This window comes from Streptomyces marispadix, assembly GCF_022524345.1.
Classification (GTDB): domain Bacteria; phylum Actinomycetota; class Actinomycetes; order Streptomycetales; family Streptomycetaceae; genus Streptomyces; species Streptomyces marispadix.
Map to the genome: position 1 here is coordinate 6,411,346 of NZ_JAKWJU010000002.1, position 57,671 is coordinate 6,469,016.

Annotated in this window: 46 protein-coding genes, 1 tRNA gene and 3 pseudogenes (2 of these 50 only partly in view); 25 read left to right on the forward strand and 25 right to left on the reverse strand. The window is 70.0% G+C overall.

From position 1 onward, the window contains the following. The 3 genes from MMA15_RS26665 to MMA15_RS26675 all read left to right on the forward strand — a co-directional run. A protein-coding gene (locus MMA15_RS26665; protein ID WP_241062718.1) for a cupin domain-containing protein crosses the window boundary here: on the forward strand, positions 1-820 show its 3' portion. It extends 254 nt beyond the left edge of the window; 820 of the gene's 1,074 nt are visible here — the last part of the coding sequence; its start codon lies beyond the left edge, outside the window; it ends in the stop codon at positions 818-820. A gap of 5 nt (positions 821-825) precedes the next feature. Beyond that, positions 826-1,872, forward strand: coding sequence for an FAD-dependent monooxygenase (locus MMA15_RS26670; RefSeq protein ID WP_241063514.1), 1,047 nt, complete (start codon positions 826-828; stop codon positions 1,870-1,872). A gap of 117 nt (positions 1,873-1,989) precedes the next feature. Then, positions 1,990-2,907, forward strand: coding sequence for a fumarylacetoacetate hydrolase family protein (locus tag MMA15_RS26675; protein WP_241062719.1), 918 nt, complete (start codon positions 1,990-1,992; stop codon positions 2,905-2,907). Between the two features lie 194 nt (positions 2,908-3,101). Here the strand turns inward: MMA15_RS26675 and MMA15_RS26680 are convergent. From MMA15_RS26680 to MMA15_RS26705, 6 genes and pseudogenes are all read right to left on the reverse strand, one after another. Then, positions 3,102-3,569, reverse strand: a pseudogene (locus MMA15_RS26680) (N-acetylmuramoyl-L-alanine amidase); the annotation flags it as partial. A 1,519-nt stretch (positions 3,570-5,088) separates the two neighbouring features. Further along, the gene (locus tag MMA15_RS26685; RefSeq protein WP_241062720.1) at positions 5,089-6,135 is read right to left on the reverse strand and encodes an ABC transporter ATP-binding protein; all 1,047 of its coding nucleotides are present in this window, start codon (positions 6,133-6,135) and stop codon (positions 5,089-5,091) included. Beyond that, on the reverse strand, positions 6,132-7,103 hold the full coding sequence (locus MMA15_RS26690; RefSeq protein ID WP_241062721.1) for an ABC transporter ATP-binding protein: 972 nt from the start codon (positions 7,101-7,103) through the stop codon (positions 6,132-6,134). Before MMA15_RS26690 ends, MMA15_RS26685 begins: the two co-directional genes overlap by 4 nt. After that, complete coding sequence (locus tag MMA15_RS26695) at positions 7,100-7,963, reverse strand: ABC transporter permease (protein ID WP_241062722.1); 864 nt, start codon at positions 7,961-7,963, stop codon at positions 7,100-7,102. The genes MMA15_RS26690 and MMA15_RS26695 overlap by 4 nt, the downstream gene beginning before the upstream one ends. Further along, the gene (locus MMA15_RS26700) at positions 7,960-8,907 is read right to left on the reverse strand and encodes an ABC transporter permease (protein WP_241062723.1); all 948 of its coding nucleotides are present in this window, start codon (positions 8,905-8,907) and stop codon (positions 7,960-7,962) included. The genes MMA15_RS26695 and MMA15_RS26700 overlap by 4 nt, the downstream gene beginning before the upstream one ends. Next, entirely contained in the window at positions 8,904-10,421 is a 1,518-nt protein-coding gene (locus MMA15_RS26705; RefSeq protein ID WP_241062724.1) for an ABC transporter substrate-binding protein, read from the reverse strand. Before MMA15_RS26705 ends, MMA15_RS26700 begins: the two co-directional genes overlap by 4 nt. A 187-nt stretch (positions 10,422-10,608) precedes the next feature. Between MMA15_RS26705 and MMA15_RS26710 the strand changes: the two genes are divergently transcribed. Beyond that, the gene (locus tag MMA15_RS26710) at positions 10,609-11,259 is read left to right on the forward strand and encodes a DUF1028 domain-containing protein (protein ID WP_241062725.1); all 651 of its coding nucleotides are present in this window, start codon (positions 10,609-10,611) and stop codon (positions 11,257-11,259) included. A 105-nt stretch (positions 11,260-11,364) separates the two neighbouring features. Here MMA15_RS26710 and MMA15_RS26715 read toward each other — a convergent pair whose 3' ends face one another. Beyond that, positions 11,365-12,012, reverse strand: coding sequence for a helix-turn-helix domain-containing protein (locus MMA15_RS26715; RefSeq protein ID WP_241062726.1), 648 nt, complete (start codon positions 12,010-12,012; stop codon positions 11,365-11,367). A 436-nt stretch (positions 12,013-12,448) separates the two neighbouring features. Between MMA15_RS26715 and MMA15_RS26720 the strand changes: the two genes are divergently transcribed. Both MMA15_RS26720 and MMA15_RS26725 read left to right on the forward strand, forming a co-directional pair. Further along, positions 12,449-14,431: an APC family permease gene (locus MMA15_RS26720; RefSeq protein ID WP_372498306.1), complete on the forward strand. Its 1,983-nt coding sequence runs from the start codon at positions 12,449-12,451 to the stop codon at positions 14,429-14,431. 212 nt (positions 14,432-14,643) lie between these two features. Next, positions 14,644-16,845 carry a molybdopterin oxidoreductase family protein gene (locus MMA15_RS26725; RefSeq protein ID WP_241062727.1) on the forward strand — a complete coding sequence of 734 codons (2,202 nt, stop codon included), beginning with the start codon at positions 14,644-14,646 and terminating at the stop codon, positions 16,843-16,845. Between the two features lie 213 nt (positions 16,846-17,058). Here the strand turns inward: MMA15_RS26725 and MMA15_RS26730 are convergent, their stop codons facing one another. The 5 genes from MMA15_RS26730 to MMA15_RS26750 all read right to left on the reverse strand — a co-directional run bounded on the left by MMA15_RS26730 (position 17,059) and on the right by MMA15_RS26750 (position 21,448). After that, positions 17,059-17,937, reverse strand: a complete 879-nt coding sequence (locus MMA15_RS26730) for an LLM class F420-dependent oxidoreductase (protein ID WP_241062728.1) — start codon at positions 17,935-17,937, stop codon at positions 17,059-17,061. A 153-nt stretch (positions 17,938-18,090) separates the two neighbouring features. After that, on the reverse strand, positions 18,091-18,579 hold the full coding sequence (locus MMA15_RS26735) for a carboxymuconolactone decarboxylase family protein (RefSeq protein WP_241062729.1): 489 nt from the start codon (positions 18,577-18,579) through the stop codon (positions 18,091-18,093). A 277-nt stretch (positions 18,580-18,856) separates the two neighbouring features. Then, on the reverse strand, positions 18,857-19,921 hold the full coding sequence (locus MMA15_RS26740; protein ID WP_241062730.1) for a methyltransferase: 1,065 nt from the start codon (positions 19,919-19,921) through the stop codon (positions 18,857-18,859). A 59-nt stretch (positions 19,922-19,980) separates the two neighbouring features. Then, positions 19,981-21,066: a methyltransferase gene (locus tag MMA15_RS26745; protein ID WP_241062731.1), complete on the reverse strand. Its 1,086-nt coding sequence runs from the start codon at positions 21,064-21,066 to the stop codon at positions 19,981-19,983. Between the two features lie 199 nt (positions 21,067-21,265). Next, on the reverse strand, positions 21,266-21,448 hold the full coding sequence (locus MMA15_RS26750; protein WP_241062732.1) for a hypothetical protein: 183 nt from the start codon (positions 21,446-21,448) through the stop codon (positions 21,266-21,268). A gap of 1,838 nt (positions 21,449-23,286) precedes the next feature. Here MMA15_RS26750 and MMA15_RS26755 point away from each other — a divergent pair. From MMA15_RS26755 to MMA15_RS26770, 4 genes and pseudogenes are all read left to right on the forward strand, one after another. Further along, on the forward strand, positions 23,287-24,402 hold the full coding sequence (locus MMA15_RS26755; RefSeq protein WP_241062733.1) for a type III polyketide synthase: 1,116 nt from the start codon (positions 23,287-23,289) through the stop codon (positions 24,400-24,402). Between the two features lie 40 nt (positions 24,403-24,442). After that, entirely contained in the window at positions 24,443-24,970 is a 528-nt protein-coding gene (locus MMA15_RS26760; protein ID WP_241062734.1) for a cupin domain-containing protein, read from the forward strand. 50 nt (positions 24,971-25,020) lie between these two features. Further along, positions 25,021-26,163 (forward strand): annotated as a pseudogene (locus MMA15_RS26765) (DegT/DnrJ/EryC1/StrS family aminotransferase). Between the two features lie 9 nt (positions 26,164-26,172). Continuing rightward, positions 26,173-27,171 carry a class I SAM-dependent methyltransferase gene (locus MMA15_RS26770; RefSeq protein WP_241062735.1) on the forward strand — a complete coding sequence of 333 codons (999 nt, stop codon included), beginning with the start codon at positions 26,173-26,175 and terminating at the stop codon, positions 27,169-27,171. A gap of 67 nt (positions 27,172-27,238) precedes the next feature. Here the strand turns inward: MMA15_RS26770 and sigJ are convergent, their stop codons facing one another. Next, a complete protein-coding gene (gene sigJ / locus MMA15_RS26775; RefSeq protein WP_241062736.1) occupies positions 27,239-28,171 on the reverse strand; it encodes an RNA polymerase sigma factor SigJ in 933 nt (310 codons plus the stop codon). A 410-nt stretch (positions 28,172-28,581) separates the two neighbouring features. Between sigJ and wrbA the strand changes: the two genes are divergently transcribed. The 4 genes and pseudogenes from wrbA to MMA15_RS26795 all read left to right on the forward strand — a co-directional run bounded on the left by wrbA (position 28,582) and on the right by MMA15_RS26795 (position 34,059). Then, positions 28,582-29,190 (forward strand): NAD(P)H:quinone oxidoreductase, encoded by a 609-nt coding sequence (wrbA, locus tag MMA15_RS26780; RefSeq protein WP_241062737.1) that lies wholly within the window; start codon positions 28,582-28,584, stop codon positions 29,188-29,190. A gap of 653 nt (positions 29,191-29,843) precedes the next feature. Beyond that, positions 29,844-31,435 (forward strand): annotated as a pseudogene (locus MMA15_RS26785) (class I adenylate-forming enzyme family protein). 258 nt (positions 31,436-31,693) lie between these two features. After that, entirely contained in the window at positions 31,694-32,764 is a 1,071-nt protein-coding gene (locus MMA15_RS26790; RefSeq protein ID WP_241062738.1) for a methyltransferase, read from the forward strand. Positions 32,765-33,102: 338 nt separating this feature from the next. Further along, positions 33,103-34,059 (forward strand): hypothetical protein, encoded by a 957-nt coding sequence (locus MMA15_RS26795; protein WP_241062739.1) that lies wholly within the window; start codon positions 33,103-33,105, stop codon positions 34,057-34,059. 196 nt (positions 34,060-34,255) lie between these two features. Here MMA15_RS26795 and MMA15_RS26800 read toward each other — a convergent pair. Then, positions 34,256-34,329, reverse strand: a tRNA-Pro gene (locus MMA15_RS26800). Positions 34,330-34,541: 212 nt separating this feature from the next. Here MMA15_RS26800 and MMA15_RS26805 point away from each other — a divergent pair. From MMA15_RS26805 to MMA15_RS26815, 3 genes are all read left to right on the forward strand, one after another. Beyond that, positions 34,542-35,918 (forward strand): NAD(P)/FAD-dependent oxidoreductase, encoded by a 1,377-nt coding sequence (locus MMA15_RS26805; RefSeq protein ID WP_241062740.1) that lies wholly within the window; start codon positions 34,542-34,544, stop codon positions 35,916-35,918. 130 nt (positions 35,919-36,048) lie between these two features. Continuing rightward, complete coding sequence (locus MMA15_RS26810; RefSeq protein ID WP_241062741.1) at positions 36,049-36,222, forward strand: hypothetical protein; 174 nt, start codon at positions 36,049-36,051, stop codon at positions 36,220-36,222. A gap of 118 nt (positions 36,223-36,340) precedes the next feature. Continuing rightward, a complete protein-coding gene (locus tag MMA15_RS26815; protein WP_241062742.1) occupies positions 36,341-37,336 on the forward strand; it encodes a glycosyltransferase family 2 protein in 996 nt (331 codons plus the stop codon). Positions 37,337-37,395: 59 nt separating this feature from the next. Here the strand turns inward: MMA15_RS26815 and MMA15_RS26820 are convergent, their stop codons facing one another. Beyond that, on the reverse strand, positions 37,396-38,697 hold the full coding sequence (locus tag MMA15_RS26820) for a 4-hydroxybenzoate 3-monooxygenase (RefSeq protein ID WP_241062743.1): 1,302 nt from the start codon (positions 38,695-38,697) through the stop codon (positions 37,396-37,398). Positions 38,698-38,861: 164 nt separating this feature from the next. On the opposite strand from MMA15_RS26820, the gene MMA15_RS26825 reads away from it, so the two are divergent. Beyond that, positions 38,862-39,908 carry an NAD-dependent epimerase/dehydratase family protein gene (locus tag MMA15_RS26825; RefSeq protein WP_241062744.1) on the forward strand — a complete coding sequence of 349 codons (1,047 nt, stop codon included), beginning with the start codon at positions 38,862-38,864 and terminating at the stop codon, positions 39,906-39,908. Positions 39,909-40,258: 350 nt separating this feature from the next. On the opposite strand, the gene MMA15_RS26830 is transcribed toward MMA15_RS26825, so the two are convergent. Further along, the gene (locus tag MMA15_RS26830; protein WP_241062745.1) at positions 40,259-41,545 is read right to left on the reverse strand and encodes a sensor histidine kinase; all 1,287 of its coding nucleotides are present in this window, start codon (positions 41,543-41,545) and stop codon (positions 40,259-40,261) included. Beyond that, complete coding sequence (locus tag MMA15_RS26835) at positions 41,538-42,353, reverse strand: response regulator transcription factor (protein ID WP_241062746.1); 816 nt, start codon at positions 42,351-42,353, stop codon at positions 41,538-41,540. The genes MMA15_RS26830 and MMA15_RS26835 overlap by 8 nt, the downstream gene beginning before the upstream one ends. A gap of 124 nt (positions 42,354-42,477) precedes the next feature. On the opposite strand from MMA15_RS26835, the gene MMA15_RS26840 reads away from it, so the two are divergent. From MMA15_RS26840 to MMA15_RS26850, 3 genes are read left to right on the forward strand one after another with little or no spacing between them, the layout of a single operon-like run. Beyond that, positions 42,478-43,152 (forward strand): glycosyltransferase family 2 protein, encoded by a 675-nt coding sequence (locus tag MMA15_RS26840; protein WP_241062747.1) that lies wholly within the window; start codon positions 42,478-42,480, stop codon positions 43,150-43,152. Beyond that, entirely contained in the window at positions 43,149-43,904 is a 756-nt protein-coding gene (locus MMA15_RS26845; protein WP_372498307.1) for a TIGR04282 family arsenosugar biosynthesis glycosyltransferase, read from the forward strand. Before MMA15_RS26840 ends, MMA15_RS26845 begins: the two co-directional genes overlap by 4 nt. After that, positions 43,901-44,608 carry a methyltransferase domain-containing protein gene (locus MMA15_RS26850; protein WP_241062748.1) on the forward strand — a complete coding sequence of 236 codons (708 nt, stop codon included), beginning with the start codon at positions 43,901-43,903 and terminating at the stop codon, positions 44,606-44,608. Before MMA15_RS26845 ends, MMA15_RS26850 begins: the two co-directional genes overlap by 4 nt. Positions 44,609-44,716: 108 nt before the next feature. Here MMA15_RS26850 and MMA15_RS26855 read toward each other — a convergent pair whose 3' ends face one another. Beyond that, complete coding sequence (locus tag MMA15_RS26855) at positions 44,717-46,234, reverse strand: hypothetical protein (RefSeq protein ID WP_241062749.1); 1,518 nt, start codon at positions 46,232-46,234, stop codon at positions 44,717-44,719. Between the two features lie 63 nt (positions 46,235-46,297). Then, entirely contained in the window at positions 46,298-47,206 is a 909-nt protein-coding gene (locus tag MMA15_RS26860; RefSeq protein ID WP_241062750.1) for a LysR family transcriptional regulator, read from the reverse strand. A gap of 72 nt (positions 47,207-47,278) precedes the next feature. Between MMA15_RS26860 and MMA15_RS26865 the strand changes: the two genes are divergently transcribed. The 3 genes from MMA15_RS26865 to MMA15_RS26875 all read left to right on the forward strand — a co-directional run bounded on the left by MMA15_RS26865 (position 47,279) and on the right by MMA15_RS26875 (position 50,733). Then, positions 47,279-48,562 (forward strand): M24 family metallopeptidase, encoded by a 1,284-nt coding sequence (locus tag MMA15_RS26865; protein ID WP_241062751.1) that lies wholly within the window; start codon positions 47,279-47,281, stop codon positions 48,560-48,562. An 82-nt stretch (positions 48,563-48,644) separates the two neighbouring features. Continuing rightward, positions 48,645-49,832 carry a mandelate racemase/muconate lactonizing enzyme family protein gene (locus MMA15_RS26870; protein WP_241062752.1) on the forward strand — a complete coding sequence of 396 codons (1,188 nt, stop codon included), beginning with the start codon at positions 48,645-48,647 and terminating at the stop codon, positions 49,830-49,832. 163 nt (positions 49,833-49,995) lie between these two features. Then, a complete protein-coding gene (locus MMA15_RS26875) occupies positions 49,996-50,733 on the forward strand; it encodes a class I SAM-dependent DNA methyltransferase (RefSeq protein WP_241062753.1) in 738 nt (245 codons plus the stop codon). A gap of 43 nt (positions 50,734-50,776) precedes the next feature. Here MMA15_RS26875 and MMA15_RS26880 read toward each other — a convergent pair whose 3' ends face one another. Further along, positions 50,777-52,234: a lipase maturation factor family protein gene (locus tag MMA15_RS26880; RefSeq protein ID WP_241062754.1), complete on the reverse strand. Its 1,458-nt coding sequence runs from the start codon at positions 52,232-52,234 to the stop codon at positions 50,777-50,779. Between the two features lie 276 nt (positions 52,235-52,510). On the opposite strand from MMA15_RS26880, the gene MMA15_RS26885 reads away from it, so the two are divergent. Continuing rightward, positions 52,511-53,566 carry an acetylxylan esterase gene (locus MMA15_RS26885; protein ID WP_241062755.1) on the forward strand — a complete coding sequence of 352 codons (1,056 nt, stop codon included), beginning with the start codon at positions 52,511-52,513 and terminating at the stop codon, positions 53,564-53,566. Between the two features lie 34 nt (positions 53,567-53,600). Here MMA15_RS26885 and MMA15_RS26890 read toward each other — a convergent pair whose 3' ends face one another. From MMA15_RS26890 to xylB, 5 genes are all read right to left on the reverse strand, one after another. Continuing rightward, positions 53,601-53,813, reverse strand: coding sequence for a hypothetical protein (locus MMA15_RS26890; protein ID WP_241062756.1), 213 nt, complete (start codon positions 53,811-53,813; stop codon positions 53,601-53,603). Positions 53,814-53,997: 184 nt separating this feature from the next. Then, positions 53,998-54,765, reverse strand: a complete 768-nt coding sequence (locus tag MMA15_RS26895; RefSeq protein ID WP_241062757.1) for a bestrophin-like domain — start codon at positions 54,763-54,765, stop codon at positions 53,998-54,000. Between the two features lie 164 nt (positions 54,766-54,929). After that, positions 54,930-55,142, reverse strand: coding sequence for a hypothetical protein (locus tag MMA15_RS26900; RefSeq protein ID WP_241063558.1), 213 nt, complete (start codon positions 55,140-55,142; stop codon positions 54,930-54,932). A gap of 633 nt (positions 55,143-55,775) precedes the next feature. Continuing rightward, positions 55,776-56,984 (reverse strand): ROK family transcriptional regulator, encoded by a 1,209-nt coding sequence (locus tag MMA15_RS26905; protein ID WP_241062758.1) that lies wholly within the window; start codon positions 56,982-56,984, stop codon positions 55,776-55,778. Between the two features lie 88 nt (positions 56,985-57,072). Next, on the reverse strand, positions 57,073-57,671 hold the 3' portion of the coding sequence (gene xylB / locus MMA15_RS26910; RefSeq protein ID WP_241062759.1) for a xylulokinase. 889 nt of this gene lie beyond the right edge of the window; 599 of the gene's 1,488 nt are visible here — the last part of the coding sequence; its start codon lies beyond the right edge, outside the window; its stop codon occupies positions 57,073-57,075.

Consider the following 57,671-nt stretch of genomic DNA (forward strand, 5'->3'; position numbering starts at 1 on the left):
CCCGTACGCCGTCCCCACGCTCTGGGCAGCGGTGCAGTACCTCCGCGCAGGGGAAGTCGCGCCGGCCCACCGCCACACCCCGGCCGCGCTGCGATTCGTCACCCAGGGCCAGGGAGTGTGGACCCTCGTCGACGGCGACCCGGTCCACATGAGCAAGGGGGACTTGGTCCTCACGCCGAGCTGGACGTTCCACGAGCACCACAACCCGTCCTCGGAGGCGATGACTTGGATGGACGTGCTCGATCTTCCGATCGTCGCCGCGCTCGGCGCCGTCTTCTTCGAGGATGGGCCGACGGACGTGGCCTCGACCGCCACGGCTGCGCAGTCGACGTCCGAGAGCTGGTACGGCGGGGGGCCCGGCCTCGTTCCGGTGGCAGGGCCTTCGGCCCCGGGGACGAGGTCCCCGCTCTTGGCCTATCGCTGGGCCGACACCGACCGCGCGCTGGCGGCGCAGCTCCAGGCAAGCGGCCGCGGTGTGGCCGTCATCCGGTTCGCAGACCCGGTCCGCGGCGGAGACGTGATGCCCACGTTGCGATGTGAGATGCACCGGGTGGAGTCCGGCCGCCGTACCGACCGGACACGGCAGACCGGTGGAAGGGTCGCCTGCGTGCTGCACGGCACCGGGTCCGTCGCAATCGGCGGCGAGACGTTCGACGTCGGGCCGGGCGACATCCTGGCGATCCCCTCGTGGTCTGCCTGGGACGTGCGGGCCGAGACCGAGCTGGATCTGTTCAGCACGAGCGACGCGCCGGTGCTCGAGGCACTGGGGCTGATGCGTCGCGACACCGTGGCGGTGCCGGGGCCGGTGGCCGTCCCGTGAGCGCCATGCACCGGACCCTGGTCGTGGGGGGCGGCATCGGAGGGCTTGCCACCGCTTTGGGGATCGCCCGCTCCGGGAGACAGGTGCATGTCCTCGAGAGAGCCGACGCCCTCGTCGAGATCGGTGCCGGCCTCCAAGTCGGGCCGAACGCGAGCCGCGCGCTGGACGAGCTGGGAATCCTCGACGACATCCGGCCGCGTGCCGTCTTTCCCCGGCGCGGCGTCATGCGGGATGCGAGGTCCGGCAAGGTGCTGACCACCCTCGACCTGAGCAGCTTCGACCATCGTTACGGCTACCCCTACATCGTCTTGCACCGAGGGGATCTGCTAGAGGCACTGGTCCGGCATTGCGCGGCGAACGACCTGGTCACCGTCGAGACGGGACGCCACGTGACCTCGGCGACCGTCAGTCCGGGCCAGGCCCGCGTCAAGTGCGCGGACGGTGCGGAGTACGAGACTTCCGCCCTGATCGCGGCCGACGGCCTCCATTCCACGTTGCGGAAGCACGTGATCCAGGACGACGTCGTACCGAGCGGCTATGCGGCGTACCGGGGGACGCTCCCGATCGACGAGGTGCCCACGGAGATCGACGACGACGCGGTGGTGCTGTGGGTGGCACCGGGGCTTCACCTCATGCAATACCCGGTACGCGGGGGAGCGGTCTACAACCAGGTGGCGGTCGTGAGGACGGACCTCGCCGCGGAGAGCCTCGACGCCGCCTTCGCCGAAACCTGCCCCCAGGTGCGTACCGCGGTCGCGGCCATCGGGCGAGACCGGAGCTGGCCCATGTTCGACAGGACTCCCGCGTCGACCTGGATCCGCGGGTGCCTGCTGCTCGTCGGCGACGCCGCGCACCCGATGCTGCAATACCTCGGCCAGGGCGCTTGCCAGGCGCTTGAGGACGCCGTCGAGCTGGAGCGCCAGTTCCGGGCCCACCACGCCGACGTCGGGGAAGCGTTCGCGGCGTTCCAGCGGGCACGCATGCCGCGGACGCACCGATGCCAGACGAGTGCCCGACCGTGGGGGAGCTCTGGCACACCGACGACCCGCTGACCGTGGCGATCCGCAACCGGTACTTCGCGCTGCGGCGAGCCGATGACCTGTCAGAGCTCGACTGGCTCTACGCACGAGCGGATGCCCAAGCCGACCGACCCCGCGAGGAGGACCGCCGTGCGATACATCAGCTTCCGTGACGCCCACGGCGCGATGAGAGTCGGCGCGATCGCCGGTGACGACCCCACGGTGGTCCTCGACTTGACCGCAGGTGTTCCGAAAGGGCCGCACGGACCGATGCGCCGGCTCATCGAGGCCGCGACCGCCGGTGCCTGGACGGCCGAGGAGGCTCTGCGTACGGCGACCGGGCTGCCACGTGCCGACGTCGTGCCCGTCGCTCCCGTACCGGAACCTTCGAAGATCGTTGCTGCGCCGGTCAACTACCGGAACCACCAGGCAGAGATGAGCTCCGACAGCCAGATCGACGCACTCGGCGTCTTCCTGAAGGCGCCCTCATCGGCGACCGGCCACGAGTCCGTCGTACGCCTTCCGTATACCGACCGCCGGTTCGACCAGGAAGGCGAGTTCGCTGTAGTGATCGGCCGCCCAGCTCGACACGTGCGCGCTGCCGACGCTCTCCAGCACGTCTTCGGCTTCACGTCGTTGCTCGACATGACGATGCGCGGCGGTGAGGACCGCTCGGTCCGCAAGTCGTTCGATACGTTCACGCCGATGGGGCCGACTCTGGTCACGCCCGACGAAGTACAGACGGTCGACGAGTTGGAGCTCAAGCTCTGGGTCAACGGCACGCTGCGCCAGAGAGCCGATCTTGCCGACCTGATCTGGGACGTGCCGCGACTGATCGCCTACGCATCGTCCGTGATGACGCTCCTGCCCGGCGACGTCGTGACGACGGGCACCCCGGAGGGGGTGGGTGCGGTGCGGGACGGCGATCGGATCGAGTTGGAGATCACCGGCTTGGACCGGCTCGCGGTGGGGGTGTCGAGCGAGGGCGCGGTTCCCTGTCCCACCCTCGGGGCCGGTCGCGGGCCGCGGCCCCCGTCGGAACTCACTCCGGTCCGACCGCGCACATGATTCGCGGCTCCTGCGCGCTCACCTTGTAGAGGGGGCACTCCAAACCCGTCGCGGCTGCCGCACTACCCGCGGCAGACGGGTCGGGGCGGAAGGGATGACGCGCCTCGGTGGCTCAGCATGACGCCGGACCACCGAGGCGCCCCTTTAACAGAGTTGACGCGTCTGACAGAGTTGACGCGCCTCCCGTCGCGCGATCAGTTGTTCACGTATCCCATGTACTTGTCCCAGTCCCAGTTCGGACCGGGGTCCGTGTGGTCGTTACCGGGAACCTCGCTGTGGCCGACGATGTGCTCACGGTCCTTCGGGATGCCGTACTTGTCTGCCAGGCTCCGCGTCAGTGCGGCCGAGGAGCGGTACATCTCCTCGGTGAACGACGACGGGTCGTCGACGAAGCCCTCGTGCTCGATGCCGATCGCCGTGGCGTTGCCGTTGCCCACGTGATAGGCGGTGTCGCCGTCGTCGACCATCTGGGTCACCTTGCCGTCCGAGGAACGCACCACGTAGTGGGCGCTGACCTGGGAGTCCGGGTTCTTGAACCAGTTGATCGTGCTGTCGTAACTGCCCTGCGTGACGTGGACGACGATCTGTGAGATCTCCCCGTTCCGGCCGGGAGTGAAGTTCGCCGGGTCGGCCGGGTCCCATTCGGGCGCCGGAGCTTGGGCGGGCGGCGGGGCCGGGGCGGGCGGCGGAGCCGGGGCTTCGGGCGGCGGCGGGGCTGAGGCTTCGGCCGGTGCGGGTGCCGGTGCCGGGGCTTCGGCGGGCGGCGGAACCGGTGCGGGAGCCGGAGCATCGGCCGGGGGCGGGGCCGGGGCGTCGGCGGGAGCCGGACCGTTGGCCGGAGCGGGAGCGGGAGCAGGGGCCGGGGCATCTGGGAGGCCGTCGGCGGCGTGCCGTTCCGGTTCCTCGACAGGTGCGGGAGCCGGACCGTTGGCCGGGGCCGGAGCGGGAGCCGGGGCATCTGGGAGGCCGTCGGCGGCGTGCCGTTCCGGTTCCTCGACAGGTGCGGGAGCCGGGGCGTCCGGGAGGCCGTCGGCGGCGTGCCGCTCCGGTTCCGCAACTGGTCCCGGAGCCGGACCATCGGGCCCCGGACCAGGAGCCGGGCCGGGAGCCGGACCCAAGCCCTGACCATTGGACGGAGCCGGTCCGGGAGCCGGACCGGAACCCTGACCACTCGCTGGACTACCCGTGGGCGGACCATCGGCCGGGCCCGCATCGGGACCGTGATCCGGACCGGGTGCTGGGCCAGGAGCAGGGCCGGGGTCCGGCGCATTGGGCGGGCCCGCATCGGGACCGTGATCCGGGCCAGGAGCAGGACCCGAACCAGGACCCTGACCCGGACCATCGGCCGGACCCGCAGCCGGGCCGGGGGCCGGACCCGATCCAGGCCCCGCATCCGGGCCCGCAGCGGGACCACCGGCCGGACCCGCAGCAGGACCACCCGATCCTGGACCATCGGCCGGACCAGGAGCAGGGCCGGGGGCCGGACCCGAATCAGGCCCCGCATCCGGACCCGCAGCAGGACCACCCGACCCCGGACCATCGGCCGGACCGGAGGCTGGACCCGCAGCAGGGCCGGGGGCCGGACCCGATCCAGGCCCCGCATCCGGACCGGGAGCAGGACCACCGGGTGCCGGACCATCGGCCGGACCCGCAGCCGGACCCGCAGCCGGACCACCGGCCGGGCCGGAGTCCGGACCCGCATCCGGACCGGAGTTCGGACCCGCATCCGGACCGGGATCAGGAGCGCTCGTACTCGAGTCGGGCCCCGGCCCGGTGTCCGCGGCCGCCGACCCGGCGGCCATGATGCTCGCTGCGAAGGCACCCGCTATGAGAACACCGCTGCGCTTTCCGATGGATCTGGAGATTTCGCGATGCCAAGTCACTGTTTTACGACGGTGACGTCCCGCCATTCGTCTTCCTCTCTTCTGCCGGCGTCCAGCGCCGGTTGTGGGGTTTGTCGCGCTAATTGGTCTGATGAGCCGCGCACAGTCGCGTCGCTGACCCGCCGCGGAATCGCGGCCCGGCCGCCCGGTCCAGGAGCCACTGCGCGGCGTCTCCCAGGCCACCGGGCACGACTGGCTCCACGGCGGTGTGCTGGGATCGGTCCCCCGAACTCCTCCCGGTGCCGGGCTTGTTCAATCGGTGCTCCCTTCTGGTCGGAGACCCGGCGCTGACCGCCGGTCAGTGCACGAAGCGGCGGAGCCGCTCCGGCGACAGCGAGTCGCCGGTGCGTACGCACCAGGCGACGTGGCTGTCGGAGACGGTGAACTGCGGGACGGGTTGGGCGCATTCGTCGACCGCCAGGGGACAGCGGGTGCGGAACACGCAGCCGGACGGCGGATCGAGTGGGCTGGGCGGGTCGCCGCCGAGCAGGATTCGCTCACGGCCCTTCTCCGTGGCCGGGTCCGTGTCGGGCACCGCGGACATGAGCGCCTGCGTGTACGGATGCGCCGGGCGGGCGTAGAGGTCGTCAGTGCCGCCGGTCTCCATGAGGCGGCCGAGGTACATCACGACGACGCGGTGGCTCATGTGCTCGACGGCGGCGAGGTCGTGGGAGACGAACAGGTAGGTGAGCCCGAGTTCGCCCTGCAACTCCCGTAGCAGGTTCATGATCTGCGCCTGGACCGAGACGTCGAGGGAGGCGGTCGATTCGTCCAGGACGATCAGGTCCGGATTCGCCGCCAGGGCGCGTGCGATGCTCACGCGCTGGCGCTGACCGCCGGAGAGTTCGTGCGGGTACCGGGCGGCGGTCTGATGTACGAGCCCTACGAGATCGAGGAGTTCGGCCACTCTGCGGTTGCGTTCCGCGCGTCCGGAAAGCATCCGGTGCACGTCCATGGGCTCCCGCACGGTCGCACCGGCGGTGCGCCTCGGGTCGAGTGAGGCGTACGGGTCCTGGAAGACCATCGCGATCCGCCGTCGCAGCTCGCGCGAAGCGGCGCCGCGCGCTGCCAGTACGTCCTGGCCGTCGAGGTGAACCGTTCCCGACGTGGCCGGGACGAGACGGGTCAGCGCGTTGCCTATCGTCGACTTGCCGGACCCCGACTCACCTACCAGACCCAGCGTCTGACCACGGTCGACGGCGAAGGACACGTCCTCGACCGCGTGCACCCACGAGCGGTGACGGCCCTGCCTCGGGCCCGGGAACCGTACGCACAGGTTCCGCACGTCCAGCAGCGGTACGGACTCTGTGTCCGGGGCCGTGCCCGGACCTGCTGCGCTCTTCACTTGTCCTCCGGGCAGAACGTGCGGGCGTAGTGGCGCCGCCCGACCTCCAGGAGATCCGGGATCTGGGTCGCACACCGCGGATCTCCCTGCACGGGGCAACGGTCGAAGAAGACACAGCCGGGCGGCAGCGCGCGGGGGTCGGGGGGCGTACCCGGGATGGCGGTGAGCTGGTCGCGTCGTCGGCCGAGGACCGGACGCGCTCCCAACAGGCCGCGTGTGTAGGGATGTACGGGCGCGCTGTGCAGGGTCTCGACGGGGGCCTGCTCGACCACCTGTCCGCCGTACATCACTACGACGTCGTCGGCGAGCCCGCCCACCACAGCGAGGTCGTGGCTGATCCAGACCACCGCCATGCCCGTGCGCTCCTGCCGTACGCGCACGAGGTCCAGGATCTGCGCCTGCGTCGTGACGTCGAGTGCCGTCGTCGGCTCGTCCGCCACGAGGACGTCCGGTCCGCAGGACAGCGCGATCGCGATCATCACCCGCTGTCGCATCCCGCCGGACAACTGGTGCGGGTAGGCGTCCAGTCGGCGGTCGGGGTCGGGGATGCCGACCGTGTCGAGGAGTTCACGCGCACGGTCGCGGGCGGCCCGCCGGGTGGCGCCGAGATGTTCCTCGATGCCTTCGGTGATCTGCCGTTCGATCGTGAGCAGCGGGTTGAGCGACGTCATCGGGTCCTGGAAGACGAATCCGAGCCGCCGTCCCCGTATGCCTTCGAGTTCACGCCGGGACAGCGTCAGCAGGTCCCGGCCGCCGAGGAGAGCGCTGCCGGTGACGGTCGCCGGCGGTGGGACGAGCCCTGCCGAGGCGAGCACCGTCATCGACTTCCCCGAGCCGGACTCGCCGACCACGCCGAGCGTCTGTCCCGCTTCGACGGACCACGACACTCCTCGTACGACCCTGGCCGCCCGCCTGCCGCGGCCGAGGACGACGCCGAGGTCTCGCACGGCGAATCCGGGCGCCTTCATCGGCCCCTCCCGGACTCCATCGCGGAACGCCGGCGGGGGTCCAGGACGTCCCGCAGCCCGTCTCCCACGAGATTGAACGCGAGCACCGTGACGAAGATGGCGAGCCCCGGGAAGACGCTCATCCACCAGGCGTCGGTGAAGCCCTTGCCGTCGAAGAGCATCCGCCCCCAGGACGGTTGCGGCGGCTGCACGCCGAGTCCGAGGAACGACAGCGCCGCCTCCGAGAGGATCGCGAACGCCAGGCTGAGCGAGGTCTGGACGATGACCGGCGCCGAGACGTTGGGCAGTACGTGGGTGCGAATGATGCGCAGCGGCCCTGCGCCGATGCCGGCGGCGGCCTTCACATACGGCTCCTCGCGCAGCGCCAGCGTGCTGGCGCGGGTGACGCGGGCGAAGACCGGTACGTACACCACGCCGATCGCGATCGTCGCGGTGGTGACGCCGGGCCCGAGCACGGCGACGATCGCGATGGCCAGAAGCATGATCGGGAACGCGAAGACCACATCGACGACCCGCATGATCACGGTGTCGGCCCATCCCCGGAAATAGCCGGCGAGGAGACCGAGGACCACCCCGGCGACCAGCGCGATGCTCACGCTGATCAGACTGACCTGCAAGGAGACCCTCGCGGCTAGCACGACCCGGCTCAGGACGTCGCGTCCCAGGTCGTCGGTGCCGAACCAGTGCTCCAGGCTCGGTGGTTGGAGGGCGCGGGTGACGTCGACGGCGTTCGGGCCGTACGGCGCGAGCTGCGGGCCCAGGAAGGCCAGAACGACGAGCAGCGCCACGACGGCGAGCCCGGCCGCGGACACGGGGCGTCGCAGCAGATGACTCCACACGGAGAACGGACGGGCGCTCATCGGATCGATATCCTCGGGTCGATTCGCGCGTACAGCAGGTCCACGGCCATGCTGACGAGCAGGAACAACGCCGCGACCAGCAGCACCGCCCCCTGCACGACGGGATAGTCCCGTGCCGAGACGGCGTCGAACGTCAGCCGCCCCAACCCCGGCCAGGCGAAGACCACTTCGATGACGATGACCCCGCCCATCAGGATCGCCGCCTGGACGCCGATCACGGTGATGACGGGGACCATCGCGTTGCGGACCACATGACGGCGCCGCACGGTGCGGTGCCGCAGTCCCTTGGCGCGGGCGGTGCGTGCGTGTTCGGACCCGAGCGATTCGAGTACGGCGCTGCGGACGAAGCGGGTGATGATCGCCCCGGAGACCAGGCCCACTGCCGTCGCGGGCATGACCACCCTGGACAGCCAGCCGAGGGGGTCCTCGGTCAGCGGCACGTAACCGGAGGGCGGCAGCCATCCCAGCGTGCTGGAGAACAGCAGGATGAACAGGATGCCCAGCCAGAAGTCCGGTACGGAGACCCCGAATTGGCTCACGACGCGCACGATCGTGTCGCTGATCCTGCCCTGGTGCGTCGCCGCGTAGACGCCGAGGGGAAAGGCGATCCCCACGGCGATGACCATGGCCGCGAAGGCCAGGGAGAGCGTCGCCGGAAGGCGTTCGAGCAGCACGAGCGTGACCGGTTCCCCCGTGCGGAAGCTCACTCCCAGATCACCGGTGAGGGCGCTGCCCACGTAGTGGAAGTACTGGCTGATCAGCGGCCGGTCGAGTCCCGACGCGGTACGCAGCGCCTGGTAGGACTCCGGTGTGTACTGCGTGCCCAGAGCGACCCGCACCGGGTCGCCCGGCACGAGATGCATCAGCGTGAAGACGACGACCGTAACGCCCAGCAGGACGACCGCGGCGTGCCCGGTGCGGGCCAGCGTGAAGCGCAGCATCATTCGGCCAGCCTCACGTCACGGAAGCGGACGGCACCGTCGCTGCGGACCTTGTATCCCTTCAACTGCGGTGCCCACACCTGCACGATGTCGGGGTTGTAGAGGTAGATGTAGCTCGCGTCGTCGGCGATCTGCCGGGCGGCCTGCGCGTAACGGACCTTGCGGGCCTTCCTGTCGGACTCCTTCTGGCCCGCTTCCAGCAGCCTGTCGACCTTGGGGCTCGAGTACTTCTGGAAGTTGAAGTTCCCCTTGGAGTGGTGCTGGGCGTAGTAGAAGTCCTCGGCGTCGAGATTGCCGAGCCAGCCGAGCATCAGCATGTCGTATTCGCCCTTGCCCTGCTTGTCCAGCCAGGTGGCGAAGTCGACCTCGCGGGGCTTGACGGTGATCCCGATCTTCCCGAGCTGGGACGCGATCACCTGGCCCGCGACGACGGTCTCGGGGTACTCCTTGGTCACCAGCATGTCGATCTTCAGGTCGCGTACGCCGGCGGACTTGAGCAGCCTGGCCGCACGGCGCGGGTTGTGCGAGTAGGGCGAGTACGCCGTGTACCAGGGGTTGGTCCTCGGTATGGCCAGCTGGTTGACCGTCGCGTTGCCGTACTGCGTGGCCTGGACTATGGCCTTGCGGTCGATGCCGTAGGCGATGGCCCGTCTGACCCGCGGATCGTCGAACGGACGGCGGTCCTGGTTGGTCGTCAGGTACCAGTAGTCGTTGCCCACGGCCGTGTCGAGCCTGAGGTCCTGGTTCTGCGAGACCCTCTCGACCTGCTGCGGCGGGATGTTGTCCGTCCAGTTGATCTCGCCGGCCTCCAGGTCCGCGACGGCCGTCGTGGGCTCGGGGATGAACCGGAAGGTCAGCGACGGGATCTTCGGAGCGCCGCCCCACCAGTGCGGGTTCGCCTTCAGCCGGACCGACTCGCCCGGGTTGTAGTCGTCGAAGGAGAAGGGCCCGGTGCCGACCGGGTGCGTCTTGATCTTCCCGCTCTCGACGTTCCTCTTGTTGACGATGGCGAGCCCCTTGTGACCGCCGATCCTGGACAGCAGGTTGTACATGGGCTTGTCGAGCTTGAGTACGACGGTCGAATCGTCCGGAGCCGAGATGTCCTTGACGCCGTCGAACCGCCAGGCGTTCCCCAGCTTCTTGTCGATGATGCGTCGGTAGGAGTAGACGACGTCGTCGGCGCCGAAGTCGGAGCCGTCGTGCCACGTGACGCCCTCGCGGAGGGTGAACGTCCACGTGAGCCGGTCCTTGCTGACCTTCCAGCGCTCGGCCAGCGCCGGTCTCATGTCGAGGTTCCGGTCCGGCTCGACCAGGGTGTCGAAGGTGTTCTCCAGCACCTGGAAGGAGAAGTACGCCGAGGTGCGGTGCGGGTCGAGCTGGTCGGGCTCACCTGCGATCGCGGCCACCACCCCCGAGCCGTCCTTGCTCAGGCCCGGGTCCACTCCAGTGCCGGGCGAGCACGCACCGAGCAGGGCCGATACGAGTGCGGCGCCTGCCCATCGGCTCAGCCGTCTCACGTCTTGACTCCCCCGCTTCGGTCGACTGGTCGTCGGCACCCTGTCATCATTATGATGAAGGTGCGTCATTATTGCGAAGCACGGCGGGCACGTTACGAACCCCGGCGAGCGAGGTCAAGACGCTGCCCATAACACGTGACCCGGAGATGACACGGGGGCTGCGGCCCGGCCGTTCAGAGAGGAAGACGTGACCTATTCCCTGGTGGTACGGGACGATGACGGAAGCTTCGGCGTCGTCACCGCGTCGAAGTCCCTCGCCGTAGGAGCCTCCGTACCCGCCCTGGCCGCGGACGCCGGCGCCCTCGTGACGCAGGCCCACACGAACACGACGTTCGCCGAGCGTGGGATCACGCATCTGCGTGCCGGGTTCGACGCGGCTCAGACGGTCGAGCGCCTGATCTCCTCCGACCCGGGACGTTCACTGCGGCAGCTCGCGGTGCTCGGTCCGGCGGGCGACGCCGCCGCGTGGACCGGCCCCGACTGCACGAGCACCGCCGGACATCTTCTCGGTCCCGGATGCGTGGCCGCCGGCAACTGCCTCGCCGGAACGCCGGTTCTCAGCGCCCTGCGGGACACCTTCCTGGCCTCGGTCGGCGCGCTGCCCCACCGCCTGATCGCGGCACTCGCCGGCGGCGAGGAAGCCGGTGGGGACCGCCGCGGCAGGCAGAGCGCCGCACTGCGCGTTGTCGGCCCGGCCGACGACGGCAGCCTCCGCAGCCCGGCCCGCGTGGACCTGCGAGTGGACGATCACGAGGACCCGGTCGGCGAGTTGCGCCGCCTCCTCGCGCTGCACGATGTCTTCACAGGCGCGGCGGACCCGTCCGGAGGTGGCCGCTGAAGGCGGTGCCGCCCCCCGGGTGGTCCACCGCGAGATCCCGAACTCGGGCTGCCGTACGGCCTGTTCGGTGCGGCGCTGGTGAACGACCCGCCCGTGACGGGGCGGTCAGAAGGCGAGGGGAGTGACCGCTCCGAGCACCACAGTGGTCTCCGTTCCGGGGTTGGCCCACCAGTGGGCGGCTGTGCAGTCGTACGTGATCGTGTCGCCCTGCGACAGGTCGACGACCTCCTGGCCGATGCTCACCCTGAGCCGCCCCGACAGCACGACGACGCACTCCTGACCCAGGTGGCGATAGGAATGTCCCTCATTGCTGAACCCCGGAGGCACCTCGCTCCGGATCACTTGCAGACGCCCGCCCGACGGGGTCAGCAGCTCGCGCAGCACCTGCGAGTCGCGGGTGTCGTCGCTCGGCGCCGGCAGCCGGGGCCCGTGACCGGCGCGGACGACATGGTGCTCGCGCTCGGCCGCTCCCTGGAGCAACTGCACCAGCGGGATGCTGAGTGCGGTGGCCAGGCGCTGCATCGTCTGGAGGGAGGGATTGCCCTGACCGCGTTCGAGCTGGCTCAGCGCGCCCGTGCTCACGCCCGCGCGGGACGCGAGCGCTTCGACGGTCATGCCCATGAGGCGCCGCGTCGACCGGACGGTCTTCCCGATGGTGGCGAGTTCGCCGTCACGGTCTCCGGCGGGAACGTCCCGGGATTCCGCGAACTCCCCTGCTGAACCGTCGGGTTCCCCGGCGGGTTTCCTCGGCATCCCTCACCCTTCGGTACACCGCTGCGGTCGGACGCCCTCATGAGCGCCCCAGAATTCTATGCGTCCACGGCAGCGCACCCGGAGTACCGGCCGCCCACGTCCGACGTCCTTCCCTTTCATGCGCGGCCTGGCTTCGCATCCGACTCCAGCAGGTCTTGAAGTACGTACGCCCGCAACCGAGTTGAAACGCCGCCAGCTGAGACGACGTCCGAATCCCGCGCAACAAGCACAAGAACCTCGCGTATCCCTTTCGCGTGCGGACCCAGACAGAGCCGCAAGGCTGGTGGTTCCAGGGACCATCAAGGGCGAGAGCGCCCGATCGTCGCGTTGCACCCCGATCGAGTCCGCGCTGTCGAAGGGCCGCATACTCGGTGTTCGTCGCGGTGCCGTGAAGCGGTGACCGGTGCCCAGGGCGGATACGGAGGCGTAGGGAGAAATGGCAGACACGAACGGCCCGGCCGTGCCGGAAGCGGTGGACAGCCCCGCTCTTCGGCCCCAGCCGACCGGAGGCCTGGCCGGCTGGCTGCTGCGCCACCGGGTGCAGCCGGTCGGGCCGGCGACCGGTGAGGGGCATACGGAATCCCACGCCTGGTGGAAGGTGATGTGTCTGACCGGGGTGGACTACTTCTCCAGCCTGGCGTATGTACCGGCGATCGCGGCACTCGCGGCCGGGGCGGTCTCCCCGCTGGCGACGTTGCTGATCGTGATCTTGACCCTGGCGGGGATGCTGCCGATGTATCGGCGCGTATCCCGCGAAAGTCCCCACGGAGCCGGGTCGGTGGCGATGCTGGAGGATCTGCTGCCGTTCTGGTGGGGCAAGCTGTTCGTGCTGGCCCTGCTCGGCTTCGTGGCCACGTCGTGGATCATCACGATCACCCTGTCCGCGGCGGACGCCTCGGTGCACATGACGGAAAACCCCTACTTGCCCCATGCCCTGCACGGTCATGAGGTCGCCATCACCGTGGCGTTGCTGCTGGTACTCGGCGGGGTGTTCCTGCTCGGCTTCAGTGAAGCGGTGAGTGTGGCCATCCCGCTGGTCGCGATCTTCCTGGTGCTCAACGCGGTGACGGTCGCGGTCGGACTGGTGGAGGTGTTCACCACGCCGGGAGCCTGGTCCGCGTGGACGGACGCCCTGATCGAGGGCGGGGGCGGACTCGGTGATCTGGCCGGGCCGGCGCTCCTGGCGTTTCCGCTGCTGGTGCTCGGCCTGTCCGGCTTCGAGACCGGGGTGAGCATGATGCCGCTCGTGTCCGCCGACGGTTCCGATGACGAGCAGCGGCTGCACTCGCGTATCCGCAACACCCGCAGGCTGCTGACCACTGCCGCGCTCATCATGAGCGTCTACCTGCTGTGCGCGAGCTTCGTGACCACCGTCCTCATTCCCCACAAGGAATTCGAGCCTGGCGGTGCGGCCAACGGCCGTGCCCTGGCGTGGCTGGCACACGAGCACGTCGGGGAGGCGTTCGGCACCGTCTACGACATCAGCACCATCTTGATCCTCTGGTTCGCGGGCGCGTCGGCGATGGCGGGGCTGGTGAACATCGTCCCGCGCTATCTGCCCGACTACGGCATGGCCCCTGAATGGGGCCGCGCGGTGCGGCCCGTCGTGATCGTCTACACCGCCCTCTGCGTCTTCATCACGATCGGGTTCGACGCCGATGTCGATGCCCAGGCCGGCGCCTACGCCACCGGCATCCTGGCCATGATGGTCTCCGGTGCGTTCGCCGTCACCGTTTCGGTCTTCCGCAGTCGCCGGCGCGCGGCCGCCACCGGCTTCGGGCTACTCACCGTGGTGCTTCTCTACGCGCTGCTCGCGAACATCGTCGACAAGCCCGACGGCATCGCCATCTCCGGCCTGTTCATCCTTGGCATCGTCACCGTGTCGCTGATCTCCCGGGTCTCTCGCACCACCGAACTGCGGGCCGACCGCATCGTCTTCGACCCGGCCGCCCGTCGGTTCATCACCGACACCCTCGCCCACGACAACGCCATCAACATCATCGCCAACCAGCGTCAGGCCGGAGACCAGGCTGAGTACTCCGCCAAGGAACGCGAGCAGCGCCTCGACAATCCGGTCCCCGGCCCGGCCGACGTGCTGTTCCTGGAGATCGACGTCGTCGACCCGTCCGACTTCAGCGAATCCCTCACCGTGTACGGCGTCGACGTCGAGGGTTACCGGATCCTGCGAGCCGAGGCCCCGGCGGCCCCGAACGCCATCGCCGCGATCCTGCTCGCCCTGCGCGACGCCACGGGTGTTCAGCCGCACTGCTACTTCTCGTGGGCCGAAGGCAGCCCTCTCCGGCACATGTTCCGCTACTTCCTGCTGGGCCGCGGTGACACGGCTCCGGTCACACGCGAGATCATCCGCAGCAACGAGCCCGACCCGGAACGTCGCCCCGGCATTCACGTCGGCGGCTGACCTCGCGGCCCCGCCGGGGGCCGTGCCTTGACCGGGCGAGCCCACCGACAGGCCGGATGCCGATGGACCGGTGCATGCAGTCGGTGTTTCTCGATCAACTGAAGAACCGCGTCCCTTGTAGCACCGGCGAGCGGTCGCGGCGCCGGGGGAGGGGCAGTTGACGCGGGCACCACCGGGCGCAGCCCGTGGACCCAGACGCGTACCGTGGCTGTATGTGTGTGAATTCCACGGCCCATTCTGCTACTTCAGGAACGGACACGCATTGCCCGTACTGCGCTTTGCAATGCGGCATGGCGTTAATACCCTTGCCGGACAGTAACGGGACCCACACTGCTACGCGAGCCGGTGTGGAGGTCGCGGAGCGCCCCTCGTTCCCTGTGAACCGGGGCGCGCTGTGCGGAAAGGGCCGTACGGCGCCTGCGGTTCTCGCCCCGCAGGCGCGCCTCACCCAGCCGCTCGTGCGGCGCCGCTCATCCGGCGAGTTGGAACCCGCCTCGTGGGAGGAGGCGCTCGACCTGGTCGCCACAGCCCTCGACCGGACACGCATCACGCACGGTCCAGATGCTGTGAGCGTCTTCGGCGGGGGCGGGCTGACGAACGAAAAGGCCTACGCCTTAGGCAAGTTCGCCCGGCTGGTGCTCGGCACCTCCCAGATCGACTACAACGGCCGCTTCTGCATGTCCTCGGCCGCCGCAGCCGGGACCAGGGCCTTCGGCGTCGACAGGGGGCTGCCGTTCCCGCTGTCGGACGTGGCACGTACGGGCTGTCTCATCCTCGTCGGCTCGAACCTGGCGGAGACGATGCCGCCCGCGATGCGGTATCTGAAGGAGCTGCGCGATGGCGGAGGCACCCTGATCGTCGTCGATCCACGGCGCACTCGGACCGCGAAGCAGGCCACCCTCCACCTCGCCCCGCGGCCCGGCACCGACCTGGCACTGGCGCTGGGCCTCCTCCACCTCGTCATCGCCGAGGGCAGGCTGGACCAGGACTTCATCGACTCGCGGACCACCGGCTGGACGGAGGCCCACAGCGCCGCCATGACGTACCGGCCGGAATCGGTGGAGCGCATCACCGGAGTCTCCGAGCCCGAACTGCGCGAGGCCGTACGGCTCTTCTGCGAACCGGAGCACTCCATGGTGCTCACGGCACGCGGTCCGGAGCAGCAGTCGAACGGCACCGACGCGGTCAGCGCCTGGATCAACCTGTGCCTGGCGACGGGGCGTGCCGGACGGCCGCTGTCCGGCTACGGCTGCCTGACGGGCCAGGGCAACGGGCAGGGCGGACGTGAACACGGCCAGAAGGCAGACCAGTTGCCCGGATACCGAAAACTGGACGATCCCCGTGCGCGAGCTCACGTGGCACGGGTGTGGGGCGTGGACGCGGAGGTTCTGCCGGGCCCGGGGCGCAGCGCGTACGAACTGTTGGACGCGCTCGGCGGCGACATCCGCGCGCTGCTGCTGATGGGCTCGAACCCGGTCGTCTCCGGCCCGCGCGCCGCGCATGTCGAACAGCGGCTGCGCGCACTCGACTTCCTCGCCGTGTGCGATGTGGTTCTCTCCGAATCGGCGCAGCATGCGGACGTGGTGCTCCCCGTAGCGCAGTGGGCCGAGGAGACCGGCACGACGACCAATCTGGAAGGCCGTGTGCTGCTGCGCCGCAAGGCGGCCGATCCGCCGGCAGGTGTACGTACGGATCTCGACGTGCTCAACGGGCTCGCGGCACGGCTGGGCTGGGAGCGGAGTTTCCCCACCGACGCGGAAGAGGTCTTCGACGAGCTGGGCCGCGCCTCGGCGGGCGGCCCCGCCGACTACTCGGGCATCACCTACGCGCGCATCGCGGCGGAAGACGGTGTGTTCTGGCCCTGCCCGGAAGGGGGTGCGGAGCTGGCGGAGACGGCGGGGGGCGCGGAGACCGGGGCGCACGCGGCCGGAACTCCCCGGCTCTTCCTCGACCGCTTCGCCACGCCGGACGGCAGGGCACGCTTCGTCGCGGTGACGCACCGTCCCAACGCCGAGGAGCCGGATGCCGATTACCCGTTGCGGCTGACGACCGGCCGTGTGCAGGCCCAGTACCAGTCGGGCGCACAGACACGCCGCGTCGACGCCCTCAACAGGGCCGCCCCCGGCCCCTTCGTCGAGCTGCACCCCCGCTTGGCCCTGCGGCTGGGCGCCGAAAGCGGCGACAGGCTCGCGATCGTCTCAAGGCGGGGACGTGCGGTGGCACCGGCACGCATCACGCGAGGCATCCGTCCGGACACCGTCTTCATGCCGTTCCACTGGTACGGCGAGGGCCGCGCGAACACGCTCACCAACCCCGCGCTCGACCCGACGTCACGGATGCCGGAGTTCAAGACATGCGCGGTACGCATCGAACTGGCCGCGCCCGTATCGCAGGAACGCGACCGCAAGCGCTGAGTAATGCGACCGGCCTGGGCGATGACTCGTCGGAACAGTCACGCGGAGGCAGTGCTCACGGAGTGCACATGGAATTCCTACCGGCCCACCGGCAGTGCGCGTGGGCGGATGTGTCTCTCGAACTCGTCGCCTGAATACTCCCGTTCCCGTCGTGAGCACGGCAACCACGCTTGCTTGAGCAACATGGTGTAAGGCGAAATCAGCCCGGCAGGGTCAGAAGCTTTTCGCGGTGTCTGCGACTTCCTTGAGGATTTTCCGCTCAGAGCCGGTGGGGAGCATCACCACGACGCGATCGACGCCGGCCGCCTCGTAGTCGTCGAGTCGATCGAGGTGGGCGAGGAACACATTGATCTCCATGCGCCCACGGCCGAGTGCGGCGGCGCGCTCCTGCAACTCGGAGACCCGCGCCCCGAAGTAGCCCATGTCGTCATGGTGGCCGGGCATCCATCCGTCGCCGAAGGCCAGCACCCGGTCCAGCACAGTGGGGCCGTCCCCTCCGACGAACACCTTCGGCCTCGGCTTCTGAAGCGGTTTCGGCCAGGAGTGGATGGGGTCGAACCGCACGAACTCGCCGTGGTACTCCGCCTCGTCGTTCGTCCAGATCTGCTGCATCGCCGCCATCCGCTCCGCTATCAGCCTCATCCGGGTACGGGGATCGGTGCCGTGGTTGCGTATCTCCTCGCGGTTCCACCCCGAGCCGGCACCGACCCCGAGCAGCAGCCGCCCCTGTGACAACTGGTCGAGTGTGGCGATCTCCTTTGCCAGCAGGATGGGATCGCGTTGCACGACAAGGCAGATCCCGGTGCCGAGTCGCAGGGTCGAGGTGACCGCGGCCATCGAGGCCAGAGTCAGGAGCTGGTCGCGGTTGCGGTAGTAGTCGCGGGGCATGTCGTTCGTCGATTGCACGAACTCTTCGCGCTGCCCCAGTTTGACGTTCTCGTCCCCGGTGGCGTAGGTGACCCGGCGGGCCACCGGCACGTGGCTGTGGTCGGGCAGGAAGACCGACTCGATGCCGAGCCCCTCGGCCTCGCGGGCGATCTCCAGTGGGTCGAGACCCTCATCCGAGTTCATGGAGAACACACCGAACTTCATTGTCCCTACCTCTCGTTGCGGACGTCGAGTCCGGCCCCGGGCCCGGGGTGGTTGCCCGGACCGGATGCTCACCGCTCAGGACACGGATCAACCACCCCGGGCCCGGGGGCGGTTGCTGTGCGACGGCCTCCCCGGGCCCGGCCAGGCCCTCGGCTATGTGGTGGGGTCGAGCTGGCCGACCTGGTAGTCGCCGGCCGGCTGCTGTGAGATGACGTTGATTCGGTTGACGGCGTTCATGAAGGCGATCAGGGACACCAGGGCTGCGAGTTGCTCCTCGTCGTAGTGCTTGGCTGCGTTTGCCCAGACCTCATCGGTGACACCACCGGCCGCGTCGGCGATGCGCGTTCCCTCTTCGGCAAGCTCCAGGGCGGCCCGTTCTGCGTCGGTGAACACCATGGCCTCCCGCCAGGCCCCGACCAGGTGGAGGCGCAACTCGGACTCTCCCGCGTGCGCGGCCTCCTTGGTGTGCATGTCGATACAGGTGCCGCAGCCGTTGATCTGACTGGTACGGAGGGACACCAGCTCCCGCGTCGTGACCGGCAGCGGCGAGTCCGCGAAGAACACCTTGCTTGCCGCGAAGACGTACTTCAGGAACTTGGCCGAGAACGGGTTCTCGAAGAGGTTGTAACGAGCAGCAGTCATGGATGAACTCCTTTGTTCTGTCGTTGTCGGCGATTACGTCCCGATGACCGGTGCGACTGCGACGCGTCAGGAAAACGCGGGCTCCTCACACCTGCCGCGTGAGCGATCAGCCACGGAACGAATGACTTCCGCTTCCGCCCCTTTGTGCTTGGTGCAGATCCGCAGCCGGTTTTCGGTCGTTCGGCTTGAGCAGAGGGGCGGTTGACCAATTGGCCGTGCCGTGCCGGACTCGGCAAGTGCGGTCGTCACTCCTGATGACTCGCCGGCCGGCCGGTCATCATGCGACCTTCTCGGCGCTCACGACGGCCTGCACGGGGATGACGTCCGGTGGCAGATCCGCGGGGTCCTGGGTGATCGTCTCGGTGACCGCGAACCCGCATTCTTCGAGCCAGCGCCGGTAAGTCGACACTTTCTGCGGCCCACCCTGCCCGGTGGCGCAGCCGAGGAAGAATGTCGGGTAGTAGTCGACGGTGTACGAGTCCTTGAGGTTCTCGGTGTACACGGGCACGAGGATGTGCACCTGTCCGCCGACGTTCAGTGCCTTGTTGACGCCGTGGAGGATCGTGAACACCTCGTCCCTGTCGAACATGTTCAGGAAGTGCTTGATCAGTACGACGTCGAATCCCCGGGGGATCTCCGTGAAGGCGTCACCGCCGATGAACGAGCAGTGCTCGGCGACACCGTGCGTCCGGAAGTTCTCCAGGCACTCCGCCTGTTTCTCGGGAAGGTCGAAGGTGGTCACCCGAAGTCCGGGCGACGCCTTCCGCTTGTACGTGTTGATCGCGCCGAGTCCGGTGTTGCCGGCGAGGTCGAGCACCTGCGCTCCGGACGGGATGTCGATGTTGTCGAAGAACCACGGATCGATTCGGGCGGTGACGACGTCCATCAATGTCGACCAGGCCTCGCGCAAATCCCGGTGCTCACCGACGGCGCCGTACAGGTCCCCGTCGAATCCGTAGAACTCCTTGAGGCCGACGACCGTGCCGGTCCGCACACTCTCGGTCAGGTAGAAGAGCTGCCGAAGTGTGGTGACCTTGATCAATTTCATGAACGCGAGCACGCGCTGGATGTCGGCTTCGGCGACGCCGCCGAGCGCGGCGAGGGTGTAGCCGCCGGTCGCTTCGTCGTGGGCGACGAAGTCCTCCTTGACCAGCAGATGCAGGAGTTGTTCGACCGCGTCCGGTTTGGCACCGGCCGCTTCACCGAGCTGCGCCGCGGTCATTCCGGGGGTTTCCCGTAGCGCGTCGATGATGCCCAGCTCGAAACAGGACAACAGGTTCATGAAGCGCGAGGGCCCCACCATGTATTCACGAAGTCGCGCGAGTGTGGCTTCCGGTGTCATGCACTAAACCCCTTAGAGTCGGTTGTCCCCGTCACCGCGGCGCAGCAGCTCGAACCGATCTACCCGGCAACGTCCGTGACCTTCTCCGCGGCCACGATCGCGTGTACGGGAATGGCGTCGGCAGGTATGTCGGCGGGGTCCTCGACTATCACGTTCGTGACCTCGAACCCGCACTCCTCGAGCCAGCTTCGGTAGGTCGACAACTTCTGTCCTCCGCCCTGTCCCATGGCACATCCGATGAAAAAGGTCGGGTAGAACTCCACGCTGCTGCGGGTGTCCGTGTCGTCATCGTTCTCGGGATACAGCGGAATCAGGATGTTGACCTGTCCGCCGACGTCCAGCGCCTTGTTCACGCCTCGGAAGATCTTGAACACGTCGGCTTTGTCCCACATGGCCAGGAAGTGCTTGATCAGTACGACGTCGAATCCCCGGGGGATCTCCGTGAAGACGTCACCGCCGATGAACGAGCAGTGCTCGGCCACACCGTGCGCGCGGAAGTTCTCCAGGGCTTCCTCTTCCCTCGCGGGAAGGTCGAAGGTGGTCACCCGAAGTCCGGGCGACGCCTTCTGCTTGTACGTGTGGACGGCGCCGAGTCCGGTGTTGCCGGCGAGGTCGAGCACCTGCGCTCCGGACGGGATGTCGATGTTCTCGAAGAACCAGGGATCAACGCGGACGGTCTCCATGTCCATCGCCGGTGCCCAGGCCTCGCGCAGGTCCTTGTGTTCGGCCAGGGCGGCGAACAGCGTGCCGTCGAATCCGTAGAACTCCTTGAGGCCGACGACCGTGCCGGTCCGAACGGTCTCGGTCAGGTAGAAGAGCTGCCGAAGCGTGGTGACCTTGATCAGGTCGAACATGGCGAGCACGCGCTGGAGGTCGGCTTCGGCGACGCCGCCGAGCGCGGCGAGGGTGTAGCCGCCGGTCGCTTCGTCGTGGGCGACGAAGTCCTCCTTGACCAGCAGATGCAGGAGTTGTTCGACCGCGTCCGGTTTGGCACCGGCCGCTTCACCGAGCTGCGCCGCGGTCATTCCGGGGGTTTCCCGTAGCGCGTCGATGATGCCCAGCTCGAAACAGGACAACAGGTTCATGAAGCGCGAGGGCCCCACCATGTATTCACGAAGTCGCGCGAGCGTAGCTTCCGGTGTCATCGCACCGATCCTCTCGATTGGCGATCTGATCTTCATTGCTCTGCCGGCACGCCGAGTTCACGACCTCGCCGGCCGGCGTTGTCAACTTGAGCCCATGGCTTGGAGATCCGGCGTCCTTGCGACCCCGGGAGACTTAACGTCGAGACCGAGGCGCGTGCCGACAAGGAATCGCCAGAGCGAATTTCGGTTCGGGAGTTCCCTACTTGGCCAACCGGTCGAAGGTGGCCGTGACATCTCTCGGATGGTAGTAGGTGCGCCCGGTGTGGGTGTAGCGGCGCCATCGGTACTTGTGGGCGTAGCGATAGATGCTGCCCTTGGGAATGTGCCAGACAGTGGCAATGTCATCGGCCGTCAGACCGGCCGTCAAGGTCTCACGGTTCAAGCCCGCTCTCCTTTCCTGACGCGTATCCGACGGGCAAGCCTTGCCCACCATGTCACCGGCCACGAATGGCAAGAGGAAAGGGTGCAGATGATCTCAGAGGGAGAGAGATCATCGTGAGCGCGTATGTGAGCGAAGAGCTCACCTTCGCAGCCGCTTTCGGGACAGTCGCCGACCGGTACCCGCCGGACGCTCTTCGGATAGGCGAGGTCCCGTGCGTTGCGCGTGAGGTCCCGGATCTCCTCCGCCAGGTCGCCTGCTGCGGGGTGGCGGGTCAGCCACTGGACGTGCCGGTCCAGAAATCGCGCGAGCTTGGGAATTTCCCGGGTCGGGGGCTGTAGTCGTCGCTCGTCGGAAACGAGGCCCAGGCCCAGGATGCCAGGACTGTACGGATGGACGACCGCACCTCGGCGGCTGCGGGGTTCATCGAGTCGCTGGCGGCGCTTTTCTTGTGGGATTTCTTTATGACGCGCACTGCGTCCGGGCCGGCGCCCGTGTTGCAATCTGCGTACAGAGCAGGCAGGTTCCGCAGTTCGTGCGTCAAACGGTCATGGCACGGCAGGCATAAGAACGTGCCGTCACAAGGCCTACCCGGACCGTCCCTCCCGCTCCGACAGGATCGGGTACGGCAAAACTCTCCTCCCATTCCATTCCCCTTTCCCGTGCTTCCCCGGTCTGTCCAGCGAGGATTTGCGCCGTGGCCTTCATGCTTCACGAGACGCAGACGGGATTGTGATCTGGCCCTTACAAAACGGCATGATGTGAGCGGGTGAAGGGAGACGTCAAGGGGCCTGCCGAAGCGCCACGGAGGCACGCGCGGCGCCGCGGGAGGCCGTTTTCGCAGGCTCGCCGGTCATCGACCTGAAAGGCCGTCACATCGTCCCAACGTCTTGTCGGCGACTTCTTCACTGCCGGGTTTCCACTCGTTCATCGGACTCGTTCGCGAGGGCGTGCGGGGTCTTGGCCCACTGCGAACACGCCCCGAGAGGCCGGCCCCCGGGCCGAGCTGCCGCCGGCTCCTCCCCGTCGCCACCAGCGTCCCGCACCCGTCCATCGCGGCAGCCGCGTCCGGAGGCCGCCCCTGCGCTGACCCCGCGAGTCAACTTCGTTTGCAGGGAACGTACTTGGAGCCCCGTGCGGCACTTCATCGACCTTGACAGCCGGTCGACGAAGAACCTATACATAAGATCGCAGCCTTGAGTACGCCCTGGAGCCGCCCGCTCGGTTCTCGCTCCAGACCGCGACGCGCTCTGTGAGGCGCCGGCATGACGTGCCGGGGCGCCTCGTCGATCTGCTTCCTCGCTCCGATCCCTTCGCACCACCCCCTCGCCCCACGGGCGGCCTACAGCCACGGGTTCCCACGGGGCGTTCGCCGGTGAGCGGGCCTGGCATGGACGTCCGCGGGTGACAGGGCCGGGCGCGCCGCCGACCGGTTCGCCCGTTTCGGACGCCGACTCCGTCACGCCGAGGCTGTGTCTCTCTCCGCCCCGCCGCACCCGCATCGGTGTCAGGGCTCCCACTGGCTGTGCCCGCGCGGCGGTGCGCAGTGAACCGGCCGGGGAAGCAGACCAGTTGATCGCAAGTCCCCGCGAGGGGGCGGTAAGCCCGGCGGCCGGCCGCAGGTCTCTCCAGGTCGATGTGCCCACGGAGGTACGCGCGATTTCAGTACATGCCGCACGGCGAGCAGCCGCGACGGTCGGAGCCTGCTCGCCGTCCCGGCAGCCGGCACCTCGATCGGGCACCACGCCGGCGCCGGTCGATGGCACATGGTGAACGACGGGCTCGGGCTTCCTCCCGGCCCCGATTCCCAGACGGACCCGGAAGAAAGCGGAATTCCAGACATGCCTATTCTGTGCAAGCCGTCGGTGAGTGTTCCGGAACACGTCATCACTGTTGAGGAGACTTTGGAGTTCGCCGAGAAAGTACATGCCGGAAAGCCTCAACTCCCGCTGGCGCTCCGCCTGATCAAGAACACGGGAGTGCGGAAGCGGCACATCGTGCAGCCCATCGAGAAGACGCTCCTCCACCCGGGGCTGGAGGAACGCAACCGCGTCTACGAGATGGAGTCCAAGAAGAGGTGCCCTGAGGTCATCGAACGGGCACTGGAGAACGCCGGTACGACGGTCCGGGACATCGACGCGATCATCTACGTGTCGTGCACCGGGTTCCTGATGCCGTCGCTGACCGCCTGGCTGATCAACACCATGGGCTTCCGGTACGACACCCGGCAGATACCCATCGCGCAGTTGGGGTGCGCGGCGGGCGGCGCGGCGATCAACCGGGCCCAGGAATTCTGCACGGTCTACCCGGAGAGCAACGTTCTGATCGTCTCCTGCGAGCTGTGCTCGCTGTGCTATCAGCCCGACGACGACGGTGTCGGATCGCTGTTGTCCGACGGCCTGTTCGGCGACGCGGTCGCGGCGGCCGTGGTGCGGGGGCGCGGGGGCACCGGCGTGGCGCTGGAACGCAACGCCTCCCACCTCATTCCCCACACCGAGGACTGGATCTCCTACGCCGTGCGCTCCACCGGGTTCCATTTCCAGCTTGATCGCCGGGTGCCGGGGACGATGGAGCCCATCGCCCCCGTGATGCGCCAACTCGCCCTGGACCACGGCTGGGACGTGGGCAACCTCGACTTCTACATCGTGCACGCCGGTGGCCCCCGCATCCTGGACGACCTCGGCAAATTCCTGGGCGCCGACCCGAAGATGTTCCGCCACAGTTGGGCGACCCTCACCGAGTACGGAAACATCGCCAGCGCCGTCGTACTGGAAGCCCTCCGCAGGCTTTTCGAAGAAGATGCGCTGGTGCCGGGCGCCACGGGCGTGGTCGCGGGATTCGGTCCCGGCATCACCGCCGAGATGGCCGTGGGCCAATGGGCCGTCGACGCGGAGAGCCCCCCGGACTGGATGCTGCACGGTGCGTCCGCACCGGCCCTTTCCCGAGCGTCCTCCTGAAGGCGCTCCAACGACCCTCGACGACAAGGAAGTGCATCGTATGAGCGGCCTCGTCATGCCCGCTGGTCACGGACGGAAGCTGATCACAAAGGCACAGGAGATCACCTTCAAGGTCACCGGGGCGGACGGCTCCGTCACGTCCTGCTTCGAGGTGATGGTTCCGCCCGGCTTCGACGTCGGGGCGCACGTTCACCACCACTCGCAGGAGTTCTTCTACGTACTGGAGGGAGAACTCGAACTTCTGGCGTTCGAGCCGACCGAGCGCACCGAGGACGGCTGGCACGACTGGGAGGCCGCCGACGGGACTCGTGCGGTGCGCGCGGGCCGCGGCAGCTGCATGTTCGTCCCGCCGAACACCCCGCACGCGTTCAGGAACCGCAGCGACGAGCCCGCGGTCATGCTCTTCCAGAGCCACCCGGCGCCGGACCACGAGCACTACTTCGACGAGATCGCCGAGATCTTCTCGGCCTACCAGGAGGTCGACCCGGCAGCCGTCGAGAAGATGCGCGAACGATACGACGTCCAGCAGATCACGCCGCTCCGCTACGAGCCGCCGTCCGCCGCCTGAACCCCGTCGAGCAGCAGTCACAAGGCGTCGTGAAGGGTGACGGTGGAGATATGGGCATGATTCCCCTGGTTCAAGCGAGCTTGGGCGAGCAGGAACTGGAAGCGGTCTCAGAGGTGTTCGCCTCGGGCTGGTAAGCCGGTCAAGGCCCGAGGGGGAAGGCGCTGGAAGCCGAGCTGACAGCCCGGTACTCGGTAGGTGACGCGGTCGCGTTGAGCAACTGCGGCGCCGCCCTTCATCTGGCCCTGCTCGCGCTCGGGGTCCGGCCGGGCGACGAGGTGATCGTCGCCGACTACACGTTCCCGGCGCCGGCCCACGCGGTGGGCTACCTCGACGCCGTCCCGGTCTTCGCCGACGTGCGGGCCGACACCTGCACCGTGGACCCGCAGGCGGTGGCAGACCTGGTCGGGCCGCGCACCGTGGGCATCATCGCCGTGGACACGGTCGGCCTGCCCGCCGACTACGCGGAACTGCGGTCGATCGCGGACCGCCACGGGCTGTTCGTCGTGGAGGACGCCGCATGCTCGGTCGGTGCGACCTACCAAGGGGGCCAGGCGGGTGCGCTGGCGCCCGTGGCCTGCCTGTCGTTCCACGGACGCAAGGGCGCGACCAGCGGTGAGGGCGGGGCCCTGTTGACGGCCGACCCGGCGCTCGGGGCGGACGCGCGACTGCGGTCGTCCTTCGGCATCGGCAGCATCTTCGAGCAGTCGAAGGTCGTCGGGCTGCCGATCCCGGAGTTCACCGAGATCGGTTACAACTACAAGCTGTCCGACATCGCCGCCGCGATCCTCCAGGTGCAGATCAGCCGGATCGACGCGTTGCTGGAGCGCCGGCAGGCCGTAGCGGCGCGGTACGCGGAACTGCTGGCCGACGAGGAACTTCTGACGCTGCCGCACGTGCCGCAGGACCGCACCCACGCCTGGCAGTCCTACATGGTGACGCTGCACCCGGACGTCGACCGGGCGGCGGTCGCCGCCGACCTGCGGGCCCGGGGCGTCGGCTGCGGGCACGGTACCTGGGCCTCCCACCTCCAGCCCGTCTACGAGGCGAAGCAGCAGTGCCCGGTCTCGGCGGATCTCTTCGAACGCAACCTCGCCATCCCCATGCACGCAGAGCTGAGCGCGGACCAGGTGGAGCGAGTCGCGGAAGTCCTTCGCAGCGCGCTCAAGACCCACGTACGTCCACACACGACCTGAGAGGGGCGCATGACAGACAGCCAGCCGACGCCGGAGCGCATCATGCAGCTCATCAACGGCTATTGGACGACCGCCGTCGTCGGCGCCGCGGCGAAACACTCACTCTTCACCCACCTCGACGCCGGCGCCGACACGGCCGGTCGACTGGCCGAGCGGGCGGACATCTCGGAGCGGGGCGCACAGACCCTCCTCGACGGGCTCGTGAGCCTCGGCCTTGTGGAGCTGCACGACGGCGGCTACCGCAACACCCCCGAGGCATCGGCCTTCCTGGTCGAGGGCAGGCCGGCCGGCCTGACCAGCTTCGCGACACTGAAGCTGCCCCAGATGTGCGTCATGGCGGACCTGCCCGACGTCGTCGAAGCCGGAGGGCCGGTGACGGACCCGGCGGTGGAGGTGGCCGACAACCCGCACTGGACGGAGGTGGTCACGGCCATCGCCGCGCAGTCCGTGCCCGTGGCGAAGATCGCTGCCGAGACCCTGCGCCTGGCGGAGGCCGGGGACGTCTCGATCCTCGACGTGGGTGGTGGCTCCGGCATCTACTCGGCCATCTGGCTCGGGCTCAACCCGGCCGCCCGGGCGACCCAACTGGACTGGGGGCCGGTCAACACCGTCGCCCGCCGGCTGGTGGCCGAGCACGGCGTGGCCGACCGGTTCTCCTGCGTGGACGGCGACTTCCACACGACAGACTTCGGCACCGACACCTACGACGTCGCGGTGTACTCCCACATCGCCCACCAGGAAGGCCCGGAGGACAACATCGAGCTCTTCGGCAAGCTGCGGAGCGCCCTCAAGCCCGGCGGCACCCTGGTCGTCTGCGACTACGTCGTCGAGAACGACCGCAGCGGACCGCCCTTCCCGCTGATCTTCGCCACGGAGATGCTGATGAAGAGCAAGCAGGGGAGCACCTGGCGGCGGGCCGACTACCGGTCGTGGCTCACCAAGGCCGGTTTCGACGACGTCTCGTTCCAGTCGACGTCCGCGCCCGCCACCTTGATCTTCGCCCGATAAGCAGCATCCGGCCGACACTTGAGGAGACTGATCGGGATCGACTGTCCCATCTGGACGGCGAACGTGGTCAGCCCGTCCAGGGGCGGAGCTTCTCGGGGTTCCGAACCGCCCAGACCCGCTTGACGCGGTCGCCCTCGACGTCGAACGCGAGGACCGCAGCGGTCACTCCCTCCTGCTGCAGGACCAGGCCGGGCTGGCCGTTGACCGTACGCTCCAGCAGCTTCATGTCGGGTGTCCGCTCGGCGATGTCGACGAAGGCCCGTGCGACGTGCTCGCCTCCCTTGATGGGGTGCAGCACGGCGCTCACGAGGCCGCCGCCGTCCGCGGTCGTCAGGGCCTCCGGATCGAGGAGGGCGATCAGGGCGTCTATGTCCTTGGCCTCCCAGGCCAGCTTGAACTCCCTGACCGTGTCGGTGCGTTGGGTCGTCGGCGTGGCGCGCGCCCGTGACGCGCGGATGCGGCGGCGGCCCGAGAAGGCCAGCTGGCGACAGGCATGCGGAGTACGGCCGACGATCTCCGCCACTTCGGCGAAGGAGTAGTGGAAGACGTCGTGCAGGACGAACGCCACGCGTTCGGCCGGGGTCATCGACTCCAGCACGACGAGGAAGGCCATGTTGACCGACTCGTCCAGGGTGACCCTGTCGGCCGGATCACCGGTGTTCCCGGGCGACCGCCCGGTGGTCCACTCCGCACGATCCGGCAGGGGCTCAGGTATCCACTCGCCCACGTAGTTCTCCCGCCGGACCCGCGCCGATCCGAGGTGGTCGAGGCACAGGCGGCTGGCGACCTTCATCAGCCAGCGGGCGGGCGACTCGATGGCCTTCTGCTGCTCGCGGGACAGGGCGTACCAGCGGACGTACGTCTCCTGCACGACGTCCTCGGCGTCGGTCAGGGAACCGAGGAACCGGTACCCGAGGTTGATCAGCCGGCGCCGCTCGCTCAGGATCGCGCTCAGGTCCGGGTCGAGCCGGCCGTCCGCCGGTTCGGACTGCGTGCTCATGGTGTGGCCAACTCGCTCTCTCGCTCCCGCCGTTGCCCGTTTTCGGCCGGACCTCGTACTCAGACGGACGTGACACCTGAGATTACGGACGGGCGGGCCGCCTGACATTACGAGGGCGTGCGTCGTCGTACTGGTGAGGGACCGCTTCCCGCCGTTCCTCTGCCTTCTGTGGCATACCCGATCACCACGTGTCCAGTTCGGGACCGGAGCGGCTCACACCTGTCAGGGGTTCCCGTCCCCAGGGCTGAGCGTGGTCCTGTTCGCATGGCCGTGTTCGCGGCGTGAGGCCGCTTCGGCGGCCCGCCCCTCGCCGGCTGAACCGGGACGCCGGACGGGCTCGGCCGCCGCCCACCCGCACGGTGGGCCCGGCCGACACCAGCGGACAAGAATCGTCGAAGAGGGAAACGACTATGGAATCTGTGAACGTCTCCATCATCTACTACAGCTCCACGGGAACCGTGCACAGCCTGACGCAGGCGGCGGCCGAGGGCGCGGAGAAGGCCGGTGCGACCGTACGCGTGCGCAAGGTCGCCGAGTCCGCTCCGCCGGAGGCGATAGCCGCGAACCCGGAGTGGGGCCAGCACTTGGAGGCCACCGCCGACGTCGAGCAGGCATCCAACGACGACCTGCTCTGGGCGGACGCGGTGATCTTCGGTACCCCCACCCGTTTCGGCAATGTCTCCAGCCAGCTCAAGGCATTCCTGGACACCGCCGGCCCCCTGTGGTTCCAGGGCGCGCTCGCAGACAAGGTGTACTCGGCCTTCACCTCCAGCAGCACCGCCCACGGCGGGCAGGAGTCCACGCTGCTGGCGCTGGGGAACACCTTCTACCACTGGGGCGGCATCATCGTGCCCCCCGGCTACACCGACCCCGTCCAGTTCCAGTCGGGCAACCCCTACGGCACGTCCCACGTGACCGGTGAGGGCCCGCCCGGCGAAGTGGCCCTGAAGGCGGCCGAGTACCAGGCCCAGCGGGTCGTGACCACCGCGAGGGCGCTCAAGGTCGGCCGCTCCGCCTGATCCGGCCGGGCAACGACGGCAAGCGACCGCGGCGTCCCCCGGTCATCGGGCCGGGGGCGCCGCGTGCACGCAGGACGGACAGCACAGGTACTCATCCGGCGCGCGGCGAGGCACCCCGCGGGGACGTTCGCCGAAGAGCTGGCCACCCGCTCGTTCGCCGCGCGGGGCCTCGCTGTTCGAGAGGCCGCCCCTCACGGTGGAGGCTCGCCAGTGGGGGACCGGCCGCCTCCCGGTCGCCCACGGAGAACGAAAGAACCCCGACCAGCCCCAGGCCGGCAGACGCCGACGGGATCGCTGCCCGCGGAGCCCGGCGGTCCCGTCGCTTACGGGAAGCCCGCCCCGGTCCGGGACCCCCGTGGCACCGCAGTGCCACGGGCGCCAACTCCGCTTTTCCCGCAGGGACTTCAGCGCGCTCCGCGCGACGGCCGCCCACGCCCGTCACCCCGCGACGCGATGCTCCGGATACGGCCGAATCGGGCCGCTAGCCCCCTCGGCTACCACAGGCCCGCACCGGGCCGTCCCGTGACTCCTGCGATTCCCGCGAACGCGTCGTCGTCCCGGGAACCGGCCCCCTCACCGCTCCTCGTACGGGCTTGGCCACCGAGCCGCCGATGGCCCGGACGTCCACCGAACGCTGCGAAGGAGACACTCCGATGAAAGACTCCCAGCTCCACCGAACGATACGGAAGCGCGGTCTTCACCTCGGCGTCGTGCCGGAGAGGGCCGCGGCGAAGAACGGCTCGACGACGATCACACTCGACCACGACTTGGACGTCCTCCCCGAAGCGGGGCGGCGCCTGACGGTGGCCGAGCTGGCCGAGCACGTGGACGACCTGGCCGGCCGGCTGTGGGCTGCCGGGGTGCGTACCGATGACCATCTGGTGGTCCACAAGACCGCCAACTCCGACGTCTGTCTCCTCGCCATGGCGGCCTCGCGCATCGGGGCGATTCCCGTGATGCTGTCGCCCGCCCTGGACGGCGCGACCGTCGGCGCCCTGCTACGGCGCCTGGACCAGCCGACATTGCTGACCGACGTGAACAAACTCGACGTGCTGGCCGACGAGCCGGTGGTGGACCTCACCCGAAGGGTGATCGTCGTGGCCGGCGACCGGCCGGGGGCGGCGTCACTCGGTGAACTAGCCGGGGCCCCGCGGGTCGAGCCGGTGCTCCGGCCGCTGGACGAGCCCGCGTTGATCACCCACACCTCGGGGACCACCGGGCTGCCCAAGCTCGTGGTGCACACGCCGCGGACCCAGGGCCTCCGGCTCACGCCCCAGTGGCGGCTTCTGTCACTGATGCGGAAGCGGGAAACCGCCGCGATCCACATCTCCTTCGTGCACTCGCGGATGTTCGCGGCACTGGCACTGGCGCTCTTCAAGGAGATGCCGGTGCTGCTCATGAACAAATCCGATCCGGACGACGCCGCCCGGTTCTTCCTCAGCAACCGGCCGGGGCTCATCGAGGCGCTGCCCAACTCGCTGATGGAGTGGGAACCGCTCGCCGACGACCCGCGCAAGCCGTTCGCGTCGGTGAAGTACTTCAGCAGCACCTTCGACGCGATCCACCCCCGGACCATGAGCCGGCTGCTCAACTCGTCCGAGCGGCGCGCTCCCTTGTTCTTCCAGATCTACGGCAGATCTACGGGCAGAGCGAGGTCGGCCCGGCCGTCGGCCGAGCGTACTTCCGCAGGTCGGCACACCGGACGAACGGACGCTGCGTCGGGTTCGTCATGCCGGGATGCGCGAAGGTTCGGGTGGTGAGCCCGGGCGGCAAGCGGCCCTCCAAGCGCAACCCCGGCTTCATCGAGGTCAGTTGGGACGGACTGGCGAAGACCTACTTCGGCGAGCAGGAGCGGTACGACGCGAACCGGCACGGCGCCTGGTGGCGGACCGGGGACGTCGGTTACCGCACCAAGGCGGGCTGCCTCCACATGCTCGACCGGGAGGTGGACATGATCCCGGGGGTCGACAGCAGCCTGGAGATCGAGGACCTCGTCCTGGGAGAGCTGGACGAGCTGAGTGAACTGGTCGTGGTGCCCGGTCAGAACGACGAGGCGGTCCCGGTGATCTGCACCCACGACGACAAGCCGCTGGACCGGGAGCGCTGGCGCAAGGCCGTCGCAGGCTTCCCGCAGCTGGCCGACCCGATACAGATCCCGCAGGCCGAACTGCCGCAGACCGCCACGCTGAAGGTGCAGCGCATCCAGCTCGCCCGGCGGCTGCGCGAACAGCCGCAGCAGCGGTGATGAGGACCTGCCCGACCGGACCCCGGACGTCTCCGTTCGTCCCGGGGGCCTCGACGTACCTCTCGGTGTCCTGGACGCCGGACGACGAACGCCGGTGAGTGCGCCGGACGGCCACCGGACCAGGGTGGAGCGCCTCGGTGCGCACGGCCCGGTGCGCACCGGCGACCCATGCGCACCCCGCCGAGGTGGACACCGGGACATCGGTCCGCCCGGCTCGCCGCAGTAGTGGAGTCCCACCAACCCGAAGGGATCAACAACATGACGCCGGAAGCCACACTCGGGCGGTTTCGCGAATACATGGTCGGGCCCGCACGGTTCATGAACCTGCTGTCCTGCTTCGAGCTGGGCATCATCGACAAGATCCGGGAGCAGCCTGGGGCGACGGCCACCGACCTGGGCAAGGCCGTCGGCGCCAAGCCGGACGCGGTGGAGCAGCTTCTGCACCTGCTGGTCAAGGAGCGGTTCGTCTCCTGCGACGAAACCTCGGGCGGGTACGCCCTCGACGCGCTCGCCGGGGTCGACGACGCCGACCTCCGGCGCGCGCTCACCTACATGAACATGATCAAGGTCGTGGCGCTAAGGCAGTTGTTCTACCTCACCGAAAGCGCGCGTACCGGCACGCCCTTCGGTCTGAAGGAGCTCTACGGGTCCGAGGGAACCCTGTACGGAGCCGTCGCCGAGCACAAGGACTTGCGCGAGTCCTGGTCGACGTTGATGGACACCGTCACCTCCCGCATCGACTCCTGGTTCTTCGAGAACATCGACCTCCCGTCCGGCGGGCGAGTGCTCGACCTCGCCGGGAACACGGGCCTCGGAGCGATCAACATGTACAAGCTGAAGGCGTCTCCCGGACTGAAGGTGACGACCTTCGACCTGCCGGAGAAGGAGGAGGAGTGTCTGGAGAACTTCCGGACCCACGGGGTGGACGAGCACTGTTCCTTCCTCGGCGGTGACGTCTTCGACGGCATTCCCAAAGGGTTCGACGTCGTGCTGATCAAGCACTTCCTGGACATGTTCGACAGGGACGACGTGTTCCGGATACTCGTCGGCGTCCACGAGTCGCTGGAGGTGGGCGGACGGGTCAACGTCCTGGTGCCGGTGTATCCCGAGAACATCACGGAGTCCGACAACTACAACGTCGACTTCTTCCCGGCCTTCTTCATCGGCTGCACCATGGGGCAGGGCGGGCCGCAGAAGCTGTCGACGTACACGAAATGGCTGGAGGAGTGCGGCTTCACGGTGACCGGCACGGTCACCAAGGACCCCGCCGAGATCCCCTCCGACGTCATCCCCGTACCGGCTGTTCTGTCTGCCGCGAAGACGGCGTGACCGACTGGTCCTCCCCGTCGGACTCCGAAGTGGGCGGCCCTCGCTCTCGGGATCGCTGATCCGGGAGGGGCCGAGGGGGCTCCCCATAGGTGACCGCTGGCCCGGAGGGGCGCGCGCAGGGGCCGCTTCGCTACGAAGAGGTCACGGGTGCAACTGCCGCGTCCCGCTGGGTCGTCTGACCGTGGTCAGTGGTGAGGGCATGGGTCTCACATGCCACTCATATTCCTCGGAGTCGCCGAAACGGTTGGCAACGTTGTCGCGTCATCCGCCACCGAGCGGCGGCATGCGATTCCGTGACCGACGTCGGCGCCAGTGGCCGGCCGGAGGAGGCAAGGCAGTTGACGAGTTCGAAGCGTACGAGGGGTCTTGCGGGTGCGGCAGTACTGGCCGTGGTGGCAACCACCGGCTATATGACGGCCGTTTACGCGACGGACAGAGCGGGCCGGTCGGTGCCCGACGCGGCCGAGGAGCCGGAGAAGATCGACTCTCGCATCATCAAGGAGACCGAGAACCGCACGGTGATCGAACTCAAGGACAAGCGCCAGGTGTCCCTTGAGTATGTGCGGAAGAAGGGGCTGGTTGAGCGGCACAAGCCGGCCAAGGGCGGCGACTGGTCCGCGCCGAGCACGATCCACCCGACCAAGACCGAGTCCTGCCAGGACATCGACGCACGTGCGCACGGCAGTACGGTCACGGTAACGGCCGACTGGGGTCTGTACTGCTCGGACGGCGAGCCCCCGCAGGAGTCCATTGCCGCCGTGGGCGTCGGCGACCTCACCGAATGGGACACCGACCTGGCCAAGGGCTTCGACGGCTGGCCCCCCGCCAAGATCTACGACGCCGGGAACAAGGTCCGGTTCGTGGACAAGAGGTGGGACGGCACCACCACGCTGACCTGGAAGAAGAGCGCCGGATTCGGCGAGCCGTCGGACGTCTACAAGCCCATCCCCGGGCGCTTCGTGGGCGGTTGGCGCGCGAAGGACGGCAGCCACCGGCTCACGTTCACACAGGCGGCCCCGCAGAAGCGCCCCTCGCTGACCATCGAGACCCTCAAGGGCAAGCGGTGCATGGGGACCGGCCCGGTGACCAAGAACTCTGTCAAATCCGTCGAGTTGAGGGACTTCGACGTCAAGGAGGGTGCGGAGACCGAGAACTGCCCGCCAGAGCTGTATGAGACCGTCTTCAACGCGGAGACGGCGGACGGTGCCATGCAGCTGATGGAGTTGGGTGCCTCCCAAGCCTCTGGTGACCTACGAGCGGGACGACAGCGGCCGCTGACGGAGCGCGGTACCTGATCACCGGTCCGTCGAACTGGCCGGTGCCGCGCTCAACGTTCATCTCCTCGCCGGGCGCACAGCTTCTGGTCCCCGGAGGGTCCCCAAACCGGGGCCGCAAACTGCATCTGCGGATCGTGCGCTGACCCCGTAGGTGACACAGAAAAGCCCGCTGACCTGGAGATTTTCTCTCCGTCAGCGGGCTTCACCGTGTTTGTCGGGACGGCGGGATTTGAACCCACGACCCCTTGACCCCCAGTCAAGTGCGCTACCAAACTGCGCCACGTCCCGGTGCCCGGCCCGGCCCGGGGCTTGGCCCTTGCCGGTCGCGCACGAAGAACAATACATGACGTCCGACGGTGCTCGCGCACCCCTTTACTGGGCGTGAAGCAGGCGGGGACGGGGCCCTGGCCTGGGGGCGGGCCCGGGTTTGGGCCAGGGGGCGGGGGGAACTGCGGGCAGCGTTCCCGAAGGTCCCCGAGGCAGGTCTGGAGTGCTCAGCCGTGAGCCGGTCCCGCATAGTCATCGTCGGAGCTGGATTCGCCGGATACAGGGCAGCGAGGACGCTCTCACGCCGTTTCCGCGGGGCAGCGGAGATCGTTCTGATCAATCCGAACGACTACTTCCTCTACCTGCCCCTGCTGCCCGAGGTCTCCGCGGGCGTACTGGAGCCGCGCCGGGTTTCGGTGTCACTGGCAGGCACGCTGCGTGGCGTGCGGCTCGTGCTCGGAGAGGTGGACGGGGTCGATCTGGCCGCGAGGAAGCTCTCGTACGTGGACCCGGAGGGAGCGAGCGGCGAGCTGCGTTACGACCGGCTCGTACTGACCGTGGGCAGCGTGAACAAGCTGTTGCCCATCCCAGGCGTCGCGGAGCATGCGCACGGCTTTCGCGGCATGCCGGAGGCGCTGTATCTGCGCGATCACATCACGCGGCAGATCGCGATGGCGGCGGGAGGCGAGGACCCCGCGGAGAGCGACGCGCGCTGCACTTTCGTGGTGGTGGGCGCCGGTTACACGGGGACCGAAGTCGCCGCGCACGGAAAGCTGTTCACCGATTCGCTCGCCAGGCAGCACCGCCGTGCGGGCAGCGGACTGCGCGGCGACCGGCTGCCCCGGTGGATGCTGCTGGACATCGCGCCGCGTGTGCTGCCCGAACTGGACGAGCGTCTTTCGCGGACGGCGCACCGGGTGCTGACCAAACGGGGTGTGGAGGTGCGTACGGGCACGTCCGTGAAGGAGGCCACGAACGAGGGAGTCCTCCTGGACGACGGGGAGTTCGTGCCCACGCACTCGCTCATCTGGTGCGTCGGCGTACGCCCGGATCCGCTGGTCGAGGAGACCGGACTGCCCTCGGACAAGGGCAGGTTGTGCGTCGACGAGTATCTCCAGGTGCCGGGGCATCCTGAGGTGTACGCGTGCGGGGACGCCGCGGCAGTACCGGACTTGACGCATCCGGGCAAGTACACGCCCATGACCGGGCAGCACGCGGTACGGCAGGGGAAGACGGTCGCGCAGAACGTCGCCGCGTCCTACGGCTATGGCGAACGGCGCCCGTACAAGCACAACGACCTGGGCTTCACCGTCGACCTCGGCGGACTACAGGCGGCGGCCAATCCTTTCGGCGTGCCGCTGTCGGGGCCGCTGGCCAACGCGGTGATGCGCGCCTACCACTTGGCGGCGCTGCCCGGGAACCGGGTGCGCGTGGCCTCCGACTGGCTGCTGGACGCTGTGCTGCCGAGGCAGGCCGTCCAACTGGGGCTCGTACGGGCGTGGTCGGTGCCGCTGGAGTCGTCGTCCCCGGAGACGGCACACGCGCCGGCGTGGTCCGGGCACGGCTACGGACCGGATGGGAACGCGGCGGAAAAACCCTCTCAGGGGTGAGCGAGATATCCACAACTCCCGCACCATCCACAGAAAGTAGCGGTGCAGAACCCTCGGTGACGGCTTCGGGCTAGCTTGTCTTCGGGCTCGGCGAGAGGCGCCGGGCACGGACGAGCGCAGAGGAGGGCCCATGCACGGGGGGCTGCCGTTCATCGGTGTCAGCGTGCTGGTGTACGGACTGGTCGGAGCCTTCGCCATAGCGCGCGAGACCTTGCGGCGGTGCGGGCGGCGGCGGACCGCCGTACCGCTGGAGGCGCCCGGAGCGGGCGGTGCGGCGGCGGCCGTACGGGGGGTGAGGGCGTGAGCGGCGGGCGCATGAGCGGAGCTTCCACTGGCGGCACGGGCGTACGCCGCCGGGGCGTTTCGGTGATCATTCCGGCGCATGACGAGGAGGCCGGGCTGCCGGGCCCACTTTGGAGTCGGTGCTCGCTCAGTCCGTCCCGCCGGAGCAGGTGATCGTCGTGGACGACGCCTCGCGTGACCGTACGGGCGAGGTGGCGCGCGGCTACGGCGTGACCGTGCTGCGCCCGCCGCAGAACCTCGGCAGCAAGGCCCGCGCGCAGAACTACGCGCTGCCGCACTGCACGGCGGAACTGGTGCTGGCCGTCGACGCCGACACGGTCCTCGCGCGGGACTACATCGAGCGGATGCTCCCGGCGTTCGACGATCCGGAACTGGTCGTCGCCGCGGGCAATGTGCAGACGCGCTTCGCCCGGACGGTGTGGGAGCGCGGTCGCTCGGTGGAGTATCTCTTCGGATTTCACTGGCACCGGCCGATCCAGCAGCGGGCCAACAGCCCGATGGTGTGCTCCGGTTGCTGCTCGGTCTTCCGCAGACGGGTGCTGGCCGACTTCGGCGGCTTTCCCGAGCGGACCATCGTGGAGGACATGGACTTCACGTGGTCGCAGCAGATCGCCGGACGCCGGGCGCGCTACGTCGGTGACGCCGTCGCCTGGGCCGCGGACCCGGAGACGCTGCTCTACCTGCGAAAGCAGGTGTGGCGCTGGATGGCCGGCTTCTGCCAGAACGTACGCCTGCACACGGGGCAGTTGGTGCGCAGGAAACCGATGCTCGCAGTGTGGGTCCTGCTGGCGATACTGGAGATCCTCACTGCGCCGTTGTGGTGGAGCGCGCCGTTCGTCCTCACCCTCGGGCTGGGGCGTCCCGTGGTGCCTACCGCGCTGTGGTGGCTGGGCGCCGAGTTGGTGTTCACGCTGCCACCGCTGGTGTACGCGGCTCGCAGACGCCGACTGCCGCTCATAAAGGTGCTGTTGAACATCCCCTGCGTCTATCCGGCGAAGATCGTCAATCTGCTCTACGCCTGGAAGGCCGTCCTCGTCGAACTGGTCCTCGTTCCGCTGCGGCTGTCGCGAGGTCTGACCGTCTACGAGAAGGGGGGGGGGCCGGTGCCCGTATGAGACCTGGGTTTCCGTGGGCCGGGGCCAGGTATGGGTGAGCGCTGGGCGACGCCGGGCCGTCAGTCGATGAGCGCAAGTCCCGCGTAGTTCTCGGCGAGTTCGGTGGCGGCCGCCCGCGAGGAGGCGATGCGTTCAAGCTGGGAGAGCTGAAGCCGGGTGTCGAACTGCGACTGGCCGGGGGCGGTGTGCAGCGTGGTGGTCATGAAGTACGAGAAGTGCTCGGCACGCCACACCCGTCGCAGACGGTCCTCGGAGTAGCTGTCCAGAGCGCTGGTGTCACCCGTCGTTTGATGGCGGGCGAACGCGCGGGCCAGGACCGCGACGTCGGCGACGGCCAGATTGAGGCCCTTGGCTCCGGTGGGCGGCACGATGTGGGCGGCGTCGCCCGCGAGGAACAGGCGCCCATGGCGCATGGGTTCGGTGACGCTGCTGCGCATGGGCAGTACGGCCTTGGCGGTGATGGGGCCCCGGTTGAGCCTCCAGGCGGGGTCGCCGCTGAGGGCGAACCGGGCGTCGAGTTCGTCCCAGATGCGCTCGTCGGGCCACTCGCCGGGGTCGGTTCCGTTGGGGACCTGGAGATAGAGGCGGCTCACGGATGGCGAACGCATGCTGTGCAATGCGAAACCGCGCGGCGAATGGGCGTAGATCAACTCCTCGCAGGAGGGAGGTGCGTCGGCGAGGATGCCGAGCCAGGAGTACGGATATTCGCGCTCGTAGGTGCGGGCGACGGATTCGGGGAGCGCGCCGCGTGAGACGCCGTGGGAGCCGTCGCATCCGACGACGAAGTCACAGCGCAGGCTCCGCTGGCGGCCCTCGTAGGTGTAGTGCAGCGTCGGCCGGTCGTCGATGTGCGGCTGCGGCTGCGGCTGCGGGTCCGGAACGGGGGCGGGAGCGAGGCCGGTGAGGGAGGTGACCTCGGCGCCGAAGAGCAGGGGGGCGCCGTCGGAAAGTTCGGAGAGCTGAAGGGAGATGAGGTCTTTGACGATCTCCGTCTGCGCGTAGATGGTCACCCGGCGGCCGTCGGCCAGAGTGGGGAAGTCGATGTGCTGCGAACGTCCGTCGAAGCGCAGCTCGATACCGTCGTGCACCAGGCCTTCGCGGTCCATGCGGGCCCCGGCGCCACAGTCGCGCAGCACGTCGACGGTCGTCTGCTCCAGCATCCCCGCCCGCTGTCGCTGCTCCACGTATGCGCGGTCCCGGCACTCCAGGACGACGTTCGGGATGCCGGAGCGGTGCAGCAGCCGGGAGAGCAGTAGTCCGGCCGGGCCTCCGCCGATGATGCCGACGGTGGTCTCCTCCGGGACGTCGACGGCGACGGGCTGCTGGGCGGGCTGCCGTGCTGCGGTGGGTCCGTCCGTCATCGCACATCTCCGAGGAGAGGGGGAGGGGCCGTGAACAGGTTCTCGGCTGTGGCGCACATGCGGTGATCGTCTCAACGGTTCGGGCCGCTTGACCAGACCTTACGGAACGCTGACATACGTGCCGGTAGCGCCTTTCGGGGACTTCGCGGTCCTAACGTGGCCTCATGCGCGTACTGGTGACAGGCGGTTCGGGGTTCATCGGGTCTCACATCACGACCGTGCTGGAGGCCGCGGGGCACGAGCCCGTGGTGTTCGACACAGGCGCGGGTGACGGGGGGAGCCGCGGTGATGTACGCGACCCGATGGCTGTGAGAGCGGCTCTGCGGGGGGCTGACGCCGTCTGTCACCAGTCCGCGCTCGTGGGGTTGGGCAAGGGGTTCGCGGATGCGTCCGCGTACGTCGGCAACAACGACCTGGGCACGGCCGTGCTGTTGGAGGAGATGGCCGGGGCCGGGGTGGACCGGCTGGTCCTCGCCGGTTCGATGGTGGTGTACGGAGAGGGGCGGTATAGCTGTCCGGTCCACGGGGAGGTGCGGCCCGGGCCCCGGTCCCTACCGGACCTGGACGGGGGCCGCTTCGAGCCTCCGTGCCCGCGGTGCGGTGCCGCGCTCGAACCTGAACTCGTCGGTGAGGACGCGCCGGCCGACCCGCGGAACGTCTACGCCACGACGAAGCTGGCGCAGGAGCATCTGGCGGCAGCATGGGCGCGTGCCACGGACGGGCGGGCCGTCAGCTTGCGGTACCACAACGTCTACGGGGACGGGATGCCGCGCGACACCCCTTACGCGGGTGTGGCCTCGTTCTTCCGTTCGGCGCTGGAGCGGGGCGAGGCGCCGCGCGTGTACGAAGACGGCGCGCAGCGGCGGGACTTCGTCCACGTCGACGATGTGGCGGCGGCGAACCTGGTCGCGCTGGAGGCGATCGGCGAGCTGCCCGGCGGCGGGCTCCGGGCGTACAACACAGGCAGCGGCGAACCGCACACCGTGGGCGAGATGGCGCATGAGCTGGCGGAGGCGTTCGGCGGGCCGAAGCCGGTGGTGACGGGGGAGTACCGCCTGGGGGACGTGCGGCACATCACCGCGTCGTCCGAGCGTGCCCGGCGTGAGCTGGGTTGGAGTGCGCGCGTGACGTTCGCGGAGGGGATGGCGCGGTTCGCGAAGGACGAACTGGCGGTCGTGTCCGGCGTGCCCGGAGTGCCCGCCGGGGAGTAGCGGCGGGCTCCTGAACGGCTGGGGCTTAGTGCCTCGCTTCCAGCGCGGTCGAGATCGCCGGTCCGGCCTCAACGCAACGTCTTCGCGGGGGAGTTGACGCAAGCCCCGGGCGGCCAGACGCCAGCGCTCACACATGTGCGGTGCTGTGCGTCCTGCGAACTGCTGACCGGAGTCCCGCCAGGCGTGTTTCCGGGCACCGGTTCCCCGGCCTGCCGTTACGGAGCCTGCTGCGCCCGGCATGCTTGCACGCCGTACGAACAACGCACGCGTCCCCGGCGCCGCGAGGCCCCGGCCCAAGGACCCGGCCCGGGACCCGGACCCGGCCCCGGACGGACCCAGCGCCCCGGATCTCAGTGGGCCGTCGGGAGTGTCACCTCGAAGCGGCAGCCGCCAGGCACATTGCGTACGGCGGCCCGGCCCTTGTGTGCCTCGACGATGCCCCGCACGATCGCAAGTCCCAGCCCGGCACCGGCGGGTGGAGTGCGGGCGTCGGTGCCGCGCCAGCCGGTGTCGAAGACGCGTGGAAGGTCGTCGGCGGGTATGCCGCCGCAGCCGTCGGTGACCGACAGCACCACCGTGTCTTCCTCCTGCCGGGCGGCCACGGCGACCGTGCCGTCGGCGGGGGTTCGGTGTATGGCGTTGATGAGGAGGTTGGCCAGGACGCGGGACATCTCCTTGCCGTCCACTTCCACGGGGATCTGCTCGACGCCTTCGTCGGCGAGGCGTACCCCCAGTTCGCAGGCGAGGGCGTCGGCTCCGGCGATGGCGTCGCTCACCAGGTCGTAAGCCGAGATGCGGGTGGGGGAGAGGGTCAGGGAACCGGCCTGGATACGGGAGAGTTCGAAGAGGTCGCCGACCATGCCGGAGAGGCGTTCGACCTCGCCGCGTATCTGCCGGTGGTAGCGGGCCGGGTCCTCGGCGATGCCGTCTTCGAGTGCTTCGGCCATGGCACGCAGTCCGGCCAGAGGCGAGCGCAGGTCGTGGGAGATCCAGGCCACCAGTTCGCGGCGGGAGGTCTCCAAGGCGCGCTCGCGTTCGCGGGAGGCGGCGAGTCGGGCGCTGGTGTCCGCCAACTGCCGGGAGAGGGAGGCGAGTTCGGCGGGCATGGGCGTGGTCGGCTGTACGAAACCGTCAGTTGCGCCGCTCGCGCCGTCCGTCCGCTCCCTGTCGCCCGGCGAAGTGCCGTTAGCGGACGCTCCTCCCAGCGCGCCCCGGCTCGCGATGCCGTCCCTGGCGCCGCCGCCCCGGTCGTCACTCGCGGCTGCGCCGCCGGCGAACCCTCCGGAGGTGCCGCCCGCGCCCGTGTCGCCGACTTCGCCGAGTGCCCGTGCCGCCTGTTCCAGCGCACGGTGACCGCCGATGACCCAGCGTCCGAGCAGCAGCGCGGTGGCCGTGGCGGTCACGCCTGCCATGGCGCATACCGTGGTGACGACGCCCAGGTCGTGCTTGTTGAGCAGCATCGCCCATGCCACCGACAGCGTTCCGGCCAGTACGGAACCCACGGCCACGGCGGTGAGCACGGCCAGCGAAACGGCCACGGACCGTCGCCGCAGCGCCCGCAGTGCCAGCAGCCCCGCGAGCCCGACGGCGGCGGCACCGAGCGCGGCGTAGAGCGCGATGAGCAGCAGATCACGCATCCCGGCCTCCACCCTCGGACCCGCCACGGGCAGCACCGCTCCCGCCCGTGCGACCCCTTGCCGTACCGTCGTCCGCGCCGGTGGGCGGCGTACCGTCGCCGTCCCGCACCCCGTCGTCGAAGCGGTAACCGACGCCCCACACCGTCGTGATGAGTCTCGGCTGTGCGGGATCGGACTCGACCTTGTGCCGTAGTCGCCTGACGTGCACGGTCACGGTCGACAGGTCGCCGAAGTCCCATCCCCAGACATCGGCCATCAGCTCCTCACGGCTGAACGCCCGGCCCGGGTGCCGCAGGAAGTGCGCGAGCAGATCGAACTCGCGCAGCGTCAGCGCCAGCGGTCCTCGCGCGTCGGAGACCGTACGGGCGGCGGGGTCGAGCGTGATGCCGCCGCCGGTCAGCAGTGGGCCCTCGGGCGGCGGCGCTCCCGCGCGGCGCAGTACGGACTCGACGCGTAGCACCAGTTCACGCGGTGAGAACGGCTTGGTGACGTAGTCGTCGGCGCCCACCTCCAGGCCGAGGATGCGGTCCTCCTCGTCGCCGCGTGCCGTCAGCATCACCACGGGCACCGGCCCGTGCTCGCGCAGCTTCCTGCACACCTGGAGTCCGTCGAGGCCGGGAAGCATCAGATCCAGTACGACGAGATCGGGCGGGGCGGCCCGTGCGCGGGAGAGGGCGGCCATGCCGTCCGCGGCCCGGTCGACGACGAACCCGGAGCGGTCGAGATAGCCCGCCACGACTTCCGTGACCGTCGGATCGTCGTCCACGACCAGGACCCGCCGGGCCGGCGGGGAAGGCTGCGTTCGCATACGTGGAGTCTGGCACCCGCTCGGTGAGGGCGCTGCGGGCAAGAGGGCGCCGGGGCGCGGATGTCAGCTTTCCGTAAGGTGCGTCGGCCCGTTATGTCCGTTCTGGGTTCGTAGGGTGAGGCGCATGCAGACCACCGTCAACTCGCAGTCCTGGCAAGGCGACCTGGTGCTTCCCTGCCTCAACGAGGCGGAGGCGCTGCCTTGGGTGCTGGAGCGCGTTCCGGCCGAATGGCGAGCGGTCGTCGTCGACAACGGTTCCGACGACGGCTCCGCGGACATCGCACGGGAGCACGGCGCCACCGTCGTGCATGAGCGGCGCAGGGGGTTCGGAGCGGCCTGCCATGCGGGACTGCTCGCGGCCGAGGCCGAGTTCGTGGCCTTCTGCGACTGCGACGCCTCGCTCGACCCGGGGATGCTGCCCCGCGTCGTCGACCCGGTCGTCTCGGGAGCCGCGGATCTCACGCTGGCGCGGCGGCGTCCGGCCGGACGCGGCGCCTGGCCGCTGCACGCCCGGCTCGGCAATCGCGCGCTGTCACGCATGGTGCGTCGGCGAACGGGCGTGCGTCTGCACGACCTTGGGCCGCTGCGTGCCGCCCGCCGCACGGCGCTGCTCGAACTGGGCCTCACCGACCGGCGCAGCGGATATCCGTTGCAGATGGTGGTGCGTGCGGCTGACGCGGGCTGGCGCATCACGGAGACGGAAGTCGACTATCTGCCCCGCGCGGGCAAGTCGAAGGTGACCGGTACCTGGCTCGGCACATGGCACGCCGTACGGGACATGAGGGCGGTGCTGCGATGACCGGCGCACGCGCCACCGCGGGCCCATCGACAGCCGGGGCCGAAGCGTTGCCGCTGCACACACCAGCGGTCCACCGCGCAACGGCAACGACACCGGCACCGGCACTGGCATCGGCACCGTCGGCGACGACCGTTCTCGTGATCGCCAAGGAGCCTGTCCCCGGGCGGGTCAAGACCCGGCTGACGCCCCCGTACCGTCCCCAGGACGCGGCCCGGCTGGCGGAGGCCGCGCTCGCGGACACCCTGGAGACGGTGGCCCGGCTCGCAGTGCGCAGACGCGTGCTGGTGCTCGACGGGCGCCCGGGGCCGTGGCTGCCCGCCGGGTTCGAGGTGGTGCCGCAGTGCGGGGGCGGCCTCGACGAGCGGATCGCCGCCGCCTTCGGCCGTTGCGACGGCCCGGCACTGCTCCTCGGTATGGACACCCCGCAGATCACCAGCGCCCTGCTGGCGGACGCCACCGGCGACAGTGCGTGGCAGGACTGCGACGCCTGGTTCGGCGCTGCCGAGGACGGCGGGTTCTGGGCCCTCGGCATGGCACGCCCGCAGCCTCAACTCGTCCTCGGTGTACCGATGTCCAGAGCCGACACGGGCGCCTTGCAGCGCCGGCGCCTCGTCGACGCGGGACTGTCCGTACGGGATCTGCCGACGCTGCGGGACGTGGACACCGCCGCCGACGCCGCCCGCGTCGCCGCGCTCTCCACCGGACGCTTCGCCTCCGTACACCGCGAGGTCGCCGGGACGGTGACCGCGTGAGCGCACCCGCGCCGCCCTGGTGTACGGAACGGGACCCCTACGCCGACGCGTTGCGTTCCGGGCGCGGGCCGCTGTTCCTGCGGCGTACCGACGGATGGCTGCTGCCGCTGGAGGTGGAGCGCTGGTGCGCGGGCGCCGACGAGGCCGACATGAGCGTGCTGCGGCGTTGCAGCGGCGCCGTACTGGACATCGGCTGCGGTCCCGGGCGGCTGGTGGCCGCGCTGGCAGCGCTGGGCGTGCCCGCGCTGGGCGTCGACACCTCTCCGGCGGCGATCGCCCGTACACGCGGAGCGGGCGGCGCGGCCTTGCAGCGGTCGGTGTTCGATCCGCTTCCTGGCGAGGGCCGCTGGCAGAGCGCCCTGCTGCTGGACGGCAACGTCGGCATCGGCGGCGATCCGTCGAAGCTGCTGGCCCGGATACGTGAACTGCTGGCGCCCGACGGGCTGTTGTACGTCGAGGCCGCGCCCGCGGAGGTGGAGGAGCGTACGGAGGTGCGCCTTGACGACGGTACGGGCGGGCGGGGGCCCGCGTTCCTCTGGGCGAGGCTCGGCCGCGGCGCGCTGAGGGAACGGGCGGTCGGTGCGGGCTGGCACGTGAGCGAGGAATGGCGGTGCGGCGAGCGGCCGTTCATGGCTCTCGGGCCCAGCGCCGGCCCCGGTCATTCCGGTACGGGAGCCCCTGGCGGTGCCGGCACGCACGGCTGACGGCGACGAGGCGACAGAGGACGAACACCCCCGGCGCTTACGGTCGTTGACCCCGCACGGCCGCAACTGGCCGCACGGCCCGGGACATCCACGCATCCACGCCCCCGCTCACCAGCCCGTGATCAGCAGATGGTTCACCGTGAGCGCGAGCGCCGCCTGCGCCGCCAGCCACCACCGTCCGGCCGGCTCGGGGAGCAACGCCGTAGCAGGCAGCAGCCACAGCGTGAAGGGCAGCCAGATGCGTTCCGTCTCGCCCTTGCTCATGCCCGAGAGGTCCGCGGCCAGCAGACAGCACACGCCTCCCGCGACGAGCAGCAGCAGGGCACCGCGTTCCGGTGCGACCCGGGCGACTCCCCTGGAGACGCAGGCAGTCGCCCGCCGCAGCGACGCGACGACCGCGGGCCCGGCGACGGCGGTTTGCGCCGCGAGGTTCGCCCATACGAAATAGCCGTACGGACGGACCCGCGCGGCACCCTGGTAGTAGCGCTCGACAAGAGTGGACCAGCCCTCCCACCACCAGAAGCCGGACGCGGTGAACCACACGAACCAGGGCGCCATCCCGCACAGCACCAGCAGGACCAGCGGGACCAGCGGCACCGGTCGCATAGGCCGCTCAAGTCGCTTCTGCGGCAAGGGCGTTGAGCCCGGCGCCTGCGTCTTCGCTCCCGAATTGCCACGACCCTGTGTCCGTGCCGCCGCCAGTACCGCCAGCGCGAGGAATCCCGTCAGCACCAGCCCGTACGACAGATAGCAGACCAGCCCGAACAGCAGCCCCGAACCGAGCGCGGCCTTCGCCGGTGCCCGCACGCTGCCGGTCGCGGCCAGCGCGAGCAGCGCCGACGCCCATGCGGCGACCGCCGTGAAATAGCCGTCCGCGGAGACCGCCGTCCACACCGCGGACGGAGCGAGCAGCGCGTAGGGCACGAATCCGCGAGCCAGGCTCTCCGACGCCAGGGAACGTACGGTCACCAGCAGCGCGGCCACCGCCGAGGACCCCACCGTGATCACGAAGACGGAGGCCCACACGCCGCCTCCGAGACCCGCGCGGTCGAGCCCTACGAAAGTCAGCAGCGCCGCGGGCGGGTGACCGGCCACATGCGGCGGCCAGTTGTCCGGGGCGTCCAGGAGGATGCGGGCGGTGAAGCCGCGCAGCGTGTCACCGATGCCGTGCACGTCGCCGACGGATTGCAGGTACTCGTAGCCGGTGGTCAGACGTGTGGCGACTCCCCGGTGCCAGCCGTCGACGAGCGTCAGCGACCAGTTCCACGCCATAGCGCCCGCCCACGACGCGAACAGCAGGGCACGCCAGCGGAGCGTGCGCGCCAGGCGCGGCCCGTAGGCGATCACCAGCACGGCGACCGCGGGCGCGGCCACGCTGCCGGGTCCCAAGTGCGGTTCCCAGTACGCGTACAGAGGCGGCCAGCGCAGTCGCAGCGTGTTCTGGCTGTCGGCGTAGTCGCGCCCGATGAGTGCCGCCGTCGTGAACAGCGCCATGGCGCCGAGCACCACGGCCAGATCAAGGGCGAGGCGACGGCGGTCCGTCGGCCTTGAGGAGGGACCGCTGACGGTCCGGGGGAGAGGCCCGTCGCCGCTGTCCGTCCCGGGCCGGTCGGTCGATGTACTCACCCGCTCACCGTAGGGCGCTGACCGGCGCCCCAGTGGGCACGCGGCGGGGATGTCACCGTGCCGTCAGATCGGCGGCCTGACGGCGTCACGCAGCGCAGCCGTCACGGCGGCCACCGCCGGATCGCGTGCCGCGCCCGCACGTGCCGCGACGGAGATCCTTCGCGTAAGCCGCAGTCCGGCAACTTCGCACAGCGGTACGTCAGTCGACAGCGGCTCGGCGACCAGCCTGGGCACGAGGGAGACACCCAGTCCCGCCTCCACGAGCGACATGATGACGGTGAAGTCGTCGCTGGCGTAGTCGAGCCGGGGCTCGAACCCGGCCTGCTGGCAGGCGCGTTCGAGCACGGTCCGCAGGGCGTCGTCGCTGCGCGGGGCGATCCAGGGCTCGTCCGCGAGATCCGCAAGCGCGAGCGGGGAGTCGCCGAGCCGTTCGTGACCCGGGGGCAGCGCGGCCATCAGCGGTTCCTCCAACAGCCGCTGAAGCAGCACGCCTTCGTCGGGCAGCCTCGGCAGCAGGTTGTACTCGTAGACCAGGGCCACGTCGCACGTGTGCTGCCGCAGACCGCGCAGCGACTCCTCCGGTTCACGCTCGTCGAGCTGTACGCGCAGATCGGGATGGGCAGCGCGGCATGCGGCGATCGCAGGGGCGGCGAGTGCGACGGCGGCGCTGGGGAAGCTGCTGAGCCGCACGGTGCCGCGCACGCCCTCGCGCAGCGCGGAGACCTCGGCACGCGCCCGTTCCAGCTCCTCCAGGACCCGCTCGGTGGAGGCGACCAGGACCCGGGCGGCCTCGGTGAGGACCACCCGCCGTCCGTCGCGCACGAGCAGCGGAGTGCCCGCTTCCCGTTCCAGCAGCGACAGTTGCTGTGACACCGCGGACGGAGTGAGGGAGCACGCCTGGGCCGTGGCGGCGATCGTCCCGTAAGCCGCCAGTTCCCTCAGCAGACGCAGCCGTCGCACCTCGTAGAACATGTAGTCACGCTAACGCTCACCATCGGAAATCGTCGCTGGTTGTGCGGGGTTCGGGACGCTCACACTGGCGCCATGACAGCCGATCTCCTGGCTCCCGACGCCGGTGGTACGGGCGGCGCCGACCGTGCCGCATCCGTATCCGCGACCGCCTCCGCCGCGGCGCCCGTCCTCGGCGGCGCCGCATCCCCGGTCCCTGCCGCCGAATTCGCGGGCCGCATCGCCGCGTTGCGTGCCGCGATGCGCCGCCGCGGGCTGGCGGCCCTGGCCCTCGCCAGCCCGGAGAACGTCCACTATCTGCTGGGCCTGGACCACTTGGGCCACTTCGCCTTCACGCTGCTGGTGCTTCCACGGAGCGGCCCGCCGGTGCTCGTGGCGCGCCGCATGGAACGCCGCACGCTGCGCGAGCAGGTCCCGCACGTACGCCACGCGCTCTACGGCGACGGCAGCGACCCCGCACGCGTCGCCGCGCGTGAGCTGGAACGCCTCTGCCCGGCCGGGAGCACCGTAGGCGTCGAGGAGCAGTCCATGGCGTTCCCGCCCGCCGTGCTGGCCCGTATCCGCGGCCGCCTTCCCGGGCTGTCCTGGGCGGACTGCTCCGCGCTTCCCGCGAGGCTGCGCCGCGTCAAGTCGCCCGCCGAGGCGGCTCTTGTACGGAGTGCCGCCGAGGTCTCCGGTGTGGCGATGAGGGCGGCGCTGGACGCCGCCGATGTCGGAGTGAGTGAACGGTACGTCGCAGCGCAGGTCCAGCGCGCGATGACCGAGGCGGGCGGGCAGCAGCCCGGCTTCGTACCGCTGATCCGCTCCACGAGCAGGCTCGGCCAGGAACACGTCACGTGGCGCGAGCATCGGATCGCCCCGGGGGAGGGCCTGTTCGTGGAGCTCTCCGGGTGTGTGCACCGCTACCACGCACCCATGAGCCGCACCGTCTACTGCGCCGACCCGCCGCCGGACGCGCATGTGGCGGCGGACGCCGCGTTCGCCGGGCTGGCGGCAGCACGTGCGGCGCTCGTCCCGGGCGCGCTCACGGGCGCGGTGTACGCGGCATGGTCCCGTGCCGTCGAGGAGGCGACCGGGAGGCGGCCGCGCCGTCACCACTGCGGCTATCTCACCGGCGCCGGGTTCCCGCCGAGCTGGGTCGGCGGCGGGCCGGTGCTGGGAATCCGCGCGGGAGGGCGTACCCGCGTACGCGCCGGAATGGTCTTCCACCTCATGTCCTGGGTCGAACACCCCGCCGGATACGTCGTGTCGGACACCGCGCTCGTCGGCCCGAGCGGCTGCGAACTGCTCACCGGAACGCCCTTCGCCCCGCCCGGACTGCTCGCTCCCGCGGCGTTCCCGGGACCGGCGGAGCACTGACGGCGCACCCGCGCGCTGCCCGCCCCGTTCCAGCTCCGTACTCGCACCCGCCCCGCACCGCCCATGTCCCGAGGAGGCCGCCATGCGCATCACCCGTGTCCGCGCCACGCCCGTCGCCATCCCCTACCGCACCGACGAGGTCTGGGCGTTCGGGCGCCGTCGCGGCCTGGTCGCCCTGCTCGTCGAGGTCGACACCGACGAGGGACTGACCGGTCTGGGCGAGGCCGCGGCCTATCCGTCGGCGGACGCCGTGCTCGGCGCGCTGCGCGCCATGGAGCCGCTGGTCGTCGGCTCGGACCCGCTGCGCATCGAGCAACTCGTCCAGCGCATCGACGTCGTGGGCACCTACCACCACACCGGCTCCTCCAGCCCCGCCGCGGCGGCGCTGGAGACCGCGTGCTGGGACCTGCTGGGCAAGTCGTGCGGCATGCCCGTGGTGAGTCTCCTGGGCGGCCGGTTCCGCGACCGGGTGGAGTTCTTCCACTACGTCGCGGCCGGAGACCCGGCCGAGGTGCGCGCGGAGGGGGCACGGGCCGCCGGTGCGGGTGCCCGCGTGTGCTATCTCAAGGTGGGCTCGGACGACTTGGACGCCGATCTCGCGAGGCTCGCCGCGCTCCGCGAGGGCGCGGGGGCGGACATGGGCATCCGCGTCGATGCCAACGAGGCGTGGTCGGCGGGCGCGGCCGTACGGGCAGTGACGGCGATGGAGGAGTACGGGCTGGAACTCGTCGAGCAGCCGGTGTCCGGACGCAACCTGCCCGAGATGGCGTACGTACGCTCCCGCATCCACACTCCCCTTCTTGCCAACGAGGCGTCGTGGACGCGCTCCGACCAGTTCGCGGTGCTGCGCGAGGGCGCCGCGGACGTCGTCTCCGCCGACCAGCAGATGGACGGCGGCCTGCTCAACCTCAAACGCTCTGCCGGGATCTGCGCGGCGGCCGGAGTGCCCGTCGTCAAGCACTCCCTCGGCGAACTGGGGGTCGCCGTGGCGGCAGCCGTGCACGTCATCGCCTCCACCCCCGGCTTCCGCTTCGCGAACCAGGGTTACGGGGCGCTGCTGACCGACGACATCGTGACGGGCGGCTTCGCGGGACCGCTGGAGAACTACGACGAAGGCTGCCTCCAAGTGCCGGACGGACCGGGACTCGGAGTGGAGCTGGACCACGAAAAGGTAGGCCGGTACGCCGAGTTGTACCGGGAGGCAGGCGACGGCTTCTCCTTCCACGACCCGCTCGCGCTCAGCCGGGCACCCGCGCTCCCCAAGCGGTAGGCCGCGTACGCGGCGCGGCCCGGACTCCCAACGGAGAGAGGTCCCAGGGCGGTTGGGATCATTTCGTCCGTACCGGCCCGCCCCGAACCGCGCGACCGGAACCGACGGAAAGAAGAAAAAATGCGTCGACAGCGCCCCATCGCACTCGGCACAGTGGCCACCCGTGACGAGCAGTGAACTGTGGACCCGTGAAGCCGCCGACCGCTACGACGCCGAGGAGACCGGGAGTTCCTCGGCCGCAGTGCTCGGACCGGCTCTCGCCTTCCTCGCCGAACTGGCCGGAGACGGCCGGGCACTGGAGTTCGCCGTCGGAACGGGACGCGTGGCCGTCCCGCTACGGGAGCGTGGCGTGCCGGTAGCGGGCATCGAACTGTCCGAACACATGGCAGCCGTCCTGCGCCGCAAGGTCGACGAGGACACGCTCCCGGTGACCGTCGGCGACATGGCCACCACCGTGGTCCCCGGCGAATTCACCCTGGTCTATCTCGTCTACAACACCATCACGAACCTGCTCACGCAGGACGAGCAGGTCGAGTGCTTCCGCAACGCCGCACGTCATCTGGCACCCGGCGGCCGATTCGTCGTCGAACTGGGCGTGCCGCCACTGCGGTTCCTGCCGCCCGGCCAGCTCGCGGTGCCGTTCGACGTCTCCGAGCGGCATGCCGCCTTCGACACCTTCGACCTCGTGGAGCAGACGCTCGTCTCGCACCACTTCACCCGTGACGACGACGGCCGCTACCGCCGCGACCTCTCACGGCATCGGTACGCCTGGCCGGCGGAGCTCGACCTGATGGCCCGGATCGCCGGACTCGAACTGGAACGACGCGTCGCGGAGTGGGACGGGACACCGTTCACTCAGGACTCCACGAAACACATCTCGGTGTGGCGCAAGCCGACTTGAGGCCGGTCAGCGGGCCTGCGCCGTCAGCGAGCCGTGGAGCCTTCTAGGACTCCTCCCGCCGTTCCCCGGCCCCGGACTGTCCATGGCTGCCCGACGCCGCCCGAACCGGCGGCATGAATTCCCGCACCAGCGTGCGGTGCCACCAGTCGCCGGTCTCCCGCCGCTCCTGGCGGGTCGTGAACCGGTAGCGGTACAGCAACGCCCTTACGTGCCGGGGCGGTTCACCGGGGAAGGGGTCGTGCCGCAGCAGCCGCAGCGTGTCCCGGTCGCCCTCCAGCAGCCGCGCGACGAACGGCTCGAACCATCCGGCCGCATAGGCGGGGGAGAGCGCCGCGAACCACATCTGCCAGTCCAGCCGCAGATGGTATGGGGCGAACTGCCGCGGCATACGGCTCACGTCGCCGGGCTTGCCGCGGAACTCGTACTCCCGCCAGACCGTGTCCTCGCCGGGCTCCTCCTCGTCCGTGCCCTCGACGACGATCTCGTGCCGTACCCGGGTGACGCTGCCGAAGGCTCCGTAAGTGTTCACCAGATGAAGGGAGTTGAACGACGCGTTCATCTGCTGGCCCCGGCTGATCATGTTGCGTACGGGCCACTGGCTCAGCACCAGTACCAGGGCCGTCACCGCGCACACCACCACCACGTACCAAAGCGGCGGGTCCGCAACGGGCGGCGGCGCCCCGGCGAAGGCCGAACTGTCCACCGCCGCGAGGGCGATGACGATCGTCAGCCAGTTCAGCCAGGAGAAGTTGCCCGACAGCACGAGCCACAACTGGGTGACGATGACGACGGCGGCGGCGTAAGTGGCGACCGGCTGAGGCAGCAACAGTCCGAAAGGCACGACCAGTTGAGCGACGTGGTTGGCCGCGACCTCCACCCGGTGCAGCGGCTTCGGCAGCCGGTGGAAGAACCAGCTCAGTGGGCCTGGCATCGGCTGTGTCTCGTGGTGGTAGTCGAGGCACGTCAGTTCGCGCCAGCAGCGGTCGCCACGCCACTTGATCAGTCCCGCCCCGAACTCCAGCCGGAACGCCAGCCACCGCAGCAGCCACAGCACGAGCACCGGCGGCGCCGTACGCGCGTTGCCGAGGAAGATGGCGAGGAAACCCGCCTCCAGCAGCAGCGACTCCCATCCGAAGCTGTACCAGAGCTGACCCACGTTGACGATCGACAGATACGCCAGCCACAGCAGCGCCCACATCGCCATCGACGCCCACAGCGGCACGGCGTCGGCCGCGCCCGCCGCGACCGCCGCCGAAAGGGCCGCACCGCCCCAGCTCACACACGAGAACAGCCGGTCGGAGTAGCGCCACTGGAACAGGCTCGGCGACGCACGGAAGGGCACCCGCCGCACGAACCGCGGCACCGGCGTCAGCCCCCGCGTCCCGATCAGCGCACGGAACTGCGAGGCCGCCGAGAGGAAGGCGACCAGATAGACGACGGCCAGTGCCCTTTGAAGCACGAGCCGGCTCAGCCAGTAGTCGGAAGCCGCGAACCAGTCCATGGGGCACGGATACCACCGAGTGCGTGCGTCATGGGCCGGTGACGGCGGTGAGTCGTACGGGCCGCGGAAGCGGCGCTGCCCCGTGCGATGCTGTGGCTTTCCCGGCCGGGGCACCGCGTACGCCCAGGCCACCGGGGCGCTCGCAGGCACACGGCGCCGACGGAAGACCGCCGAGTCCGCAGAATCCTGGTGACCCCGAAGACCGAGGGGGCCGCCCGGATCGCGCCAGGCCGGGACGCCACTGGACCCTGGCCGCAGTGTTCGCCGAGGAGAGACATGCCGCTGACCGACATGCCGCTGGAGCAGCTACGCGAGTACCGGCCCGCGCTCCCGGAACCGGAGGACTTCGACGACTTCTGGGCCAGGACGGTCGAGGGGGCACGCGAAGCGGCATCTGCGGGAGCGGGGGCCGAGTTCCCGCTGGTGGCGGACTCCCCGCTGCGCACCGTGGACGTGCACGACGTGCGCTTCCCCGGCTGGGGCGGCCAGCCGGTCGCGGCATGGCTGCTGCTGCCGCGCGGCGCGGACGGGCCGCTGCCCGCCGTCGTCAACTACATCGGCTACAGCGGCGGCAGAGGGCTGCACACCGATCATCTGCTGTGGAGCGCGGCAGGCTACGCGCATCTCGTGGTCGACAGCCGCGGCCAGGGCCATGCCACGCCCGACCCCGATCCGGTGCCCGGACCCCAGTACGTGGGCGGCTTCATGACCCGCGGCATCGACGGCCCGGAGCACCACTACTACCGGCGTCTGATCACCGACGCCGTACGGGCCGTCGACGCCGTGCGCGACCACCCGGCGGTCGACCCCGGGAGGGTCGTCGTCACCGGCCACAGCCAGGGCGGCGGACTGGCGCTGGCGGTCGCCGCTCTGGCTGGTACGAGGGTCGCGGCGGCCCTCGTGGACGTGCCCTTCCTGTGCCACATCCGGCGCGGCGCCCAGCTCGCAACTGCCGGTCCGTACCCGGAGATCGCGCACTATCTCGGCGTCCACAACCGCGACGACACCGAGCGTGTCTTCTCCACGCTCGACTACTTCGACGGGCTGCACTTCGCCCGGCGGGCCGGCTCGCCCGCGCTCTTCAGCGTCGCGCTGATGGACCCCGTCTGCCCTCCGTCCACCGGATTCGCCGCGTACAACCACTACGCACATCCCGACAAGGACGTCGTCGTCTGGCAGTTCGGCGACCACGGCGGTGGACGGGGGTCGCAGACGCACCGGCAGCTTCGCTGGCTGGCGTCGCACGGGCTCGGGCCCGACGGAGCCGACGTTCGCGACGGTGCCGATGGGACGGACGGTGCGGACGCGGAACCTACGGGGAAGGCGGGCTGACGCGGGGCCGGGCGCCACGTTCGTGCCGGGCGGCTCAACTCGGCGTCCGCGCAACCTTCTCCGAGGCACCGCCGACCGCGACCCCCAGCACCACCAGCGTGATCCCGGCGAAGACCTCGTAGCCGTCGAGGAAGCCGACGCGGTGTACCAGGCCCCACATCGTGAACCAGCCGAAGAAGTGATGGGCGATCGCTCCCGCGCCCTGAGCGATCAGCAGGAAGGCCACGAACTCCAGGAATCTCTTCATGGCCGGAGGCTAGGAGGGCCTGTGCTGCCCGCGCGTCGTACGAAGGTATCCGCAGCGGTGACTTCCGTAGGCCCGCGGGCGCGTGCGGGCGCATGAGGCCGGGCGCGGGGAGCGGCGGTGAGATCCGCCGCCCCCCTGTCCGGTCACTGTGTCGCACTGCCGTCGGCGTCGGCCGGCCCTCGTCTCAACCGCCGCCGCCCGCATGAGGGAAGAGCGCCGTGAAGGCCCCGGCCGGATCGGAGAGCCCCCGGGCGAACGGCTCGTCGAAATGCCGTACGAGGAAGAGCAGGAACGCGATCAGCGCCGTGAACAGCCCGGCGAGCAGCAACTCCCTGCGGGAACGCTGGATCTGGAGCGCGAAGAGCATCCCGATCGACACCACCGCACCGGCGAACAGCCCGATCCAGACGACGCCCGGAAGGGTCGGCTGTGCGCTGTCGCCACGCCCGGTGCGTGCCGCGTCGACCGCCGCGACCCGGTCGGCGACAGCGGAGTACGTCTGCTCCTCACGCGGGGTGCGCGGCTGCCACGCCAGCGAGTCCTTGCGCAGTTCGGTCAGCAACTCGCCGCCGCGCCGGGTGAGTTCGCCGTGCTTCACCATGTACGGGTACTCCGTGCGGACCGTGTGGTCCACATAGGCGGCGACGTCCGACCTGATCCGCTCGCGCGGGCCCTCCGGTGCGACGCTCACCCGTTCATGGATCTCGTGGAGGGCCTGCGCCTCCTCCGTGGCCGCCGCGTCGGCGACGTTGCGTGCCTCCCAGACGCCCGCGATGGCCAGGCCCAGCACGATCGCGTACACCACCCCGGTCATCATCGTCATGTACTCGATGACGTCCGGAGTCTCCGAGGGGTCGCCGCCGTCCGTACGCCGCTCTCTCAGGACGACGAAGCCTACGACGGCCGCGCAGGCGACGAGGATCGCAAGGACGAGGACCAGCCATTCGGGCACGTTGCCTCCGTGTGGTGGTGGGACTGTTCGACGGGAGGGGGACGGGGGAGCTTGGACTCGGTCGAACTCGCGCAAGTACAGGGCCGGTTGGGGACAGGGCCGGTCGGGGAGAGCGGACCTGTTAGGGGTCGATGGCTGCCGGTGCCGGAATCAGGGGGCCCGGACTACGACGCCGAGGACGCTGGCCCGGAGCCCGAACCGGAGCCGCCGCCGGAGGAGTTGCCGGCCCCTCCGCTGCGGGAGCGAAGCGCGGCGGCGGCGAGCACGGCGGGGGCCACCAGCAGCAGGAGTCTGGTGGCCAGCGGCATCCGGCCGGTGTCGTGCGGCCGGATGGGATCGAGCCGGGCGGGCGTGGTCAGCCGCGAGTGGGTAGGCACGGGCGACGGTGACGGGGTGTCGTGCGCCTTCGGCGGTGGTACGTGCGCTTTCCGCGTGGCCGTCGGCCGAGGCATCGCGGGACCGGGCCTGGAGGGGGTCTCGCTGCTGGGCGACGGCTTCGGAGGGGGAGTGCTCGTGGGCGGCGGTTCAGGCGTGCCGGGGGACGGCGGCACGGGCGTCGGAGTAGGGGTGGGCGGCGGCTCCGGCGGCGGGCAGTCGCAGACCCCGGCACACAGCCGCGCGGCGACTTCGAGCTGTACGACACCGGCGACGGCCGTGACTGACGCGGCGTCGCAGCCGCAGCGTCGCGCCGTCAACTCGACGCGGGCGGCGGCCGACAGAGGCGGGAGCAATCCGTCCCGCGCGTGGCCGGTGACGCCGTTCCGGCCGGGTGTGGCTATGGGCCCTGTGCTCTCGGTGCCGTCCGGGGGAGCGGTCGAGGCGACGGCGGGGGCGGTGCAGGTAAGAGCAAGTGCCGCACCGGCCACGGCTGTTGATGCGGTGCGGTGCCAGTGGCGTCGTGTCACACGATCGATCATGTGGGCCGACGTGCGTGCACGGCACGGCATCCGTCGGGTAATCCCCCGAAGTGCTGAATCTTCCCCGTGAGCTTGACAGTCGGGAGTGCTCGCTCAGTGCGCCACCGCATACGGAAGCGGGTCGTTCAGCACCGTCCGTACGACCGAATGAGCCGCGCCCAGCGACGGGGCGTCGCTCCCGACCGCGGAGACCGCAACCTCCGGGACGTTGCCGGGCGTTGTCGTACGCTGCCGCAACTCCCCTTCCAGAGCGGGCAGAAGCCACGGCGCCAGGCCGGTCAGCGCACCGCCGAGCAGCACCGCACGCGGATCGAGGAGATTCGCCGCCCCCGCCAGCGCGATGCCCAGTGCCCTGCCCGCCCGGCGCAGTGCACGCAGCGCTGCCTCGTCGCCGTCGGACGCGCGGGCCCGCAGCCGCGCCAGGGCCGCGGTGCGCCCGCCCGCGCCGCGTACGGCGATGCCGGCCGCACGCAGCAACGCCGCCTCGCCCGCGTACTGTTCGAGGCATCCGGAGCCCCCGCACGCACAGCGGGGACCGTCGGGCTGCACCGGCACATGGCCGAGTTCACCGGCGAACCCCCGCGTGCCGCGCAGGAGTTCACCGTCGATGACGACCCCCGCACCGATGCCGACCTCGGCGGAGACATGGATGAAGTCACGCCGGGCGGAGCCCTCCCCGGCCAGCCAAAGCTCGGCCAGGGCGGCGAAGTTGGCCTCGTTCTCCACCGTCAGCGGCAGGGACGCGCCGGGCCCGCCGAGCCGTGCGCCGAGGTCCGTGTCGTACCAGCCGAGGTTCGGAGCCCGCACCACATTGGCGGAGGAGCGGGTGACGAGTCCGGGCACGGCGACGGCCAGTCCCGCCGGGCGCAGCCCCGCCGCGCCCGCCTCGGTGGTGACGCGGTCCACGAGCGAACTCAGGCGCCGCAGCACGGAGTCGGGGCCTGCTTCACCGTTCGGGGTCTCGTCCCCGATGCGGGCTCGTACCCGGCCGCCGAGGTCGACGGCGCACACCGTGAGATGGTCGACGCCGATCTCCGCGCCAAGCCCGCACGGGCCCAGTCCGGTCAGCGCCAGGGCGTTGCCGGGCCGTCCGACGCCGCCGGAGCGCCCCGGGCCCAGCTCGACGAGGAACCCGGCACGCAGCAGCTCCTCCACGAGCGTGGAGACGGACGCACGCGTCAGCCCGATCCGCCCGGCGATCGAGGCCCGCGAGACGGGACCGGCCCCCGCGACCGCGTACAGCACACGGGAGAGATTCCGCCGGCGCATCTCCTGCTGCGAGTTGGGCGGGACGACTGCCATCTGCCTAACGTCCGTTCCTCCGGGGCGGATTGGGATGGGGCCGGGTCGGCGGCCGGGCGCCGACGGGCTCCGCAGGAGGGCCGGGGGGTCAGCGCTGCCGCAGCAGCGTATCCGCCCCCGCGAGGGTCTCCGCGACACGGGTCGAGGTGGCCTCGTCCCGTGGCACCGCCTCGTAGGAGGGCCCCTGCGCGGTGCCCCAGCGCCGTGCCACCGCCGTCGGGTCCTCCTCCAGCAGCAGTCCCGCCGCCTGCGCCGCGGCGCCCAGCGCCACCAGCTCCTCGGCGCGCGGGACCTGCACGGGTCTGCCCGACAGGCGGCGTACGGTCTCGCGCCAGGCGGTGCCCTTGGCGCCGCCGCCGATCAGCAGCAGCGGGGCGTCTCCTTCGCCGCCGGTGTCCCGTCCAGCCCCGGGTGCACCGGACGGGTGGGCGCCCTGCGCGCCGGTGTCCCGCTCGTCCAGCACCTGGTCGAGCGCCCGCAGCAGGGCGAAGACAGCGCCGTCGTAGGCGGCTTGCAGCACCTGCCCCGGGGTGGTGTCGTGCCGCAGCCCGCTCAACAGGCCCGACGCGTAAGGGAGGTTGGGGGTGCGCTCGCCGTCGAGGAAGGGCAGCAGCACCGCCTCGCCGCCGCCCTCCACCGCCTCACGGTCGAGGGAGAGCAGCGCGGCCACCCGGTCCACGGCGAGGG

Excerpts from the sequence above, each read along its gene's own strand:
- MMA15_RS26670 (WP_241063514.1), top strand. The coding sequence starts at position 826 with ATGCACCGGACCCTGGTCGTGGGGGGCGGCATCGGAGGGCTTGCCACC.
- MMA15_RS26690 (WP_241062721.1), bottom strand. The coding sequence starts at position 7,103 with ATGAAGGCGCCCGGATTCGCCGTGCGAGACCTCGGCGTCGTCCTCGGC.
- MMA15_RS26695 (WP_241062722.1), bottom strand. The coding sequence starts at position 7,963 with ATGAGCGCCCGTCCGTTCTCCGTGTGGAGTCATCTGCTGCGACGCCCC.
- MMA15_RS26700 (WP_241062723.1), bottom strand. The coding sequence starts at position 8,907 with ATGATGCTGCGCTTCACGCTGGCCCGCACCGGGCACGCCGCGGTCGTC.
- MMA15_RS26715 (WP_241062726.1), bottom strand. The coding sequence starts at position 12,012 with ATGCCGAGGAAACCCGCCGGGGAACCCGACGGTTCAGCAGGGGAGTTC.
- MMA15_RS26720 (WP_372498306.1), top strand. The coding sequence starts at position 12,449 with ATGGCAGACACGAACGGCCCGGCCGTGCCGGAAGCGGTGGACAGCCCC.
- MMA15_RS26725 (WP_241062727.1), top strand. The coding sequence starts at position 14,644 with ATGTGTGTGAATTCCACGGCCCATTCTGCTACTTCAGGAACGGACACG.
- MMA15_RS26730 (WP_241062728.1), bottom strand. The coding sequence starts at position 17,937 with ATGAAGTTCGGTGTGTTCTCCATGAACTCGGATGAGGGTCTCGACCCA.
- MMA15_RS26735 (WP_241062729.1), bottom strand. The coding sequence starts at position 18,579 with ATGACTGCTGCTCGTTACAACCTCTTCGAGAACCCGTTCTCGGCCAAG.
- MMA15_RS26740 (WP_241062730.1), bottom strand. The coding sequence starts at position 19,921 with ATGACACCGGAAGCCACACTCGCGCGACTTCGTGAATACATGGTGGGG.
- MMA15_RS26745 (WP_241062731.1), bottom strand. The coding sequence starts at position 21,066 with ATGACACCGGAAGCTACGCTCGCGCGACTTCGTGAATACATGGTGGGG.
- MMA15_RS26755 (WP_241062733.1), top strand. The coding sequence starts at position 23,287 with ATGCCTATTCTGTGCAAGCCGTCGGTGAGTGTTCCGGAACACGTCATC.
- MMA15_RS26760 (WP_241062734.1), top strand. The coding sequence starts at position 24,443 with ATGAGCGGCCTCGTCATGCCCGCTGGTCACGGACGGAAGCTGATCACA.
- MMA15_RS26770 (WP_241062735.1), top strand. The coding sequence starts at position 26,173 with ATGACAGACAGCCAGCCGACGCCGGAGCGCATCATGCAGCTCATCAAC.
- sigJ (WP_241062736.1), bottom strand. The coding sequence starts at position 28,171 with ATGAGCACGCAGTCCGAACCGGCGGACGGCCGGCTCGACCCGGACCTG.
- wrbA (WP_241062737.1), top strand. The coding sequence starts at position 28,582 with ATGGAATCTGTGAACGTCTCCATCATCTACTACAGCTCCACGGGAACC.
- MMA15_RS26790 (WP_241062738.1), top strand. The coding sequence starts at position 31,694 with ATGACGCCGGAAGCCACACTCGGGCGGTTTCGCGAATACATGGTCGGG.
- MMA15_RS26810 (WP_241062741.1), top strand. The coding sequence starts at position 36,049 with ATGCACGGGGGGCTGCCGTTCATCGGTGTCAGCGTGCTGGTGTACGGA.
- MMA15_RS26820 (WP_241062743.1), bottom strand. The coding sequence starts at position 38,697 with ATGACGGACGGACCCACCGCAGCACGGCAGCCCGCCCAGCAGCCCGTC.
- MMA15_RS26825 (WP_241062744.1), top strand. The coding sequence starts at position 38,862 with ATGCGCGTACTGGTGACAGGCGGTTCGGGGTTCATCGGGTCTCACATC.
- MMA15_RS26830 (WP_241062745.1), bottom strand. The coding sequence starts at position 41,545 with ATGCGTGATCTGCTGCTCATCGCGCTCTACGCCGCGCTCGGTGCCGCC.
- MMA15_RS26835 (WP_241062746.1), bottom strand. The coding sequence starts at position 42,353 with ATGCGAACGCAGCCTTCCCCGCCGGCCCGGCGGGTCCTGGTCGTGGAC.
- MMA15_RS26840 (WP_241062747.1), top strand. The coding sequence starts at position 42,478 with ATGCAGACCACCGTCAACTCGCAGTCCTGGCAAGGCGACCTGGTGCTT.
- MMA15_RS26845 (WP_372498307.1), top strand. The coding sequence starts at position 43,149 with ATGACCGGCGCACGCGCCACCGCGGGCCCATCGACAGCCGGGGCCGAA.
- MMA15_RS26860 (WP_241062750.1), bottom strand. The coding sequence starts at position 47,206 with ATGTTCTACGAGGTGCGACGGCTGCGTCTGCTGAGGGAACTGGCGGCT.
- MMA15_RS26865 (WP_241062751.1), top strand. The coding sequence starts at position 47,279 with ATGACAGCCGATCTCCTGGCTCCCGACGCCGGTGGTACGGGCGGCGCC.
- MMA15_RS26870 (WP_241062752.1), top strand. The coding sequence starts at position 48,645 with ATGCGCATCACCCGTGTCCGCGCCACGCCCGTCGCCATCCCCTACCGC.
- MMA15_RS26880 (WP_241062754.1), bottom strand. The coding sequence starts at position 52,234 with ATGGACTGGTTCGCGGCTTCCGACTACTGGCTGAGCCGGCTCGTGCTT.
- MMA15_RS26885 (WP_241062755.1), top strand. The coding sequence starts at position 52,511 with ATGCCGCTGACCGACATGCCGCTGGAGCAGCTACGCGAGTACCGGCCC.
- MMA15_RS26890 (WP_241062756.1), bottom strand. The coding sequence starts at position 53,813 with ATGAAGAGATTCCTGGAGTTCGTGGCCTTCCTGCTGATCGCTCAGGGC.
- MMA15_RS26905 (WP_241062758.1), bottom strand. The coding sequence starts at position 56,984 with ATGGCAGTCGTCCCGCCCAACTCGCAGCAGGAGATGCGCCGGCGGAAT.